Origin of the sequence: Sphingobacterium suaedae, from assembly GCF_042684625.1 — a bacterium.
Classification (GTDB): Bacteria; Bacteroidota; Bacteroidia; order Sphingobacteriales; family Sphingobacteriaceae; genus Sphingobacterium; species Sphingobacterium suaedae.
In genome coordinates, this window is sequence record NZ_JBHULR010000003.1 from 463,599 (window position 1) to 521,269 (window position 57,671).

Annotated in this window: 51 protein-coding genes, 3 tRNA genes and 1 riboswitch (1 of these 55 only partly in view); of the genes, 26 read left to right on the forward strand and 28 right to left on the reverse strand. The window is 44.3% G+C overall.

Features of this window, described 5'->3' with window-relative positions; all coding sequences use genetic code 11:
* Positions 1–969, forward strand: partial view of a ThiF family adenylyltransferase gene (locus ACFSR5_RS05395; RefSeq protein WP_380901489.1) — the 3' portion only. It extends 84 nt beyond the left edge of the window; the window shows 969 of its 1,053 coding nt (coding positions 85–1,053); its start codon lies beyond the left edge, outside the window; its stop codon occupies positions 967–969.
* Positions 970–979: 10 nt separating this feature from the next.
* Here the strand turns inward: ACFSR5_RS05395 and ACFSR5_RS05400 are convergent, their stop codons facing one another.
* The 8 genes from ACFSR5_RS05400 to ACFSR5_RS05435 form a co-directional block, all read right to left on the reverse strand.
* Positions 980–1,897: a bestrophin family protein gene (locus tag ACFSR5_RS05400; RefSeq protein ID WP_380901491.1), complete on the reverse strand. Its 918-nt coding sequence runs from the start codon at positions 1,895–1,897 to the stop codon at positions 980–982.
* Between the two features lie 105 nt (positions 1,898–2,002).
* Positions 2,003–4,369: an FdhF/YdeP family oxidoreductase gene (locus tag ACFSR5_RS05405; RefSeq protein WP_380901493.1), complete on the reverse strand. Its 2,367-nt coding sequence runs from the start codon at positions 4,367–4,369 to the stop codon at positions 2,003–2,005.
* An 18-nt stretch (positions 4,370–4,387) separates the two neighbouring features.
* A complete protein-coding gene (locus ACFSR5_RS05410) occupies positions 4,388–4,738 on the reverse strand; it encodes a DUF7009 family protein (RefSeq protein WP_380901495.1) in 351 nt (116 codons plus the stop codon).
* Positions 4,739–4,741: 3 nt separating this feature from the next.
* Positions 4,742–5,608 (reverse strand): formate dehydrogenase accessory sulfurtransferase FdhD, encoded by an 867-nt coding sequence (fdhD, locus tag ACFSR5_RS05415; protein WP_380901497.1) that lies wholly within the window; start codon positions 5,606–5,608, stop codon positions 4,742–4,744.
* 55 nt (positions 5,609–5,663) lie between these two features.
* Positions 5,664–6,080 (reverse strand): molybdenum cofactor biosynthesis protein MoaE, encoded by a 417-nt coding sequence (locus ACFSR5_RS05420; RefSeq protein WP_380901499.1) that lies wholly within the window; start codon positions 6,078–6,080, stop codon positions 5,664–5,666.
* Positions 6,081–6,082: 2 nt separating this feature from the next.
* On the reverse strand, positions 6,083–6,325 hold the full coding sequence (locus ACFSR5_RS05425) for a MoaD/ThiS family protein (RefSeq protein ID WP_380901501.1): 243 nt from the start codon (positions 6,323–6,325) through the stop codon (positions 6,083–6,085).
* A gap of 9 nt (positions 6,326–6,334) precedes the next feature.
* Complete coding sequence (locus ACFSR5_RS05430; protein WP_380901503.1) at positions 6,335–7,093, reverse strand: sulfite exporter TauE/SafE family protein; 759 nt, start codon at positions 7,091–7,093, stop codon at positions 6,335–6,337.
* Positions 7,094–7,224: 131 nt separating this feature from the next.
* Positions 7,225–7,425 carry a hypothetical protein gene (locus tag ACFSR5_RS05435; RefSeq protein WP_380901505.1) on the reverse strand — a complete coding sequence of 67 codons (201 nt, stop codon included), beginning with the start codon at positions 7,423–7,425 and terminating at the stop codon, positions 7,225–7,227.
* Between the two features lie 541 nt (positions 7,426–7,966).
* Between ACFSR5_RS05435 and ACFSR5_RS05440 the strand changes: the two genes are divergently transcribed.
* From ACFSR5_RS05440 to ACFSR5_RS05455, 4 genes are all read left to right on the forward strand, one after another.
* Positions 7,967–9,208 (forward strand): PQQ-dependent sugar dehydrogenase, encoded by a 1,242-nt coding sequence (locus ACFSR5_RS05440; RefSeq protein ID WP_380901507.1) that lies wholly within the window; start codon positions 7,967–7,969, stop codon positions 9,206–9,208.
* A 360-nt stretch (positions 9,209–9,568) separates the two neighbouring features.
* Positions 9,569–10,318 (forward strand): 5'-nucleotidase C-terminal domain-containing protein, encoded by a 750-nt coding sequence (locus tag ACFSR5_RS05445; RefSeq protein ID WP_380901509.1) that lies wholly within the window; start codon positions 9,569–9,571, stop codon positions 10,316–10,318.
* On the forward strand, positions 10,293–11,252 hold the full coding sequence (locus ACFSR5_RS05450; RefSeq protein ID WP_380901511.1) for a bifunctional metallophosphatase/5'-nucleotidase: 960 nt from the start codon (positions 10,293–10,295) through the stop codon (positions 11,250–11,252). The genes ACFSR5_RS05445 and ACFSR5_RS05450 overlap by 26 nt, the downstream gene beginning before the upstream one ends.
* Positions 11,253–11,263: 11 nt before the next feature.
* Complete coding sequence (locus ACFSR5_RS05455; protein WP_380901513.1) at positions 11,264–12,469, forward strand: MDR family MFS transporter; 1,206 nt, start codon at positions 11,264–11,266, stop codon at positions 12,467–12,469.
* A gap of 4 nt (positions 12,470–12,473) precedes the next feature.
* Here ACFSR5_RS05455 and recR read toward each other — a convergent pair whose 3' ends face one another.
* Positions 12,474–13,088, reverse strand: a complete 615-nt coding sequence (gene recR, locus ACFSR5_RS05460) for a recombination mediator RecR (RefSeq protein WP_380901515.1) — start codon at positions 13,086–13,088, stop codon at positions 12,474–12,476.
* 228 nt (positions 13,089–13,316) lie between these two features.
* Positions 13,317–13,508 (reverse strand): hypothetical protein, encoded by a 192-nt coding sequence (locus tag ACFSR5_RS05465; RefSeq protein ID WP_380901517.1) that lies wholly within the window; start codon positions 13,506–13,508, stop codon positions 13,317–13,319.
* A gap of 62 nt (positions 13,509–13,570) precedes the next feature.
* Here ACFSR5_RS05465 and ACFSR5_RS05470 point away from each other — a divergent pair, with 62 nt between their 5' ends.
* Positions 13,571–14,275, forward strand: a complete 705-nt coding sequence (locus tag ACFSR5_RS05470; RefSeq protein ID WP_380901519.1) for an LOG family protein — start codon at positions 13,571–13,573, stop codon at positions 14,273–14,275.
* Positions 14,276–14,349: 74 nt separating this feature from the next.
* On the opposite strand, the gene ACFSR5_RS05475 is transcribed toward ACFSR5_RS05470, so the two are convergent.
* Positions 14,350–16,998, reverse strand: coding sequence for a TonB-dependent receptor (locus ACFSR5_RS05475; protein WP_380901521.1), 2,649 nt, complete (start codon positions 16,996–16,998; stop codon positions 14,350–14,352).
* A 463-nt stretch (positions 16,999–17,461) separates the two neighbouring features.
* Between ACFSR5_RS05475 and ACFSR5_RS05480 the strand changes: the two genes are divergently transcribed.
* Both ACFSR5_RS05480 and ACFSR5_RS05485 read left to right on the forward strand, forming a co-directional pair.
* Entirely contained in the window at positions 17,462–20,017 is a 2,556-nt protein-coding gene (locus ACFSR5_RS05480; RefSeq protein ID WP_380901523.1) for a TonB-dependent receptor, read from the forward strand.
* Positions 20,018–20,161: 144 nt separating this feature from the next.
* Complete coding sequence (locus ACFSR5_RS05485) at positions 20,162–20,803, forward strand: MgtC/SapB family protein (protein ID WP_380901525.1); 642 nt, start codon at positions 20,162–20,164, stop codon at positions 20,801–20,803.
* A 15-nt stretch (positions 20,804–20,818) separates the two neighbouring features.
* On the opposite strand, the gene ACFSR5_RS05490 is transcribed toward ACFSR5_RS05485, so the two are convergent.
* The 3 genes from ACFSR5_RS05490 to ACFSR5_RS05500 all read right to left on the reverse strand — a co-directional run bounded on the left by ACFSR5_RS05490 (position 20,819) and on the right by ACFSR5_RS05500 (position 24,417).
* Complete coding sequence (locus ACFSR5_RS05490; RefSeq protein ID WP_380901527.1) at positions 20,819–21,076, reverse strand: hypothetical protein; 258 nt, start codon at positions 21,074–21,076, stop codon at positions 20,819–20,821.
* 234 nt (positions 21,077–21,310) lie between these two features.
* Positions 21,311–23,692, reverse strand: a complete 2,382-nt coding sequence (locus ACFSR5_RS05495) for an endonuclease MutS2 (protein WP_380901529.1) — start codon at positions 23,690–23,692, stop codon at positions 21,311–21,313.
* A gap of 14 nt (positions 23,693–23,706) precedes the next feature.
* Entirely contained in the window at positions 23,707–24,417 is a 711-nt protein-coding gene (locus ACFSR5_RS05500; protein WP_380901531.1) for a DUF4296 domain-containing protein, read from the reverse strand.
* Positions 24,418–24,464: 47 nt separating this feature from the next.
* Between ACFSR5_RS05500 and ACFSR5_RS05505 the strand changes: the two genes are divergently transcribed.
* From ACFSR5_RS05505 to ACFSR5_RS05540, 8 genes are all read left to right on the forward strand, one after another.
* Positions 24,465–25,166, forward strand: coding sequence for a YggS family pyridoxal phosphate-dependent enzyme (locus ACFSR5_RS05505; RefSeq protein WP_380901533.1), 702 nt, complete (start codon positions 24,465–24,467; stop codon positions 25,164–25,166).
* A complete protein-coding gene (locus ACFSR5_RS05510; protein WP_380901535.1) occupies positions 25,153–25,605 on the forward strand; it encodes a GNAT family N-acetyltransferase in 453 nt (150 codons plus the stop codon). The genes ACFSR5_RS05505 and ACFSR5_RS05510 overlap by 14 nt, the downstream gene beginning before the upstream one ends.
* Positions 25,605–26,423, forward strand: coding sequence for a DUF3298 and DUF4163 domain-containing protein (locus ACFSR5_RS05515; RefSeq protein ID WP_380901538.1), 819 nt, complete (start codon positions 25,605–25,607; stop codon positions 26,421–26,423). Before ACFSR5_RS05510 ends, ACFSR5_RS05515 begins: the two co-directional genes overlap by 1 nt.
* A 15-nt stretch (positions 26,424–26,438) precedes the next feature.
* Complete coding sequence (locus ACFSR5_RS05520; protein WP_380901540.1) at positions 26,439–27,701, forward strand: aspartate kinase; 1,263 nt, start codon at positions 26,439–26,441, stop codon at positions 27,699–27,701.
* Between the two features lie 47 nt (positions 27,702–27,748).
* Entirely contained in the window at positions 27,749–28,930 is a 1,182-nt protein-coding gene (locus ACFSR5_RS05525) for a class I SAM-dependent methyltransferase (protein WP_380901542.1), read from the forward strand.
* Between the two features lie 129 nt (positions 28,931–29,059).
* Positions 29,060–31,423 carry a PDZ domain-containing protein gene (locus tag ACFSR5_RS05530; RefSeq protein WP_380901544.1) on the forward strand — a complete coding sequence of 788 codons (2,364 nt, stop codon included), beginning with the start codon at positions 29,060–29,062 and terminating at the stop codon, positions 31,421–31,423.
* Positions 31,424–31,526: 103 nt separating this feature from the next.
* Positions 31,527–32,516, forward strand: a complete 990-nt coding sequence (locus tag ACFSR5_RS05535; protein ID WP_380901546.1) for an LLM class flavin-dependent oxidoreductase — start codon at positions 31,527–31,529, stop codon at positions 32,514–32,516.
* A gap of 9 nt (positions 32,517–32,525) precedes the next feature.
* Positions 32,526–33,356 (forward strand): hypothetical protein, encoded by an 831-nt coding sequence (locus ACFSR5_RS05540; RefSeq protein WP_380901548.1) that lies wholly within the window; start codon positions 32,526–32,528, stop codon positions 33,354–33,356.
* Here ACFSR5_RS05540 and ACFSR5_RS05545 read toward each other — a convergent pair.
* From ACFSR5_RS05545 to ACFSR5_RS05555, 3 genes are read right to left on the reverse strand one after another with little or no spacing between them, the layout of a single operon-like run.
* Positions 33,353–34,429: an acyl-CoA dehydrogenase family protein gene (locus ACFSR5_RS05545; protein ID WP_380901550.1), complete on the reverse strand. Its 1,077-nt coding sequence runs from the start codon at positions 34,427–34,429 to the stop codon at positions 33,353–33,355. The genes ACFSR5_RS05540 and ACFSR5_RS05545 overlap by 4 nt on opposite strands.
* Complete coding sequence (pnuC, locus tag ACFSR5_RS05550; RefSeq protein ID WP_380901552.1) at positions 34,389–35,177, reverse strand: nicotinamide riboside transporter PnuC; 789 nt, start codon at positions 35,175–35,177, stop codon at positions 34,389–34,391. Before pnuC ends, ACFSR5_RS05545 begins: the two co-directional genes overlap by 41 nt.
* Before the next feature lie 60 nt (positions 35,178–35,237).
* Positions 35,238–36,731: a malate:quinone oxidoreductase gene (locus ACFSR5_RS05555; RefSeq protein ID WP_380901554.1), complete on the reverse strand. Its 1,494-nt coding sequence runs from the start codon at positions 36,729–36,731 to the stop codon at positions 35,238–35,240.
* A 237-nt stretch (positions 36,732–36,968) separates the two neighbouring features.
* On the opposite strand from ACFSR5_RS05555, the gene fabG reads away from it, so the two are divergent.
* Together fabG and ACFSR5_RS05565 are read left to right on the forward strand one after the other, a co-directional pair.
* Positions 36,969–37,712 (forward strand): 3-oxoacyl-[acyl-carrier-protein] reductase, encoded by a 744-nt coding sequence (gene fabG / locus ACFSR5_RS05560; protein WP_380901556.1) that lies wholly within the window; start codon positions 36,969–36,971, stop codon positions 37,710–37,712.
* Between the two features lie 151 nt (positions 37,713–37,863).
* Positions 37,864–38,838, forward strand: coding sequence for a LuxE/PaaK family acyltransferase (locus tag ACFSR5_RS05565; RefSeq protein ID WP_380901558.1), 975 nt, complete (start codon positions 37,864–37,866; stop codon positions 38,836–38,838).
* A 32-nt stretch (positions 38,839–38,870) separates the two neighbouring features.
* Here ACFSR5_RS05565 and ypfJ read toward each other — a convergent pair whose 3' ends face one another.
* Entirely contained in the window at positions 38,871–39,734 is an 864-nt protein-coding gene (gene ypfJ, locus ACFSR5_RS05570) for a KPN_02809 family neutral zinc metallopeptidase (protein ID WP_380901560.1), read from the reverse strand.
* Between the two features lie 110 nt (positions 39,735–39,844).
* On the opposite strand from ypfJ, the gene ACFSR5_RS05575 reads away from it, so the two are divergent.
* Positions 39,845–40,423 carry a PhnA domain-containing protein gene (locus tag ACFSR5_RS05575; protein WP_380901562.1) on the forward strand — a complete coding sequence of 193 codons (579 nt, stop codon included), beginning with the start codon at positions 39,845–39,847 and terminating at the stop codon, positions 40,421–40,423.
* 15 nt (positions 40,424–40,438) lie between these two features.
* Here the strand turns inward: ACFSR5_RS05575 and ACFSR5_RS05580 are convergent, their stop codons facing one another.
* From ACFSR5_RS05580 to ACFSR5_RS05590, 3 genes are read right to left on the reverse strand one after another with little or no spacing between them, the layout of a single operon-like run.
* The gene (locus ACFSR5_RS05580) at positions 40,439–41,650 is read right to left on the reverse strand and encodes an oxygenase MpaB family protein (RefSeq protein WP_380901564.1); all 1,212 of its coding nucleotides are present in this window, start codon (positions 41,648–41,650) and stop codon (positions 40,439–40,441) included.
* Entirely contained in the window at positions 41,651–42,022 is a 372-nt protein-coding gene (locus ACFSR5_RS05585; RefSeq protein ID WP_380901566.1) for a hypothetical protein, read from the reverse strand.
* Positions 41,994–42,641, reverse strand: coding sequence for a YgjP-like metallopeptidase domain-containing protein (locus ACFSR5_RS05590; protein ID WP_380901568.1), 648 nt, complete (start codon positions 42,639–42,641; stop codon positions 41,994–41,996). The genes ACFSR5_RS05585 and ACFSR5_RS05590 overlap by 29 nt, the downstream gene beginning before the upstream one ends.
* Before the next feature lie 100 nt (positions 42,642–42,741).
* Here ACFSR5_RS05590 and ACFSR5_RS05595 point away from each other — a divergent pair, with 100 nt between their 5' ends.
* Entirely contained in the window at positions 42,742–44,748 is a 2,007-nt protein-coding gene (locus ACFSR5_RS05595; RefSeq protein WP_380901570.1) for a M13 family metallopeptidase, read from the forward strand.
* Positions 44,749–44,785: 37 nt separating this feature from the next.
* On the opposite strand, the gene ACFSR5_RS05600 is transcribed toward ACFSR5_RS05595, so the two are convergent.
* The 6 genes from ACFSR5_RS05600 to ACFSR5_RS05625 all read right to left on the reverse strand — a co-directional run bounded on the left by ACFSR5_RS05600 (position 44,786) and on the right by ACFSR5_RS05625 (position 52,444).
* Positions 44,786–45,232, reverse strand: coding sequence for a DoxX family protein (locus tag ACFSR5_RS05600; RefSeq protein ID WP_380901572.1), 447 nt, complete (start codon positions 45,230–45,232; stop codon positions 44,786–44,788).
* Positions 45,233–45,405: 173 nt separating this feature from the next.
* Positions 45,406–48,579, reverse strand: coding sequence for an efflux RND transporter permease subunit (locus tag ACFSR5_RS05605; RefSeq protein WP_380901574.1), 3,174 nt, complete (start codon positions 48,577–48,579; stop codon positions 45,406–45,408).
* A gap of 18 nt (positions 48,580–48,597) precedes the next feature.
* Positions 48,598–49,656 (reverse strand): efflux RND transporter periplasmic adaptor subunit, encoded by a 1,059-nt coding sequence (locus tag ACFSR5_RS05610; protein WP_380901576.1) that lies wholly within the window; start codon positions 49,654–49,656, stop codon positions 48,598–48,600.
* Between the two features lie 11 nt (positions 49,657–49,667).
* Positions 49,668–51,014 carry a TolC family protein gene (locus tag ACFSR5_RS05615; RefSeq protein WP_380901578.1) on the reverse strand — a complete coding sequence of 449 codons (1,347 nt, stop codon included), beginning with the start codon at positions 51,012–51,014 and terminating at the stop codon, positions 49,668–49,670.
* Between the two features lie 21 nt (positions 51,015–51,035).
* Positions 51,036–51,641 carry a TetR/AcrR family transcriptional regulator gene (locus tag ACFSR5_RS05620; RefSeq protein WP_380901580.1) on the reverse strand — a complete coding sequence of 202 codons (606 nt, stop codon included), beginning with the start codon at positions 51,639–51,641 and terminating at the stop codon, positions 51,036–51,038.
* Between the two features lie 140 nt (positions 51,642–51,781).
* Positions 51,782–52,444 carry an NUDIX hydrolase gene (locus tag ACFSR5_RS05625; protein ID WP_380901582.1) on the reverse strand — a complete coding sequence of 221 codons (663 nt, stop codon included), beginning with the start codon at positions 52,442–52,444 and terminating at the stop codon, positions 51,782–51,784.
* A 135-nt stretch (positions 52,445–52,579) separates the two neighbouring features.
* On the opposite strand from ACFSR5_RS05625, the gene pfkA reads away from it, so the two are divergent.
* Genes pfkA through gap form a run of 3 tightly spaced genes read left to right on the forward strand, consistent with a single transcriptional unit; the run spans position 52,580 to position 55,431 of the window.
* Positions 52,580–53,575, forward strand: coding sequence for a 6-phosphofructokinase (gene pfkA / locus ACFSR5_RS05630; RefSeq protein ID WP_380901584.1), 996 nt, complete (start codon positions 52,580–52,582; stop codon positions 53,573–53,575).
* 7 nt (positions 53,576–53,582) lie between these two features.
* Positions 53,583–54,431: a hypothetical protein gene (locus ACFSR5_RS05635; RefSeq protein ID WP_380901586.1), complete on the forward strand. Its 849-nt coding sequence runs from the start codon at positions 53,583–53,585 to the stop codon at positions 54,429–54,431.
* 4 nt (positions 54,432–54,435) lie between these two features.
* Positions 54,436–55,431 carry a type I glyceraldehyde-3-phosphate dehydrogenase gene (gene gap / locus ACFSR5_RS05640; protein WP_380901588.1) on the forward strand — a complete coding sequence of 332 codons (996 nt, stop codon included), beginning with the start codon at positions 54,436–54,438 and terminating at the stop codon, positions 55,429–55,431.
* A 112-nt stretch (positions 55,432–55,543) separates the two neighbouring features.
* On the opposite strand, the gene mnmA is transcribed toward gap, so the two are convergent.
* Entirely contained in the window at positions 55,544–56,635 is a 1,092-nt protein-coding gene (mnmA, locus tag ACFSR5_RS05645; protein ID WP_380901590.1) for a tRNA 2-thiouridine(34) synthase MnmA, read from the reverse strand.
* Positions 56,636–56,816: 181 nt separating this feature from the next.
* On the opposite strand from mnmA, the gene ACFSR5_RS05650 reads away from it, so the two are divergent.
* From ACFSR5_RS05650 to ACFSR5_RS05660, 3 genes are all read left to right on the forward strand, one after another.
* A tRNA-Phe gene (locus ACFSR5_RS05650) sits at positions 56,817–56,892 on the forward strand.
* A gap of 36 nt (positions 56,893–56,928) precedes the next feature.
* Positions 56,929–57,004 (forward strand) — tRNA-Phe (locus ACFSR5_RS05655).
* A 36-nt stretch (positions 57,005–57,040) separates the two neighbouring features.
* Positions 57,041–57,113, forward strand: a tRNA-Phe gene (locus ACFSR5_RS05660).
* A 220-nt stretch (positions 57,114–57,333) separates the two neighbouring features.
* Positions 57,334–57,446: riboswitch (SAM riboswitch) on the forward strand.
* Positions 57,447–57,671: the final 225 nt, after the last annotated feature.

Consider the following 57,671-nt stretch of genomic DNA (forward strand, 5'->3'; position numbering starts at 1 on the left):
AAAGTATTAATCATCGGCGCGGGCGGACTAGGGTGTCCTACCGCGCAATACCTCGCCGCAAGTGGCTTAGGGACCATTGGTCTTGCTGATGACGACATCATCTCCATGGACAACCTACATCGACAAATCCTGTACACGCCAGCTGATATCGGTAAACGAAAAGTCGATGTGGCTGCCGAACGTTTGCGTCAACAAAATCCGGCTATACATGTGGCCACCTACCCCATGCGTGTGACCGCGGACAACGTAATGGATCTCATCGCCGATTATGACATCATCGTTGAAGGCACCGACAACTTTGAAACCAAAGGGCTGTTAAACGATGCATGTGTACTATCCGGGAAACCCTTGGTGTATGGCGCGATCTACCAATATGAAGGCCAGGTAAGCATTTGGAATGTGCGGCAACCAGACGGAAGCTATTCGGCAAACTATCGTGATGTATTTCCAGAGGTAGAAGAAGCTCAGGTGCCCAATTGTCGAGAAGGCGGGGTGATCCCAACGTTGGCAGGTATCATCGGCAGCATGCAAGCCAATGAAGTGTTGAAATATTTCAGTCAACCAGCAGCAACCCTTTCTGGAAAATTGTGGATGATCAATGTCATCGATGGAACGTGTCGAACCATACGTTTAAAAAAGTCGACTGGCACCATTATCTCTACGTTGCCTACAACAACACCTGTAGTAGACTGGTCGACATTTAAAAAGATGCCCGAGAAATTTGAATTAATCGACGTGCGCAATACCACGGAGCACGACGCCTTCGATATTGGGGGCAGATCGATTCCTCTACCTGAATTACCTTTCACATCACAACAACTGGCCGAAGTCTCACGTCCTATTTTATTCTATTGTACGTCAGGCGCCCGAAGCGCGGCGGCTGTACGCTACATGAAACAGCATTATCCACAAAAAGCAGTGTACTCATTAAAAGATGGCCTTCAACACGTGGACGGACCACCTCTCTAAATGAGCATACTTAATCCAAAACATGTGTCCTGACGGCTTGTTCCGGCACAGCGATTGGTTGGCCAGCCATTTCGCGAATCGTTTCTTCAATCATCCAGGTCATGCTGTTTAAAGCCAAATCATTATCTTCTTTACCAAACGGCTCTTCAATCTCGTCGGCAATGGCTTCGAATGCGACAAAAGTATAGGCAATAAAAACGACAATACATGGTGTAAACCAATCTAAACTGTCCATCAGCCCAAAAGGAAGCAAGAAACAATAAATATAAATCGTCCGATGCAATAGGACCCGATAGCTGTAAGGGATCGGTGTTGATTGGATACGCTCGCAGCCGCCCAACACATCGGTCAGCTTATCAAGGTTCTCATCAAAACGAGCCTGTTGAACGGAGTCTATATCCCCCGCATCACGACGTTTTTTAACCCATATGCCTACAAAGCCCAAGATCGCTGCGGGTTTATATCGAGCCGACATCACCGTTTCAAACGCGACAGCACCCAACCGTTTTTTTAGGTCTGATTGAGGATCTGTCCCGCGAAGTTGATGTTTCAACGCAAATACGAAAGCTGCCAAAAGATCAAGAAACTCCGGCATGCTTTGATCAGGTAAATGTCGAGGTAATGTCAACATTTGACGTGTAAGCGAACGCATTATATTTAACAACGCCCCCCAAAGCTTGCGTCCCTCCCAAAAACGCTCATAGCTCGCATGGTTGCGAAAGCCGAGAAACAAGGCCAATACAAAACCAAACAACGTAAACGGAGCAGGATTCAATGGCACTTTATAGGAAAACATGGTTCCATGAAAATACACGACGACCACCGAGAATAAAAATAGCATACCAAGCCGGGGAAGAAGTTGTGGCAAAACCGATCCATGCCACACGAACAACATCTTAAACCAATGTTCACGCTTTCGTACAATCATCTACACAATACATTATATAAGACTTATAATTAAATAATTAATAAATTTAGTTAAATTAAAAAAGTATATAAAATCATATCAATTTCCCATCCCGTACGACCTTCCTTATACGTCCTTTAGCATACGCGCATCGTGTTTCCGGATTTTAATCTTGACATATTTAGACGCGGGCATATTGCTTTCCTCAACGACGTTGTTGACCGAGACCAATACATTGGTCTCCGGAAAATACGTTACCGTACACCGTTGCGGGATAGGATAAGACACCACTACAAACAACGGAGCAATACGTTCTATACCATCGTCGTAGTTGAATAAATCGACCTTATCCCCTTCCTTTAACCCAGCTTTTGCGATGTCCTGCGCATTCATGAATACCACACGTCGTTCATTTTTTATACCCCGATAGCGGTCGTCTAACCCATAAATAGTTGTATTAAATTGATCATGTGTTCGAGTCGTCGCCATCACATATTCATCCTCCTGCAGGGTATTGTCCGGCAGCTGCGTTAACGTAAACGGTGCTCTGCCTCCCAGATGTCCGGCAAATCGCTGTTCGTCCCGCGCTGCATTCGGTAGGTAAAACCCTCCTTTTTCGCGTACACGGATATTAAAATTACTGAATCCAGGAATACATTGCTCGATCGCATCGCGAACCGCATCGTAGCTACCGTGGTATGTTTTCCAATCCACCACGGACCGCTCGCCTAACGTTGACATCGCCATACGGCATACGATCTGCGTCTCATTGAGCAAGTTGTCGGACACAGGGTCCAACATACCTTTTGAATACTGAACGACACCCATTGAATTCTCTGTCGTCACAATTTGCAACTGACCACCCACGATATCTTTGTCACTACGTCCATAGGTCGGTAAGATTAGGGATTCCTTACCATGGATCAGATGCCCACGGTTCAACTTCGTTGACACGCAAACCAAGAGATCCAACTTCCGCATTGCTGCTGCCGTATAATTGGTATCTGGCGTCGCCGACAGAAAATTTCCTCCCATGCTCAACATGACTTTGATATCTCCTGCATGCATCGCTTTGATGGTTCGCACCACGTCGTACCCCTGTTTCCTTGGCGGGTTAAATCCGAAAAACTCCTGCAAGCGATCCAATTGTGCATCGGTTGGTTTTTCATCGATTAACATAGTACGGTTACCTTGTACGTTGCTGTGGCCACGAACCGGACAAACTCCGCCTCCTTTAATGCCAATACTGCCTTTCAAGAGCAGAATATTCAGTATTTCACGGATCATGGCTACACCATTCGGTTGTTGCGTAAGTCCCATTCCCCAACAAAAAATGATCCGCTTTTTAAAGGCCAACATCGCTGCTGCCGCCTTCAGGTCGTCGACTTCAACACCACATTGCTCAGCTAACGTAGTGAGGGTATAATCCGCTGTTCGAAGCGCCTCCACAAAAGCTTCATAACCTGTAGTTTTCTCCTCAATAAACCGATGATCCAATACCGAACCCGGGTGTTGTTCCTCCAGTTGAAGCAACAGCAATTCCAGTGCCTTAAGAAGCGCCATATCCCCGTTTATTTTAACCGGCAAGTACTTGTCAGCCAACTTTACACCGCCACCGATAATACCCCTGATCTCTTGCGGATTATGAAACCCCATCAATCCAGCTTCCGGTAATGGATTGATTGCGATAATCTGTGCGCCATTTCGTTTTGCCCGTTCCAATGCACTCATCATACGTGGTGCGTTTGTTCCCGGATTCTGTCCCATAATCACAATCACATCTGTATCGTAGAAATCTTCCAGCTTCACGGTACCCTTTCCTATTCCGATTGTTGGCCGAAGTGCTGTTCCTGACGTTTCGTGACACATATTTGAACAATCCGGCATATTATTGGTTCCAAACTCCCGGGCAAACAACTGATACATAAAGGACGCTTCGTTGCTTGTCCGCCCCGACGTATAAAAAGCAGCTTCATTCGGCGATGCCAAGGCATTCAAATGCGTGCCGATCTTGTGAAAAGCGTCTTCCCAACTTATCCGTTGATAATGCGTCCCGCCTGGAGGTAGATACACGGGATCTGTGAGTCTTCCCATTTTGCCGATTTCATAATCTGTCAATTTGGAAAGGGCATACACCGAGTGTTCGGCAAAAAAGTCCGGTGTCACACGCTTACTCGTCGCTTCTTCAGCGAGCGCCTTTGCCCCGTTTTCACAGTATTCTCCTAATGGGGAACGCTCATCGTCTGGATCTGGCCAGGCACAACTGGGACAATCAAACCCATCCACTTGATTCATTTTAAACAAGGCACGTGTGCCGCGAATCAGCGTTTTTTCCTCCATCAAGTCTGCAAAAGCAGCTTTGACCGCGGGAATACCCGCAGCCCAATTTTCCACCGGCGCACGTCTCAGATCGGAAAGCCGGAAGGGATTTTCTGCTTTCGGAAAATGGAGGGCATCGTTGTTCGTCTTCGAGGGTTGTTTTTCGTTCTCCATAACCGTTGGGATTAATGCTTAGCACATGACATTAGGATTGGGGTAATTGTCCGTTTGGTCCTCATCCGTTTTATCTAGGCATACAAAATCTTTCTCGACCAATAGCTTTACCGGTCCCGAGATCCCGTCGAACCCAACAATATCCGTTTGAACCAAAGCTTGGATCATCGCTTCAGGCATACGCAACACAATCGAGCCTTCTTGGAAAGATGCAGATAAGGTCTCCTCTTCCGTGGTCTCGATACCGTATCGAAATACGCCATCTAAAAATACAGTCGAACTCCAGATGGCACCTGTTTCTGCTAGCTGTGAAACCTCTGTTTTGCTCATCCGGTACCTTACGGTATTATCTTTTATCCTGATTTTCATGATTTACGTGTGTATATGTGTGTGCGAACCTAAATGATATATATTGCATCGTTTTTGACGGAGAAAGCCCAGCAACGTTATGTCGAATTGTTTGGCCGTTTCTATAGCCAATGTAGACGGTGCCCCTATGGCCACGACCATTTGTATGCCTGCCATTGCAGCTTTTTGGATCAGCTCGAAACTTGTCCGGCCACTAAGCAACAGCAATGTTTTGTCTAGCGGCAAACACATGGTTTGCAAGGCGTGCCCAATGACCTTGTCCAAGGCGTTGTGACGTCCCACATCTTCCCGAAACAATAGGAGCTGTCCCTCCATATCAAATAAAGCAGACGCATGGATGCCGCCTGATCGACCGAAATTTTGCTGTACAGCAAGTAGTTGTTCAGAAAGCGTCCAGAGCAGCGGCGCCTGCAGATGTATCTCCGATAGATCGGCGCGTGGAAAAGGACTGACCGATTTTATGGCTTCAATCGAACCTTTTCCACATACGCCACAACTGGAAGTCGTGTAAAAATTGCGTTCAGCCTGTTGAAGTTGCGGAAGCACATCCTCCCGAAGATCAACCTGAATAATATTATTTTGGGTTGTGCCGGAACAAGATGTTTCCACATAAGCAGCGCCGCTCACCTGTTCATAAGCCGATAGTATTCCTTCCGTAAACAAAAATCCCACGGCTAGATCAACGTCTTCTCCGGGCGTTCGCATGGTAACTGAAATACGTTTCACCATCCGAGTACCGGCCGGTCCATACGCAATCCGGATCTCGAGGGGTTCCTCCACAGCGACCACATCGGCTATAGGTAAAATTTCGGACTCACTCATCCGCTCCACGTCTACCTCACGTAACGTTATGTCTATAGGTTTATTCATGCACAACCATTGTCAGAGCTTTAGTTAAAGATACAGAATTATCGGCAATAAACTCCTAAGGATGTGCTGAAACCCACTGTTCTCCGTCTTCAAAAACTTCCTTTTTCCAAATAGGCACTGTTTCCTTTAATCGGTCTATAGCAAACGAACACGCTTCAAAAGCTGCTCTTCGGTGCGGAGACGAAACCGCAATAACCACCGCCACATCTCCGGGCAGAAGAACACCGATACGGTGATGTATCACCACATGGCTTACGGAAAATTGCTGAATAGCCGCTTCCCCTATCTTCTGCATTTCCTTTTCTGCCATAGACGTATAGCATTCAAACTCCAGACGAGTGACACGTCGGCCATTCGTCTCCTTACGCACAGATCCAACGAAGCTTACAGAGCCGCCACATAATTCATCTGCAACCAAAGCCAAGCAGGCCTCCGCATCCAATAGTTCCTCCGAAATAGAAACACCTACCATGATTAACCTCCGCTTACAGGTGGAATGATCGCAATTTCATCAGAAGATAATAAACGCTGATCGATAGACGCATATTCATCGTTGATCGCGATAAAATACGATTTTAATGTACGAAGAGCCGGATACAGAAGCTCTAACCTATTTTTCAAATCCGAAACCGTGCTATCGTCCACCAGTTCCAACTCGACTCTCGTGTCACCGACAATTTCCTTTGTGATTCCAAAGGTTAATACCTTTACTTTCATTTATCAAATTTAAAACATATCCGGTACATGTTTAAGCAGCACGTTACTTCCCGCTATAAAAACCAAGATAGCGGTGATACGCTTGATCAAGCGAGGATTCCACGTGATGGATACCCGCGCACCTAATTGGCCACCGATCAGAACTGCCAGGCAGAGTAGTCCCAACCGGACACTGTCTACTTGAGCGGGCAACTTACTCAATTGACCTACTATTCCAGCAAGCGAGTTGACTAAAATAAACAAACTGGCCGTTGCGGCTATCTTCTTCGCCGTATCCCAACGTGTCAGGTTCAAGAAAGGAGACAGGAATATGCCACCGCCGATCCCCACCATCCCCGAGAGGAAACCTATTGTTCCACCAAAAGATATATCGCGTAATGTACTTTTTTCCTGGCTGTGGACGCGATCCGATGTTCCCCCCCCCTTTTTTTCGAACCATAATAAGAGCGCTGCAATCATTAAGCTTACGCCCAAAAGGACAAAAAATGTTGTTTGACTGATTTTAACGATTGCCCCTAGGTAAGCCATCGGCACACTGGTCAATACAAGAGGCATTGTCTTGCGCCAGTCCAGTTGTTTCGCCTGTACGTATACCCAAACTCCACCCGTCACGACAATCACGTTGCACAACAAAGCGATCAAACGCAATTCCTGGTAAGGCAAACCGTATACCGCGAGCAAAGCCAAATAACTCGAACCGCCACCGAAGCCTACAGAAGAGTAGACGAATGCAATTCCTAAAAAAAAGAGGCAGATTTCCCAATACATCCGATTTCCGAAGTCATATCATGAATATGCCGTTAATATACGGATTGTTATGCTATTCTGCACACAAACGATCTATTTTACATCAGCGCCTTTCGATTAGCGCCGCTAGTGGATGCCGATTCAAGGCACCCTCATAAGAGCTGTTCCTTCTTCAGGATACCTAAGATTTCCTGATGCAGTTCGGGCGTTTCCAACGCCGGAAAGTTAGAAACCACAAACGTGCCGCCCTCTTTGTCAATTTCTACAACAAGGACAAGTTTATTTCTTTTTTTAGGTTGCACGCTGACGTGAATGGTCTCATCATCAAGCACGACATATTGTACTATTTTCATAATGCCATTAGGTTTAACACCCAAACATACTAAAAAAAACAACACGTATTTCTAAATAAGTAGATTTTTATGAAAAATAAACGAGGAAGTGTGTGGTCATGTTTAATGGGGGGCTGATTTGTAGATTTTCAGCTACAAATTATAATTATTGCGCGCGCACTAGCGAATATCTTGCTTTTCCACTCTACATTTGTGTCGTCTAGATTATTAACCTAAAACACTAGATGCATTCCATAACGAGCAAGCCAATTGGCTTGCTCGTTATGGTTGGTGAAGATTCGGCGACTTCGGCTTCGGTGGCGGGGTTATCCTAACCCATACTCTTCCAATTTGCGGTATGTATATGTTGGTATACCCGTAGATAGAAAATACAAAATTGAAACGATCTACAGAAAACATAACATAGAGCTTCTTAAAATAGAGGGATCTCTTGACGCGTACAGGGTTAATGCGTACTTTTAAGGAAAATTGAAACAAAACGTTTATTTTTACACTTAATATCCTAGACATACAACCAAACTCGGAAAAACAAACTATCCATATGAAAAAAACACTTCCAGCTTTTCTATTTTCTGGTGTTTCACTGATGTTATTTGCGTGTAACAACCAAGCCACATCGAGCACCTCTGGAAACGGGGCGACGGACAGCATCTATCCCCCAGTCGAAACGAACAAGGCGAATACCGATTACAAGCCAGCTTTTGAAGGGCAGACTCGAATCGCAGGTGTGAAAACTACAACACCATACGATTTTCAGGTCGTCACCGACAAGTTAGAATCTCCCTGGGGCATAGCCGTCTTGCCTGACGGACGGTTATTAATTACGGAGAAAGAAGGCACCATGCGTCTGGTGTCTCTGGATGGACAGGTTAGCGAAGCAATCACGGGTATTCCAAAAGTAGACGCCCAAGGACAGGGTGGATTATTAGGCATCACACTAGATCCGTCTTTTGCAGAAAATCGTCTGGTTTATTGGGTGTTTGCCGAACCGGTAGAAGGTGGCAACCATACCGCTGTTGGTAAAGGTCGCTTAGCCGATGATGAGAAGAGCATTGAAAATGCCCAAGTCATTTATCAAGCCCTCCCTACATTCGATGGTAAGTTACATTACGGTGGACGGATCATCTTCGACAAATCTGGTCATCTACTCGTTAGCACCGGCGAGCGTTCGGAACTCGAAACGCGTCCACAGGCGCAAGACCTCCAGTCGGCCCTTGGTAAGATCATCCGCATTACGACCGATGGTAAACCGGCCACTGGAAACCCTTTTGAGAAAAATACCAATGCACGTCCCGAGATCTATAGTTATGGACACCGGAATGTGCAAGGACTGGCCTTACATCCGGTAAGCGGAGAGCTTTGGGAAACGGAGTTCGGTCCGCGCGGCGGCGATGAACTAAATCGGGTACAACCCGGCAAAAACTATGGGTGGCCCACCATTACGTATGGCTTGGAATATAGCGGCAAGGAGATCGGTACACCTCCTATCCAACAAAAAGAAGGGTTGGAACAACCTGTTTATTATTGGGATCCCGTATTGTCGCCAAGTGGTTTAATGTTCTACACTGGCGATGCGATTCCAGAATGGAAAAACAATCTATTTATAGGCGGGCTAAGCAGTACGCATATTGCTCGATTGGTCATCGAAGGCAATAAAGTGATCGGTGAAGAACGTTTACTGGCCAAAGAAGGACAACGATTCCGCGATGTCATACAGGGACAGCAAGGCGAGATCTTTGCTATAACTGATGGAGGCAAACTGTATCGTATCGCAAAAAAATAAAAGCGACACCCAACGAAATAAACAGGCGCCCCCAAAGTAAGGCGCCTGTTTTTGTTCTGTTCCTATTTTTTTAAATACTGTTCATACATAAATTGTACCTTTGAGAGAGGTGATCTGCCATCCCGTTCCGTCTCGATCACTTGCCGCGCCATTGATCGCATAAAGCGGACTACCTTCGGTCTTGAAAACGTAGGGCGATACGCATGACGGAGGGGGTACGATGGAATAATGCTAAGATAAACACGGTTTGTTTACCATCTTTTTAATCAAAAAGTACGAATAAACCGCGTTTGCTAATAATGTTGCATAAGCAAGTAATATTTGATTTTAGTACGTACATTTGCCACAAAATTCACAGTTATGAGAAGTTTACTTCGTTGGGTTTTCCTATTTGCCGTCACGTTGTCGGTTTCCTCCTGTAAAACGAAATTACACCCCACCGTTCACGCGAATCAATTTTATCAAATAGATGCCTCGCTGGCTGCCGACAGCAGCATCATACAATATTATACACCATACAAAGAAAAGCTACAGCAAGAGATGAGCCGCGTATTGGGGTATTCGGACTTGCATTTGACGAAATCACGTGAGGCAGAAAGCTTGGCGGGCAATTTTTTCGTCGATGCATTGCTTTGGAAAGCAAAGCAGCTTGAGCCGGATGTACAGGCCAGTTTTGCGACGAAAGGTGGTATTCGTGCCGACTTGAAAGCAGGGAATGTCACCGTCGGCGACATTTTTGAAATGATGCCGTTTGAGAATGTCCTGTCCATCGTGACACTTTCTGGAAAGGACATGCTTCGATGGGCCGATTATATGGCTCAGACAGGCGGACAACCGGCTGCAGGTATCGAACTTGAGATACAAGATGGAAAAGTAACGATGTTTCGCGTACAAGGGAGAGAGGTCGACGCAAATGCCACCTACAAACTTGTTACGTACGATTACCTAGCCAATGGTGGAGACTATGTTACATTTTTGGACAAGCCACTGAGCCGTACAGACTACCCGCAACGGATTCGCGAAACATTAATGGAGTACGTAACAGATTTAACAAAACAAGGAAAACACATTCAGGCACAATTAGATGGAAGAGTTAAATTCATTAAATAGGCGCGCTTTTATTAAGCAGTCGTTGGCCTTTGGAGCTGTCGTCACCTTGGGGGCCGTACCTTTTTCTACGCAGGCGGCGGGCGAAGAGATTCGTTTAACCATCCTCCACACCAACGATGTGCATAGTCGTATCGAGCCATTTCCAATGGATGGCTCCCGCAATCAAGGATTAGGTGGCGTTGCCCGACGAGCAGCCTTAATTAATCGCATTCGTAGCGAGGAAAAACATGTGTTGCTGGTCGATGCCGGCGATATGTTTCAGGGTACTCCCTATTTCAATATGTTCGAGGGCAGACTGGAACTCGAACTGATGTCCAAACTGGGGTATGAAGCCGGCACGTTTGGCAATCATGAATTTGACAACGGTTTACAAGGGCTTGTCAAACATCTGGACAAGGCAAATTTCCCGTTTTTAACCGCCAACTACGATTTCACCGGCACTGTATTGGAAGGAAAAACAAAGGAATACCTCGTTATCCAAAAGGGAGGCTTAAAAATTGGAATAACGGGTGTAGGGATCGATATAGCAGGATTGGTCGATCCGAACAGCTACAAAGGTATGCAATACCGAGATCCAATTCCGGTGGTTAACCGGGTGGCTCAGCACCTACGAGAAGAAAAAAAATGTGATTTGGTCATTTGTCTATCCCACTTAGGCTATCAATATGAAGACGATAAAGTGTCTGATTTGAAACTCGCGGCCAATTCGCGTCACGTCGATATTATTCTTGGTGGACATACGCATACTTTCTTGGATGAACCTACACGCATGAAGAATTTAGACGGGAAAGACGTCTGGGTAAACCAAGTAGGCTTTGCCGGTATTCGTCTCGGACGATTGGACGTTCTATTCCAAAAAGCAACGGGCGATGTGCAGGTCGTTGCTCAACAGTACACTATTGACCGACAACTGGATAAACACATACGCGCCTAACAAATTTTACCGTGAAGAAACTCGTACAGCTCTATATCAATTCGTACCGCGGTCTATCCACCGAAGCTTGGTTATTAGCTATCGTCATGCTCATTAATCGTACGGGCTCGATGGTAATCCCATTTTTGAGTATGTATATGTCTTCCGAATTACAGTTCAGCAAAGCTCAGGTAGGCATCGTATTAGGATGTTTCGGATTAGGTTCGGTATGCGGTTCCTGGCTGGGTGGCTGGCTCACGGACAAATTTGGGAACTTTAAAGTGCAGGCCACTAGCCTGATCTTGACCGTACCGATTTTTCTCATCCTGCCCCATTTCCGCACGTTTGAAACTCTTGCCGGAATGATCTTCCTGCTCACGTTAATAGCTGATACCTTTCGGCCAGCCAATTCGGTATCAGTGGCTCGATATGCGAAACCAGAAAACCTGACTAAGGCGTATTCTTTAAATCGGATGGCAGTCAATCTTGGGTTCTCCATCGGTCCAGCTCTTGGTGGTTTTTTGGCGACATTTTCATATGACTGGATTTTCTATGGAAATGCGCTAACAGCTATTTCGGCCGCTATCGTGTTTATTCTTTTTTTTAGGAGCAGAAGGCCGCGCGCAACGGCACAACCCAAATTACACACAGAAAAAAAACGCACAGCAAAAGACAGAAATGCCTACCTGGATCCACCTTTTATTGTCTTTAATATTTTTTGCTGCCTTTTTTCGATGGCTTTTTTTCAGTTATTGAGCACACTGCCGTTATTTTATAAAGAGGCCAAATCGATGACTGAAGGGCAAATAGGTCTACTATTGGGTTTCAGCGGCTTTGTTATTGTCCTTTTTGAAATGTTGTTGGTACATGCTGTAGAACATCGATTTACACCAAGGCAAGTGATGATCTTCGGAACAGCTATCGCAGGTATTTCGTACCTGATGCTCAATGCACCCTTCGGAATAGGCTGGTTATATCTGGCCATGTTTATGTTGTCCGTGGGAGAAATGCTTACACTCCCGTTTACAGCAACGATTAGTGCTTCGAGAGCGACGTTAAATACCCAAGGTGCTTATATGGGATTCAACTCGTTAGCGTTTGCCGCCGCCAACATCTTTTCACCCTATTTAGGTACTTATATCGCTGAACATTTTGGTTATCAAACGCTTTGGTTCGGGACTGCCGCCATCATGTTGTTTACGAGCCTAGGCTTTTCGTGGATTCTTAAGAAAATGTAAGCGGCTATCCGACACTGCGCTCGTACGGTATCCGCGTGGCGATTGACCGCCCCAACGTCACTTCGTCCACGTACTCAAGCTCGCCGCCAAATGCGATACCTCGTGCGATGGTACTAATTTGAACATCAAAATCTTTCAATTTCCGATACAAATAGAAAATCGTAGTATCTCCTTCCATCGTTGCACTCAATGCCAAAATCACTTCTTTAACCTCTCCTGTCTTTAAACGATCGATGAGGGCTTCAATTTTTAAATCGGCAGGCCCCACGCCATCCATTGGCGAAATCAATCCTCCGAGCACATGGTACACGCCTTGGTATTGATTCGTATTCTCAATAGCCATGACATCCCGTGTATCTTCCACGACGCAAATGATCTCTTTGTCTCGTTTGGGCGAGGCGCAAATCTCACAGGTATCCACGTCGGCAATATTAAAGCAGGTTTTACAATATTTGATCTGCTCCTTTAGTTGATTAATGGCTCCCGTAAAACGTGCTACTTCCCCATCGGACTGTTTCAATAGATGTAATACCAAACGCAGAGCGGTCTTCTTCCCAACCCCGGGAAGCCGTCCAAATTCATCCACAGCTTGTTCTAATAATCGCGACGAAAAATGCATACTGCAAAAGTAAGAAGTAAAATTGTTATATTAGGTGATCCCTGCGGAAAGTTATGCCCCATTTGTAAATTAGAAAAAAAAACCTACATTTGGTTTAACCTTAATTTCAACCATCCCCCTCTTAAAAAAAAACAGTCGAACACGATCCTTAAAGTCCGTTAAAGTCCGTTGAAGTCCGTATTAACTGGCACACAACTGTGGGACAACTGCGGGACAGCTGCGGGACAACTAGGGTAAACCTGTAATACACCATCGATTGTCTTCTTGATTGTCAATGCCTCTCACCCGAACAACTGCCGAACAACTGTCGAAGAGCTGCCGAACAATTGTCGAAGCTGGTACGAACAACGTCCGAACAATTTCCGAAGAGTTCTCCAACAGTTGTCGGAGATGGCGTCTCCCCTCCAACTCACGCTTCATTCATTTACTAGTAGCTTTTCCAAAAAATAACTATCTTGTGCTTGTTAACATCATAAACATATATGATAAAAGAGGATAAAATCAGAAGTTCATTTGCCAATAAGACGTGGCAAGAAATAAAAGTAAAAGATTCTTGGCAGATTTTTAAAATCATGTCCGAGTTTGTCGATGGATTTGAAAAGTTAGCGAAAATCGGGCCTTGTGTGTCCATTTTTGGTTCTGCGCGAACAAAAGCCGAACATAAGTATTACGAGATGACGGTAGAAATAGCCCGTCTGCTTGCGGATAAGGGATATGGGGTTATTTCAGGGGGCGGGCCTGGTATTATGGAAGCAGCCAACAAAGGGGCATATGAAGCTGGCGGAAAATCCGTTGGTCTCAATATTGAGTTGCCCTTTGAACAATTTCATAACCGGTATATCGACCGAGATAAACTACTGGAATTCAATTACTTTTTTGTACGTAAAGTCATGTTCATGAAATATTCACAAGGGTACATAGTGATGCCCGGTGGTTTCGGGACAATGGATGAGCTTTTTGAAGCCATTACCTTGATTCAGACGGGCAAGATAGCACGTTTTCCGATCGTCCTTGTAGGTAAAGATTACTGGAAGGGGCTCTTTGACTGGGTTGAACAAACCATGTTAGGAAACGCCTATATATCAGAAGAGGATCTCAAACTATATCGACTAGTAGATAGCGCAGAAGAAGCTGTAGAGCATATCTTCCGTTTCTATGATAAGTATTTGCTGAAACCGAATTTTTAGTCATGTCTAGAGAAGACAAAGAAAGGCCCAAGGTGTATACATCTTGGGCCTTTTTTTCAACATTTTGTATTCTTTTAGAAACTGTATGTTAAGCCAGCATTCCAAGTAGTACCTAGACCATAGAAATATCCAAATGCATCTTTTCGTGAAAAATATTCTTCATTGAAAAGATTCTTTACGTTACCTCTAAATTTAATAGATTGGCCAGCTTTCAACTTAAACGTGTAACTTAAGCCAGCATCCACGATATTAAAGCTCGGAAGTTCTTCAGATTGATAGACTGCGCCTTCCAGCGAAGACTCTATTACGTCGTCAATATCAACGTTACCATACAGTCTAGAGAAGTGATTAAAATCCGCATCAACCGAGAAATTCGGTAGAATAAAATATTTTGCTCCCACACCAAACGTAGTTTGTGCAGCGTTACCTACTCGAACACCAGTCACATCAAGACCTTCTGTATCTTCAAAAATTATGTCGAAAGAATCATTATCACGTACACGATACGGCGAGCTACCGTCATATTTCCAGTTGCCCACTGATCCATAAGCTCTCAAAGTTAAGTTTTGGATAACCTGTGCTTCTATGTCAAGTTCAATCCCCTTATGTAATTGTCCTACGCCGGTCAATAGGAAATTGACATCATCATATTCTACGTCACCAACTTTATACTCATTCGATGTATAGCTTGAAAATCTATTATCCCATTTCGTATAATACGCATTTACGTTTGCCGTTAAAAACGGCGTTGTAAACCGGTACCCGCCCTCTAAACCAAAAATTTCTTCATTATCGACAGAAGGATCTGCAAAATCTACTGTGTTCGAAATAAAGACATTATCTAAAAATGGTTGACGTGAGTATTTGCCAATGTTTGCGAAGAATGTGTGCGTATCATTAAATGTATAAGACGCTCCTCCCTTAATATTATATCCAAATTTCTTTTCGAACTCGGATTTTGTCTCGCCACCTTCATAATTCCACCTGTCAATCTTTTGATAGGCTTGGTTGGAGATGGATCCTTGCACAAATGCTGTGAAGCCATCTTTGCTGAACTCGGCTTGACCAAATAAGCCCTGATAATTAATGTTCTCCGAGTTATCGTATCCAACACGTTCCGCTACCTTGGCACTATTGAATAATGCGGACCAAGGATTTGTAGAGAAGGTTTTCGATACGACATAGCCAGTTGTACGATTTTTATTCTCTGCTAAACGCCCCTGTGCTCCTAATAAGTTGATTAATTGTTGAAAGTGATCTCCTTGGTAGAATCGTAGATCTGCTCCTACATTAAATGTCCAATATTTTTTAGTATCAAAATTAAAATTTGATACTAAGCCGTACCAAAAGTGGTTGTTTGCTGATGCTCTTAATACACTTCCGTTATTACCATTAGATATTCCATTTTCCAATTGACCGTTTCTTTCCGCTAAGACGTCCCAGTTCGTCGTTCCGTTTTCTGCGGAAAAACCGTTAGGGGTAAATCCCGGACCATTTCCCAAGATTCCCGTACCGCCACCACGACCGATCGACGCATACAAAACAGTAGATAATGATGATTTCTCATTGATCGTCCAGTCCCAGTTCAAGTTGCTGACAGGTTTGTGATAATAATTTCGACGCTGTGAAAGCCCTTCACCGTTATACCAACCATAATTCGAGTTTCCTCTAATTCCGGTGATGTCATAACCAGGAGTCGATAAGATCGTACCGTTACTTCTATAGGAAGATTCTAACGGTTTCGAATAATTTTGATCGTGCCATTGCGGCGATCCTAAAATCAAGAAGTTCAACTGATGGTTCTCGTTGGGTTTATATCCAACAGAAAGAAAGTAATTTTGCCCTGCTCCTGCCGTTCCGATAGCATATTTTTTATCGGCTCTCCAACCGTCCAACATAAAAGATACGCCCCATTTCCCAATCATACCTGTATTGTATCCTACTGTTGCTTTTGCATAACCGTCATTACCTGTCATTAATCGCGCATATCCACCTTTTTTCATATCCGTAGCTTTGGTTACGATATTAACAGTTCCGCCAACAGAAGAGATAGCTAATTTTGAAGATCCAAGACCGCGTTGAATTTGGATAGCTGTAGCAATATCAGTCATACCAGCCCAATTTGACCAATACATGTTGCCATCCTCCATACCGTTTATCGGTTGACCATTTAGCAAGAATGCCGTATTCGATTGGTCAAATCCTCGTACATACATCTTAGAATCTCCGAAACCACCAGCTTGATCCGCCACGTAAACAGATGGAGTGTTCTTCATGACCTCCGGAAATTCAACATTTCCGGCCGCCTTTTCTTGAATTTCTGTAAGACGGATTGTAGAAACTGCTACAGGCGTTTTACGATCTTTTGCGATATCAATTAAGCCTTTACCGATAACAACGATTTCCTCCAAATCTTGGGAGCCGGAAGAACTCAGCACAATTGTTCCCAGATCATTATTTAAATTGGAAAATTTCACCTCCTTCGGAGCATAACCGATGAAACGGATAACAAGTGTCCCTGCATCGGAAGTAGCATCCAGCGTAAATCTTCCTTCCGTATCCGTTGATACGCCAGTTCCTGTACCCTTGATAGAAACCGAAGCTCCAGCGATAGGCAGCTGCCCATCTGTAACAATTCCACGTAGAGCTAACTGAGCCCACGCCACATTACAAAGCAGCATCAATACAAAAATTGCTGTAAGTTTAGTAGAGATTTTTTTCATACTTATTTTTGTTGTCTTAAAATTAGTACTGCAAAGTTAGAAATAGACGTTGATATTCGTTAAACTTAACATAAACTTAATATACAGGCAGACAATTATTTATGCGAAAATGAAGGTATGTTGGTGCTACTGATTTTTGAATTTTGCAAGGTTGAAATATTACTTGGTTCACTCATTTTAAAAGTTGCAACAAATAAGATGTTTTGTTATCATTTTAACAAAATTTAACAATTGAGAACTGTGGAAAACTTCTTGACGATACGACCATCCCCTCACCGATGACGACGGTGCCATTAAGCAGGCTTTCAGTCATTCATTGTTGTCACAACTAAAAACTAGTAAAAGGAAAACCTTCACCTTATTAAGAGCGAATACAAATTATTACTAAATCCTTGTAACCCATTTATTTTATTCAAACAAACAGTTACCTTTGCAACCAATTTTAAAAAATTGTTCTAACATAATGCAAAAACATTCCTATCTGTGGCTAGCCTTCTTGGCTTGCATGCTTACCGGTCCATTCGCTTTCGCACAACGCGTGCTCACCGGAAAGATCTCCGACGGCGTTCAACCTATTGCCGGTGCCTCTGTTTCTGTTTCCGGGACGACGACTGGCACTTCTTCGGATGCTTACGGAAACTTTTCCATCACCACACCGCAAGAAAACGGGAGCCTAGAAATCCGATTTTTAGGGTTTCTTACTAAACTCGTCAACTTTTCCTCCTCCTCCGACCTTGGAACGATTGTTCTTGAAGCTTCGTCTATGCAGTCGTTGGATGAAATTGTTGTAGTCGGGCGCGGTGTCATCGATATTGCCGAAGGACGTAAAACTCCAATTGCTGTTTCCACGATACGGCAGGAAGAAATCGAAGCTAAAGTGGGGGCGCAGGACATTACAGCAACATTGGTTAATACACCATCCGTGTATATCACAGGTCAAGCTCGTGGGTTTGGAGAGACGTCGATGAATACACGCGGATTTGATCAATCAAATACGGCATTTTTATTGAACGGACAGCCGATCAATGGCATGGATAACGGTCGTGTCTATTGGTCTAATTGGTCGGGTTTATCCGATATAGCTTCAGTGGTGCAGATTCAACGTGGCCTTGGTTCTTCAAAACTAGCAATCTCCTCTGTGGGAGGCACGATCAATTTTGTGACAAAATCCACCGATATGAAAAAAGGCGGTTTTCTGAAGCAAAGCGTAGGTAACGACGGATTCTTAAAATCGACAGTCGCATACAACACAGGGTTAATGAGCAACGGTTTTGCTGTTTCTGCCATGTTCACGCATTGGCAAGGTGATGGCTACGTGGACCGCACGGAAGGTAAAGGACAGAATTATTTTTTATCTATCGGTTATAAAGTGAATGAAAAACATAACGTAAACCTGATGATTACGGGTGCGCCGCAATGGCACAACCAAGGTTTCACGAGCTCGCTGCAGAATTATCTGGACAAGGGTCGAAAGTTCAATAGTAACGTAAGCACAGTGAACGGCGTCGAAATGAATGCACGCAAGAACTATTACCATAAACCTGTTGCGAACCTTAACTGGGATTGGCAGATTGACAATAGGGCATCGTTATCGACTGTTTTCTATGGATCTATGGCGCGAGGCGGTGGTCAGTCGGCACGCACGGATGCGACATCCGCACGGGTTCCTTATTTGGCTGCCGACGTAAACAACCACCAATGGTTTGGTCTTGTTTCGAATTATAACCGTAAACTCACGGATTACTTAAATTTCAATATCGGATTTGATCTGCGCGACTATAAAGGCGAACATTACAGACAAGTAACGGATCTTCTAGGCGCTTCGTCTATTGCCCATAGCGGCAATGTCAATTTTGATGGTGCCATTACGACGTCGAATGTATATTCAACAAATCCCTGGAAGACTTGGAGTGATCGCCCGAAAAATGCGGAAGATCGCCTTGCCTGGGACTATGATCAGATCGTACGTTACGGCGGTCTATTTGGACAGATCGAATATGCCAAAGATGGCTTCAGCACATTCTTCCAAGGATCGGTATCACAACAACAAAATATCCGGAAAGACTACTTTCAATATACTCCTGGAAACGACAAATCCGAAAATGTAAGCAATTTTGGTTACAACGTAAAAGGTGGTGTAAGCTATAGCCTAGATAACCATACGTTCTTTGGAAATGCCGGCTACTACTCACGTCAACCTTATCAAAACAACATTTTCATGAATTATCGGAATGATGTCAATCAATTTGCAGAGAATGAAAAAATCTTAGGGTTAGAATTGGGGTACCGGTTTACCTCCGAATATATTGATGTGAACGTAAACGCGTACAAAACAACATGGGACAATCGCGTTACAGGAAGCTCACGCAATGCAAGCGCGGATGATATAGCAACTTACAATCCAACAAACGACCCTAACCTGTTGGTAGAAGGCGATTATCTTTATTTCTCCAATTATGGCGTAAAGCAGGATCATAAAGGATTGGAACTTGATTTTGTCTCTCGACCGTTTAGCGGTTTCCAATTCACGGGCTTTGCATCTATCGGTGACTGGGTATACGACGGTATGTCTACAACGATCGTCCGCAACGAAAACCGCGTTGTATTGGCAACAGAGGCTACCGATTTGACGGGAGGGCAAGTCGGTGATGCGGCCCAGACTTCGTATGGTTTAGGCGCGAAATACCAAATTATAAACGGTTTATCGATCGATGCTGATTTCCGCGGTTACGATCGGTTATATTCATCCCGACAGGCTGGAAAAGATCAGGTACTTGAACTACCTGCTTACCAGCTCGTAGATGCTGGGATTTCATATAAACTGAAGCTGACACCGCGCCATGCGTTAAGTTTCCGCTTCAACGTAAACAATCTGTTTGATACCTTCTATATTTCGGAAGCAACAACCAATATTTTTGAAAACGCAAATAATCAATATTGGCATGGTATCAACACGTCCAACACCGTACTGATCGGCCTGGGCCGTACATGGAATGGAGCTGTAAAATTTACATTCTAAAATTGCAAAACGAGAATCATGAAGAGAGGCCAAAGGCCTCTCTTTTTTTGCCTCTCCCCCCTCTGGGGAAATATCCTTCCATTCAAACTTTCCGAAAAAAAAACCGTTATATTTACGCGCTATAAACAATAAGCTCATTATCATATGTTTGATTGGTTAGAGGATCCCCGTGTCCAAAGCATCTTTGCATCTATTTTATGCGGAGCTGTGGTCGGTTTTGAAAGGGAATATAAAAATAAGTCGGCGGGGTTTCGTACCGTCATACTGATCTGTTTCGGTTCTACGGTCTTTACGTTGTTGTCACGCATGGGGAATGTTTCAGACGACCGGATTGCGGCCAATATCGTCACAGGCATAGGCTTTCTCGGAGCTGGCGTGATCTATCAGGGAAAGTTTACGGTACAGGGGTTAACTACGGCTGCTGTTATTTGGTCAATGGCTGGCATTGGCATGATGATCGGTTTCGAAGAATATGTATTTGGGTTTATTTTGACAGCCTTTATGGTCGTTATCCTTTCCCTCTTTCAGAAAATGGAGCACCTCTTGGCAAACGTATACTTTGTCCGTACCATTCACGTTACTTTTCAAGATATTCAAATCGCACATCTCGACGAGTTCGAAAGCTTTATGAAAGATCACAAAGTGACCCTGCAGCGAAAAGGTCTAGAGAAAAAGGGACAGCACTTAACCGTAATCTACGAAATATCGGGCACCAAGCGCAACATTCGTCTTGCCAATGATGCCATTATAGCGTTGGATTACGTGTACGCATTTAACAACTTGTAATAAATGAGTGAGACCTTAATAAACGACAGTTTCCTTTACTGAACAGTTCTTCTTCACCCACTCTAGATCAAACTCAGTCAGCTCGCGGCGTTCGCCTTTATAAATGAAATACGAGGCAGGGCGACTCTCGCTGCCGTTGTGACCAGCTATAGGCATCTTATTCACTATTTTTTCTTCTGGGCAATCCCGCAATAGGCCTGCTGCGTGTTTGGTCGATGAGCAAGCGCCCGAAACGACAGCGAGCGTCACTAAAAAGCTCGTATATTTTACCATCTTTAATTCTTTTGGGAATAAAATTAACTAAAAATAACGAGCCATAGAACGATGCCAATAATCATTACAACATAGCGTAACGTGTCGTTGCCCCATACTTTAGTAGGTCGTCTAGAACAAAAAATCTACCTTTTCTGAACGGTGGGGTCGTTCACGCTATTTATTTTCGTGCTGTCACGGGGTAAGATGCATATCGAAACCAGGATCAAACTCTGCCGCTTCACCGATTCGTATCTATTGTATATAAGCGTAGGTTATCCCATCGCCTCCACGATCGGCATGTTCATCTTCAAAGCGTGATACGTGATTGTATTTCCGCAGGTAATCACGTACAAATTTACGCAAGATCCCATCTCCTTTGCCATGCAGGATTTTTAACGTGGGGTACCCGATCATAACGGCACGATCCAGCACCGTCTCGAGCTGACGCAGCGCATCTTCGGTGCGCATACCCCGGAGGTCTACCTCGGGTTGAAAATCCGCTACAGACTCTGTGGACATGCTTCTGTGTTTCTTGACTACTTTCGCCTTCTCTTTGCCTTTTAACTTCAGCACCTTTGACTTTTTCACTACCGTACGTAGGTCGCCCAATGCCAAAATCAGGTTATTTCCTTTTGCCACTTCCATCACCTGCGCTTCGGTATCGGTATCGATAATCTTTACCCAATCGCCTACTTCTATTACCTCTTCGTCGACTTGCGCATTGCTGACTATCTCTTTAGCATTTCCTTTTTTCTCGGTATGTTTCTCTGCCGCTTGGTGTAAGGCACGGCGCAATTCTTTGGTTTTCTCTTTATCCGCCTGCGCGGTTTTTATTTCGGCAATGGTGTTCTCGACCAAACGGTTTGCGTTCTTGACAATCTGCCGTGCTTCCTCTTTCGCTTCTCGTAAGATTTGGCGTTTGTTCTCTTCGAGGTGACTCTGCAACTGTTCGTAATTAGTTTTCAGTTGCTCCAGTTCCCGTTCCCTTTTCGAAATCGCGACCTTCGTGTCGTGAACGTTTTTTTTATCGCGTTCCAGGTCCACCAAAAGCGTATCCACTTTCTTTTGTTGGGTACCTATTTTTTGCTTTGCTTGTTCTAAAATGTCTTTTCTTAGTCCAATTTTCTCCGCGATTTCAAATGCGTAAGAGCTTCCTGGCTTTCCGACTTGTAGAATATATAAGGGTCTCATCGCTACGTTGTCGAACAACATGGATGCATTTTCCAGCCCCTTCGTATTACTCGCGAAAACTTTGAGGTTGGAATAGTGCGTCGTAACGACTCCTCTTATCCCCTTGCTGTTGAGTGCTTCCAAAACCGCCTCGGCAATGGGGCCTCCAAATACAGGATCTGTCCCTGTACCGAATTCATCGATCAAAACCAACGTCCGTGGGTTAGCGAACTCCGTGAAATGTTTCATTTTAGAAAGATGCGCACTGTACGTACTTAAATCGCTTTCTATCGATTGGTCGTCGCCAATATCGGCAAACACTTGCTTGAAAACGCCGACTTTCGATGTAGAATCAGCAGGGATCAAAAGTCCCGACTGCACCATGAGCTGAAGCAAGCCGACGGTTTTCATACACACGGATTTTCCGCCCGCATTAGGGCCCGAAACCAAGATGACACGATCTTCCTGATCTATTTTTATATGCAGGGGGACAACCGTGGGGTGATTCTCCTTTTTCGCATTCATCAATAACAAGGGGTGGCGCGCTCCAACAAGATGAATTTCGGCTTCTTTTGACAATTCCGGCATTTCCGCCTCAACATCTACCGCAAACAGCGCTTTGGCACGGACAAAATCCAGCTTGCTGAGTAAACCGTGATACGCTAATAACAGAGGCACATGCGGGCGAAGCTCGCTCGTCAATTCCGTTAAGATACGAATGACCTCACGTCGACGTTCGAATTCCAAGTCCCTCACCTTATTATTTAAGTGAAATACTTCTTCTGGCTCAATATAAGCTGTTTGTCCCGTTGCCGATTCGTCGTGAATAAGTCCTTTTAATTTGCGTTTATTTTCTGCTAAAATAGGTATACACAACCTTCCGTCCCGTACGGTCAAGTTTCCGTCTGCTGTCCAACCGTTATGTTGGGCTTGTTTAAAAACCTGATCAATACGTTTGCGGGCCTCTTGTTCACTCTTGACGATCTGTTGTGTCAAATCCAATAGCGCGCGTGAGGCATTGTCTTTCATTTTCCCACGATCGTCGATAACGGTTTCGATCTGTCGCACAATTTTCGTTTCAATGGGCAGGTGTTCAAATAAGAGTTCGAGGTGTGCGTATTGCCCTTGACGATCGTTAAAATAACGAATAATCGCATACACCGTACGTAGGGAAAGTAAGATGCGGTGAAATTCCTCTTCGCCCAGAAAAGATCCCTCTACCCGGGCTTTTTCAGCCAACGGTTTTATGGGGTAAAGATGATCGACCGGAAGTGGAGCATCGTTGACCAATAGATCTTTAAACTCCTGCGTCTGCCGTAAAAATCGATCTATCTGATCCAGTTTGATCTGCGGTTGTATTTTCTCGACCATCTGTCGTCCCGGCTCGCTCAAACATTTTTCTTTTATGGCGTTTTTTATTTCGTTAAAACCTAATTTATCTATTGCGTTATGCGGAAAAATCATAAAATTCTAATTAACTATAACCGATCTGCCTGTACCTCTTTTAACGGCTTTGGTTTCAGCTCCGGCCTCGGGATGCGCTGCGGGATGGTTGCGGGCTTCAACTCTTTATTTTCGGTCGGCGCGGGTTGTTGTTGTTGTTGTTGTTGTACTGTGGGAATCGCTGTCGACGTTGCCTGAGGTTCATATACGTTGACGGTTAAGCCAGCCCGATCCATGAAATCGGTTCTGTATGTGCGATGCGACAACGGAATAGTATCCACATGCACATCCAAGATAAGCCGCCGTGCATCCTCCCGTAATTTTGTATAGTGTTGAACAATTCGGATGCTGTCTGAAATCCGCGCGTTCTGCACCGAGTCCGCCACCCGAAATTCCCTATCATAATCTGTCAATTTTTTTGTAACGGCTGCGTATAGCTCTTTCGAAGAAACAGGATCCCCTAAATAATAGGCGACATTTTGCTTGAACACCGTTGAATCGATTTTATACTTATCGAAGAGTTCGCCGTATAAACTGCCTATAATACGGCGGGTGCTGTCTACTGGTAAATTATTGAGATACCCGTCTACCAAATGTACTTCCGTCAAAAGATCGACCATGACTTTTTGTGGTAATATTCCCTTTGGTGTCGACTTTTTACAACCTATCCATAAAAAAAACGACGATAATATAACGAGTAATAAGCGCTGCATTTTGTAAGTTTGTACAAATTTACAAAAAGGCATCGAATAACCTGCTTTTTACGTTTTTTGCACGTCGAAATATACCAACTATGAGTATCGCAACAACTATTGAATCTGTACAAACTGAACTGAAACCTATAGGCGTAACATTGGTGGCTGTGTCCAAGACGAAACCTGTGGATATAATTTTGGAAGCATATGCAGCCGGACAACGCATTTTCGGCGAAAATATGGTTCAAGAACTTGTCGAAAAACATGAGGCTCTTCCAAAGGATATCCAATGGCACCTGATCGGACACCTGCAGACCAACAAAGTCAAATATATTGCACCGTTCGTGTCGATGATACAGTCGGTAGACTCGCTCAAACTTTTGAAAGAGATCAATAAGCACGCGCTTAAACACAACCGAGTTATTGACTGCCTACTGCAAGTCTATATCGCCGATGAAGATAGTAAGTTCGGGTTGGATCACGCCGAATTGATTGAACTTTTACGAGACGATTCCTTCGGTGAATTACAGCACGTACGTATCCGGGGCTTAATGGGTATCGCCACAAACACCGAAAATGAAAAAGTGATACGGGCCGAGTTCTACGAGCTCAAAAGTCTATTCGATGGGATTAAAACAAGCTTTTTCCGAAAAGATGCGACCTTCGATACCTTGTCCATGGGCATGTCGTCGGATTATCAATTGGCGATTGAAAATGGCAGTACTATGATTCGATTAGGGAGCACGTTGTTTGGCAAGCGCGTAATCAAGCATTTCAAACTTAACCATGGTAACAATTAGAAAAGCGAAACGGGAAGATTGTCCGGCAATGATGGACCTTATTAAAGAACTGGCGGTGTATGAAAAGGCTCCGGATGCTGTCACGGTGACTATGGAAGAATTTGCAGACAGTGGTTTCGGAAGCCATCCTGTATGGGGTGCTTTCGTCGCCGAACGCGATCAGCAATTGATTGGACTGTCTCTTTATTATATTCGATATTCTACGTGGAAAGGTCAACGGCTTTATCTCGAAGACCTCATCGTAACGGAAAAGGAACGGGGCACAGGCGTAGGCAAACAATTACTGGACCGAACGATTGATTTTGCCCGGACAGAAGGATATAATGGGATGATGTGGCAAGTGCTGGCCTGGAATGAACCCGCCATCCGTTTTTACGAAAAGTACCAGGCAGCGTTTGATGATGAATGGGTGAACGTGTCTTTAAGTTTCCAAAATTAATGAATAAAATTGCCTATAGCATGTTAGTGGGGTGCATGTTGTCTTTTGGAGGATGTGTGACGGAAAACCGGCCAGATAAAAATAAGGAGGTAGAACAGCGCTTACCCGTTACAGACACGGCGAGCTATCGCATCGTTCATTTTAAAGACTTCAGCCCCTATTTTTCAGGAACAGATACACAACTGGATTCCACGACGTTTTCTGCACGTTATCCGGTGTTTGCCGACGATATCGACTCGTTGGTGAAAAAAGCTATTTTCATTGACGGAGAGGATAACATCGAACAAGTCGCAGACAGTTTTCTAGGTGGCTTTAACGAATATGCTGAAGAACAAATTGAACGTGGAGACCAAACGTTTCATACGTGGTACAAACACCAAGACTGTCGTGTCGTTTTAAATATCCCAGGCTTCTTGACTCTTCGCCATGCCATAAACGACTACACGGGTGGGGCGCACGGTATGGAACTTGAGTTGTGGTATAATTTTGATCTGCACGACCGTAAGCAACTAGCGCTGACAGATGTCGTACAGGATACCAGTAAATTACGCGCTCTTGCAGAGACATACTTTCGAAAGCAGGAATCACTGGATGATACAACGTCATATGGTGGTGCTTATTTTTTTGAAGACAATACGTTTGCACTGGCAGAGAATTTTGGGATGACTGCGGAAGGCCTATTGTTCCACTACAACCCCTACGAAATAAAGTCGTATGCAGAGGGGGCAACGACGCTGCTCATTCCTTACAGCGAACTCAAAGACATTCTAACAGATAAGGGAAAGGCGATCCAACTCCATATATCAACAAAGAACTAAACCTGTACAACATACATGCAAGTATTCAAATTCGGTGGCGCATCGGTGAAAGATGCAGAAAGTGTAAAAAATGTCGCATCGATTCTCGCCAACCACAAGAAGGACGAGCTACTGGTCGTTGTCTCTGCTATGGGAAAGACCACCGATCGACTTATGGAGGTGACCAACCATTATGTTGATCAAACTGGGCAGGCCTTTCAGGCTTTAGAAGGCGTCAAGGCGTTCCACGAGCGTATCCTTGCCGACTTATTTGGACAACCTACGCATCCCATATTTGACGAAATTGCCAATTGCTTTGTTGAAATTGAATGGATACTGGAAGAGGATCCGCAGGATTCATACGACTATCTTTTCGATCAAATTGTGTCCACTGGTGAACTTGTTTCATCGAAAATTTTAGCGGCGTATACGAGTTTTGTAGGAATACCGGTTAAATGGCTTGACGCGCGAGATTATATCTTTACAGACAATACATATCGGGAGGCAACGGTAGATTGGGAGAAGACGGAGGAAAAGATCCGCCGGGATCTCCCTTCGGTGTTGGACGAGTATGTTGTCGTGACACAGGGCTTCATCGGATCCACCTCTGAAAATTTCACGACCACCTTAGGACGTGAAGGATCAGACTATTCTGCGGCTATTTTTGCTTCTTGTCTCCACGCTGAGGACATTACTATTTGGAAGGATGTACCCGGCGTACTCAACGCAGATCCCAAATGGTTTGACCATACGGAACTCATTCCCGAGCTTTCCTATACCGACGCTATTGAGCTTACTTACTATGGGGCAACCGTCATACACCCCAAAACCATTAAACCGTTGCAAAATAAGAAAATCGCGCTCAACGTACGTTCGTTCTTAAACCCAAAAGCGCCGGGCACCTTGATCCGCACGACAAATAGCGGCCTATCTGTACCGTCTTTTATTTTTAAGGTCAACCAGGTATTTATCGGTATTCAGCCTCGGGATTTTTCGTTCATTGTCGAAGACAATCTGAGCCATATTTTCAATGTATTCCATAGTCATCGCATTAAGATCAATATGATGCACAATAGTGCCATTAGTTTTTCTGTGGCCGTAGATGATACGGGTAAAAACGTAGATGCGCTCCTAGCAGACCTCGAAAAACGGTATAAGGTCACTGTGGAAAAAGGACTTGAGCTCATTACCATTCGTTATTTTAATCAGGAAACCATTAACCGTGTACTCGTCAACAAGGAAATTATCCGAGAGCTTAAGGATGGGTATACGTGTCAGTTGCTCGTTAAAAAAATCTAAACGCGGCTTAAAGACGTTTATCCATTTGGCTCTAGCTTATAAAAATAATGAATAAGGACCTCTTAACCACCGATGTTCAATCGTATATACATGCTAACCAACATAGCAACCCTGCAGCTATTGCCTTACAGAAAAGTCCATTTGAAACAGTCACAGCGCGGGAACTCGCTGCGCAAATCGACGGGATGCAACGGGTTAAAAAGAAGATTCCGGCCTGGCTGGAGCATACTGGTCTGTATTTCCCAGAAAAACTAAACCTCGAACAAGCGTCCTCTTCAGCCACAGGAGCTTTCAAATCGTCCTTAATCGCGAAAGACAGTCGCGTTATCGATCTGACGGGCGGATTTGGTGTGGACAGCTATTATTTTGCCCAACATGCCCGTCAGGTTACACATTGTGAGATCAACGAAGATCTCTCCCAAATTGTTGCTCATAATTTTAAGGTTTTGCACGTGTCGCATGTAGATTGTATAGCGGGCGATGGATTAGAACTTCTCCGAAGCCAAGAGACATCATATGACATGATCTATATCGATCCCTCGCGACGTGTTAAACAGCAAAAGGTATTTTGTTTAGAAGATTGCGAACCGAATATCCTCGAATCGCAAGACCTGTTTTTTAGTCGTGCCCCCTATATTTTGACTAAGCTTGCCCCACTGCTCGACATCCAATTAGCGCTTCGGTCGCTGGCTCAGGTTAAAGATGTGTATGTAGTTAGCGTAGATAATGATTGCAAAGAACTACTCTTCATGCAAGAAAGAAATTACCTAGGGTCTCCACAAATACATGCGGTGCGGCTCTTGCCGGACGGTCCTCACCTGTTTTCCTTTAACTATACCGAAGAACAAGATACGGTTGCCCTGTACAGCGCCCCCAAGAAGTATCTATATGACCCCGATGTCGCCGTCAATAAAGCCGGCGCCTTCAAATCTGTCGGGACACGCTATGGCCTTGGAAAGCTCGCCGCGCACACCCATCTTTACACAGGAGATACGGATGTAACGGATTTTCCAGGTAAACAACTGAAAATTATCGACACTTACACGTTAAAATCATTGAAGAAAGCATTGCCATTAAAGAAAGCAAATGTCATCTCGAAGAATTTTCCACTTCGTGTGGAGGAAATTCGGAAGAAATTTAAAATTGACGATGGAGGGAACGATTATCTCTATTTCTGCACATTAGAACGTGGCGAGCACGTGGTGATACACGGTATCCGTTGCGCATAGCTTCTGTACTATTCACATAGCTGTTGCTGCATAAAAAAGATAAAACTACGCAATCGTTTGCGTGTCAAAAACAGTATAAATTGTTCTTATTTTAGGGGATGTGACGATGCTAACCAATCACACAACAGCATGATGACACGAATCCTTTACATGTTATTACTGACAATCGTACTTCTTCCGACAGCAAGCCACAGTCAGCCTACTACGTTTTACGTTTCTCTAACGGGCAACGATAACAGCTCAGGAACACTGGATAGACCCTTCCGAACCCTCGAGCGGGCTAAAAAGGAGGTTAGCAAAGTGTCCCTTGTTACATCAGGCCATACGTTTCAAATTATCGTCTCACCCGGCACATATTTTTTAGATCAACCACTTGTATTCCAGTCCAAAGACTTTGGTTCAGGTACAGTGCTGCGCATTCGAGCGGAAAAAGCCGGGGCGTCTGTTGTTAGTGCCGGGAAGCCGCTGTTATTACATTGGGAAAAGGCGCATGGAAATATATGGAAAGCCAAGGTACCCGCAACGATTGATAGTATCCCCGCACTGTACGGAAAAGAAAAAACGTTTACCCTCGCCCGTTTTCCAAATAAACAAGGGCATGTACGCCCCTTCGAAGGATACGACAAGAATGCCATGCATGCAGACCGAATACGTACGTGGCAAGATCCGACCGGCGGCTACCTCCACGCATTGCATGAGGGCCGTTGGGGCGGAATGCACTTTCAAATCATAGAAAAACCTGCGGCGGATCGTGTCGTCATGACTGGTGGTTGGCAGAATAACCGTCCTAGCCCGCCACATGGGACGTTTCGTTTCGTGGAAAATATCCGTGAAGAGTTGGACGCACCCGGTGAATGGTTCTTCGATCGTACAGCCAAACTACTGTATTATTACCCCGAACCGAACGAGGATATCCGCTCTATGGAATTTATTGCCGCGCAATTGGAAAATTGTCTACACTTTGCAGGAGATCCTGCACACCGGATCAGCCATATCACGGTTGAAGGTTTACAATTCGCCCATACGACACCGACGTTCATGCTGACGAAAGAGCCACTGCTCCGGAGCGACTGGCGGATCTATCGTCAAGGTGCTATATGGATGGAAAATGCCGAATCTATTCACATTCAGGACAACATCTTCCGACAGCTCGGAGGAAATGCAGTATTCATCAGCGGCCACAACCGCTATATTCTCGTCAAAGATAATCTCATCGAACAGATTGGAGCTTCAGGCATTGCCTTTGTCGGACGACCATCGTCTTTACACAATCCCCTCTATCAATATAGCGATACCGTTGCTTTGCACAGGATCAGCCGAAGCACGGGACCACGCGCTTCTCACTTCCCGGAAGACTGTCAAGCGGTCGGTAATTTAATCCGCCATATCGGTTTAATCGAAAAGCAGTCAGCGGGTGTACAGATCCAAGTAGCTTCCCGGATCGCTGTGCTTCATAATACCATTTACCGTGTGCCGCGAGCCGGTATCAATATCGGTGATGGAGCTTTTGGAGGCTATGATATTGCTTACAATGATGTATTTGAAACGGTGTTAGAAACGTCCGACCACGGAGCCTTCAACTCGTGGGGCCGCGATCGCTTTTGGCGGGCAAACCGACAGACCATGGATGAGTTAACCGCTACGCATCGTGAACTGATCTTGCTGGATGCATACCAAACCACGCATATCCATCACAATCGCTTCCATTGTGACCATGGGTGGGATATTGACTTAGACGATGGTTCCTCCAATTATCGAATTTATGCGAACGTTTGTCTGAGCGGAGGAATTAAGCTACGCGAAGGATTTCACCGAAGCGTTTATCAAAACATACTCATCAACAACACACTGCATCCCCATGTCTGGTTTGTCCATTCGCAGGATACGATAAAGCGGAACATTCTGATGAGCGCATTTAATCCGATACAGGTGCGTGACTATGGTTCGGCAATCGACAGCAATATATTTTTTTCTCGCGAGCAACTGTTAGCTAACCAACAGCTCGGCGTAGACCGAAACGGCATCGCGCAGGAGATTGCGTTCAAAGATCCGGATCATTTTGATTTCACCGTGATGAACGTAGGAGCACTGAATGGCTTCTTTACGAATATGGCTAAGCAAGATGTCGGCGTGAAAAAGCCAGAACTACGGGCTTTAGCCGCCACTCCACCTCCTGTTACGCTCATTAAGCAAACTGAACAAACATCCGATGAACATGTTCACTGGCTAGGTTATCGTGTGAAAACGGTTTCCTCATTAGGAGAACAATCGGCGACGGGGCTAGCCGAGATCCACGGAGTACTTGTCTTATCTAAAGAACAAACCGATCCAGATACAGGCGGTTTAGAAGTCAACGATGTCATTCTGAGTTATGATGGCGATGCTATCCGCAAGGTCGCCGATCTCTTAAGAGCTGAAGCCAGACATCGCTGGAAAGAACGGCATCAACTGCGGATTTGGCGGAACCAACAAGCGATGAACATCCGGTTATGAAAAGATGCACTAAAAGTCTAAATAGTGTCAAGGTTTCCCGTTCGTCCTGACGGAATTACAATATCATTACACGATACAGTATGTTGCATCGTATTTTTAGCTCATGAAAAATTTTAAACTTTCGGCCTTAGACCTGGCCACAGTTTGTAAAGGGCAATCCGCTCGAGACGCGATCGACAGGACGGTAGAAGCTGCACAATATATAGAGCGCCTTGGCTATGAACGAATATGGTTGGCGGAGCACCATAATATGGAACATATTGCGAGCTCGGCGACCGCCGTCCTTATTGGGCATGTAGCCAGTAAAACCGAGCGAATCCGCGTGGGTTCGGGGGGTATCATGCTTCCCAATCACGCGCCTTTGGTTGTTGCCGAACAATTTGGAACGCTGGAAACGCTCTATCCTGGCCGAATTGATCTCGGGCTAGGGCGAGCCCCCGGGACGGATCAACTCACAGCTATGGCGTTACGACGCAACAACTTGAATACCGCATTTTATTTTAAAGACGATGTTGAAGCACTTCTCGGTTTCTTTGAAAATAATGATCCAAGCGAAAAGGTACGTGCATTCCCCGGCGAAGGATCGGATGTGCCGCTTTATATATTGGGTTCTAGCACAGACTCTGCGCATTTAGCTGCTGCATTGGGTCTACCCTATGCTTTTGCGGCACATTTCGCGCCCGCTATGTTTGCGCAGGCAGCCGAAATTTATAAAAAAGAATTTAGGCCTTCGAAATACCTAGAAAATCCCTACCTGATCGTCTGTGTCAATGTCATCGCCGCCGAACAGGTGGATGAAGCTCAACATTTGGCCACTAGTCTATTCAACATGTTTGCTGGGATTATCACGAACCATCGCAGGCCCTTGTCGCCGCCAACAGAAAAGGTTATCTACGATGGTATCCCTGAAATCGAGCGTGCCGTATACAATATGACGGCCTGTACATTCGTCGGTGACCCGTCTTCCCTCGCAAAAGATCTCACCAGCTTTATAAATTCTTATGATATTGATGAAATTATGACGACAAATTATATCTTTGATCCAGAAAAAAGATTACGCTCGTTTACTCTGATAAAGGATGCGTTAAAATAGCTTACTCGTATGAAATATCTGTTTGTTGTTGTGCTAGGTGCTTTATTATCCTGCCAACCTATCGGGTCGTCAACATCATCTAGCGATACGGCTGCGCAAGGAGCCGATGACACTTCGTTTTTTGAACCTGAAAAACAAGCAGATATTTCCCAATCTCCTGCTCCTGTTGATATAGATAGCGTGTTAGATTATGTTAGTGATCAAACATTCTTATTAGGTTCCTACCGAATATGGGAAAAACAAGATGATCCGGCTGTATCACTGCGTGGCGAATGGTTGCAATTTTATCGGGACGGCGGCGTATACAAAGTCGATGATGCCGAAGTCATGATGAAAGAAGGCTACGACGATTGCGCCGGCGTGAAGACGAAGATCATTGAATCAGATCGCAATGCCTCCTTCTTACTTCGCATACCGGGCGTAACAAAAAAAGAGGTTCCCGCCATCACCGTACCGCGAACACATATTTGGCCAGGAGAGCACGTTCCTTTCGAATGGGCGGGAGAATCATATACCTTACAAGCGACTGGAAAAATTAACGCCACACAGGTTGTTACAAACGACGCGGGCAAAGAGGAAGTGTTCCATGACGTATCGGATTACCGATTAGAGCTTGTGCTTCCGGGGGGCAGCCGTTACCTCTTAGCACGCGAAGATGGGTTCAATGATACCTTCGTGCGAATCGATTTTGTGGGCGATCTCGATGGCGACAACAAACCAGATTTTGTCTTGAATGCACCACGGGACTACGAAGAGGAACGTGTGCTTGTCATCCTTTCCAGTACGGTTACGAAGGGAAAAGTTCGCCTCTACGAGGCCTGCCGGCAATTCGATTGTTAACGATCAACAGGCGTGTTGAGCAGGGCGTGTTGTGATGCCGTGAAAAGATGACGGAAAACAATGTTCAACTCTTCCGATCGTTGCGCACCAGTAATTCCCGTAGATGGAAATAGCTCGACCGTGGCCCCTTTTATCTCCTGTACAACGGTTCGTGTCAATGCCGCAATTTCTGACACATGCTGTTCATTCGGTGTTGCATCTTGCCACGTGATATCCATCAATTCATACAGTCTCTTCGTTTGCTGTTCCAAAACGGTCCGTTTGGCGTCTACCAAACGGAAGAGTGCTCTACCTCTGTTTTGTAGCCATTCGTGATCTATCGACTTCGCAAAGAACTGACGTTCTACCAAGTCTAGGAAACGGCGAAACATTCCGATGTAGTTTACTGCAAGCGTGCACTCGGCAAAGGTCAGGAACGGATACGCAAAAAGTCTGCCGTGGTGTGTCCGCATTTCGGGACGTAAATCGAAGCTGTGGGACTTGGGTACGCGCAGTGCTTCGACAGAAAAGCTATGGCTGGCCGTGCATTCTAAGCCAAACGTATCCCAATCATAATGTATTAGTACATCTTCCCGCTTCACAAAGAATGAGCGATACAACGGTTGGCCGTCGGTACCCAGTACAGGCTTCCCTCCTTCATATAACCATGCATTTAACGTGAAATGAGTAAGATGGGGAGCGCCGGTCGCGTATTTCCACGTACCATGCAAGACTGCATGATCTTGATATAACTCGGCTTTGCCAGATGGCTTACCGCTACCGCCCCAACATGTTTGTCTTGTCTGAAAGATAGTTTTGGCTTGTTCCGGATCGATATATCCGGCGAACATATTTGCGCCCGCGCACAATGTGATCGTCCATCCTATTCCGCCATCAAGATACGCGAGTTCCTCCAATAGGGCACAGCCGTCCTTTAGATCACTTGCTGCACCGCCATAGTCTAAAGGTACCCAAAGATTAAACCAGTTTTCCGTATACGCGAGCTCTAACAGCTCTTTCGTAAGCTGTTTAGATTGAATGGCAGAGGAGATATTATCCTTTATAAGAGATTGAATGGTTGAAGTCAACTGCATGAATCGATGATTGAGCTGCTAAAATAGATTTCCATTTGAAATAACCAAATATAGCAACGATGAATAAGATGATCGTTAGCATCGCAAAAAGGTAAAGTTCTTTATAAACCAAAAGAGGGATGGCAATCGCATTGCTTAGATTCAACAATATCCAGTTCTCCAACTTCCGTTTTGCCAACAGCCACATACCGGCCCACGCTGTACTCGAGACAAGAGCGTCCAACATTGGGACATCCGAATCGGTGAAATAAAATAGAACGCCAAATAGAAAAAAATATCCACCCACCACAATTGCACCCACGGCCATCCATTCCGACGATCGGCAACGGGATATCTGCACCTCTTGGCGGTCAACATTTTTATACTTCCAGTACCATAATCCGTAGATGCTCATCACCAGATAATAGCCGTTGAGGAGTATTTCCGCGTATAAGCGTGCATCGTACAGAACAGAAATAGTTAAAACGATGGACACAATTCCGAAAAAGTAATTGGAAATTTTATTTTTTCGCGACAGCAGTACTTGAATGATACCGAACACTACTGCCAAGCGTTCCAGCCAGGAGGTGGCCTCAAACGCGCTCTGTATTTCTTCTAAAATCGCTGGTACATCCATATCGAGTATTGATTCACTTGTTGAAATACTCCTGGAGAACACGCTAAAACAAAGAATAAAATCTGTACCTACGCCAGCATTACCTGGATCAGGTTCCTCCCACCGTGGTGAGATTGGGTATATTCTCAGCATAAAGCAGGCAGCTGATATGGATCAGATCACCTACATGCACCCCATCGTATCTTTTACCTATTAGACCAATTGCAACGCTTCTTGTGAGCGACGACGTACTTCAGCACACAATTCCGCATCATCGTTCAGGTTTTTACCCCAAGAAGGGATCATTTCCCGTAACTTGGTTCGGTACTCCGTCGATTTTGCGCGCTCGGGGAAACATCGTTTTAGTAAATTAATCATGATAGCCACGGAGGTCGAGGCCCCAGGCGATGCTCCAAGTAAAGCGGCTATCGAACCATCGGCGCTCGAAACGACTTCCGTTCCAAACTCCAGAATACCGCCGTGCTTAGGATCCTTTTTAATGACCTGTACACGTTGTCCTGCAATTTCGATACCCCAGTCTTCCAGTTTCGCCGTCGGCATAAATTGTTTTAACGAATCAAGTTTATCGGACGGGCTTTTCATCACCTCCGTAATCAGATACTTTGTTAAATCTAGATTATCCAAGCCTGCAGATATCATCGGACGGATATTTGATAACTTAATCGAAGCAGGCAAGTCGAAATAGGAACCTTTCTTTAGGAATTTTGTGGAAAACCCGGCATATGGACCGAAAAGCAAGGCTTGTTCTCCGTCAATATAACGTGTATCTAGGTGTGGAACAGACATCGGTGGTGCGCCGACAGATGCCTTCCCATATACCTTCGCGTGGTGTTGTTTAATGATATCTTTATTTTTGCAGCGCAACCACTGGCCTCCAACAGGAAAGCCACCATAGCCCTTCGCTTCCGGAATACCGGATTTCTCCAGCAACAATAATGAGCGTCCGCCTGCACCTATAAATACAAACTTCGCTTTAATTTCTCTTTTTTCACCTGTTGATAGGTCTTTAACTTCGATCTCCCAACGCCCGTCATACTCCCGCTCAATGTCGCGCACCTCTTGATTCAAGGATAGCTTAATATTATCTTTTGCTTGCAAATTCTGAATTAAATCCCGTGTCAAGGCGCCGAAATTCACATCCGTACCGATTTCCATACGTGTCGCGGCCATGACCTCATCTTTGGCACGTCCTTCCATCATCAAGGGAATCCATTCGTTTAGTGTTGCTTTATCCTCGGTGTACACCATGCCCTTAAAAAGATTCTCTTTTTCCATGGCTTCGAAGCGTGTCCGTAAAAATCGAACATCTTTTTCACCGAAAACGGCACTCATGTGCGGCACTTGGCGAATGAACTCCGTCGGCTTTTTGAGGATATCCTTCTCCACTAAATACGTCCAAAATTGCTTTGAAATTTCAAATTGTTCGGCAATGTTGATTGCTTTTGCAATCTTCACGCTTCCATCGGGTTGTTCGGGTGTATAGTTTAACTCGCATAATGCCGAGTGACCAGTGCCTGCATTATTCCATGCATCCGAACTTTCGGCAGCCACGACGTCAAGACGTTCTACGATTTCGATATTGATATCAGGACTTAACTCATTGATTAATGTACCCAATGTTGCGCTCATGATACCTGCTCCGATCAGTACAACATCGACCTCAGACTTTTTAGTTTTTTTACCCATGATTTTAAAATTCCGTACAAAATTAACATTCGAAACGGTTTTAACCCAACGAAAATGTCAAAATTCTTTCATTATTCCTGACATTTTTTCAACACGGAGGCGCTATCGGCGGTCTGGACGACACCCATGGCTGTATTTGATAAAAGCAAATCGTTCAAAATCCAAAATAAATTCGTGTTATTTTCCAGATATTTAACATTTTTGTGGGATTATTTGAAAAGGAAACTATTAGATAAAATGAAATTATTAGAAGGCAAAACAGCTCTCATCACAGGAGCGTCAAAAGGCATCGGCAGAAAAATAGCAGAAGTCTTTGCTCAGCACGGAGCGAACGTTGCGTTTACTTATCTATCATCCGTGGAAAAAGGACAGGCGCTCGAACAGGAATTGCAGGCTTTCGGCACGAAAGTAAAAGGGTTTCGTTCCGATGCTTCTCAGTTTGACGAAGCGGAGAAACTGATCAATGATATTGTGTCTACTTTCGGAACAATCGATATCGTCGTCAACAATGCGGGTATTACAAAAGATGGCTTATTGATGCGCATGACCGAAGAGAATTGGGACGATGTGATCAACGTTAATTTGAAGTCTATCTTTAATGTGACTAAAGCTGCCTCCAAGATCATGATGAAAAATCGTAAAGGTTCTTTTATTAACATGAGTTCCGTGGTTGGCGTACAAGGTAATGCCGGGCAGGCCAACTACGCCGCATCGAAGGCGGGAATTATCGGATTTTCGAAATCCGTCGCCCGGGAGTTAGGTTCCCGGAATATTCGCACAAACGTTGTAGCTCCAGGATTTATTCGTACCGAGATGACCGATGTTCTTGATCCAAAAGTTGTCGCTGGTTGGGAAGCGAATATACCATTAAAACGTGCTGGAGAACCCGAAGACATTGCGAATGCTTGTTTATTTTTGGCGTCAGATCTATCGTCATATATCAATGGACAAGTCATCCCGGTTGACGGCGGTATGTTGTAGTATGGTTCAACGAAGTATACTTTGCTTAAGAGGAGGAGACCGTACCTCCTCTTTATTTTTTTTTGCCGATTCCCCCGAAATATTCATTTCGAAAAGCAGTGGACAGGAATGGCGGAACGTCTTCTGACAATTTCCCGTATATTTGTAACGTATGCAGGAAAAAGTCTTTACTATTCAGCACCCGGATCAATTTACCTCTGCTTGCCTGAACGTCTTTCATTTCCAATACCTACATAATGCAATCTACAAGCGGTATGTGGATTATATCGGTAAACAAGTTTCCGATATCGTACATGAAGACGACATACCATTTCTACCGATCGAGTTTTTCAAGACACAGCTTATTTATGCCGCAACACCTCCCCCTGCTATTGTTTTCACGAGTTCAGGAACCACGGGCTCGGTCACTAGCGCACATCACGTAGCGGATGTACACTGGTATGAACGTAGTTTCCGTACCTGCTTTGCACAATTTTACGGCGATATACAGCACTTGGCTGTCCTGGCCTTGTTGCCCTCCTATTTAGAGCGAACTGGCTCATCGTTGATTTATATGGTCGACAACCTTATTCAAGCAAGCGGCCACCCCGATTCGGGCTACTTTTTGTATAACCACAATGATCTGTATAAGAAACTTCGCAAATTAAAGGCTAGCGGTACACGAACCCTCCTGATCGGCGTGACTTACGCACTTCTAGATTTCTGTGCATCTTACCAATTGGATTTTCCGGAGCTTATGGTCATGGAAACCGGAGGCATGAAAGGAAAACGAAAAGAGATGATTCGGGAAGAATTGCATCAGTTACTTTGCGCAGGATTCGGCGTGGAGCACATCCATTCGGAATACGGCATGACGGAATTACTTTCGCAGGGGTATTCCTTTGGCGAAGGGATTTTTCACACGCCAAACTGGATGAAAATACGCATCCGCGACACCAACGATCCTCTTACCTTGCTTGCTGACGGCAAAACAGGTGCAATTAATGTTATTGATTTAGCGAATTATTACTCCTGTTCGTTTATAGCGACACAAGACCTGGGCAAACTGCATGCCGATGGTACATTTGAAATTTTGGGTCGTTTTGACAACAGTGACATACGCGGTTGTAACCTGTTGGTCCAATAGAAACCGCTAAACGGTTCGTTATTTTTTAACGGCTATTGCAGGCTTGGATCGTTAAATGTATCTCCTGCTTGGAGGTCACCCGTTTCATACCCCTTCTTAAACCAATAAGCCCGTTGTTCGGAGGTACCGTGCGTAAAGGACTCTGGATTAGATTGCCCATACGCTTGCTCTTGCAGGTGGTCATCACCTACCGCTGAGGCGGCTTGCATACCGTCCATAATATCCTGATACGTAATCTCTATGTTGCTGTAATTCTTCACGTGATGCGCCCAAACACCTGCATAGAAATCCGCCTGCAGTTCGGTCATGACCGAAATCTTATTGTATTCCCGTTCACTTAATTTAGCCCGCATTGCGTTGTTTTTTTCCAGCACACCAAACACGTTTTGTAGGTGATGTCCCACTTCATGAGCAATAACATATGCTAGCGCAAACTCTCCTTTCGCTCCATACTTTTGGGTGAGTTCTCTATTAAAGCTCAGATCCAAATAAACGGCGTGGTCGCCCGGGCAATAAAACGGGCCGAATTGTGACTGTCCAAATCCACACCCTTGGGTTTCTGTACCTTCCCTGTATATCACCATCTTTGGTTTTGGATAGGTTTGTCCATTCGCTTTAAAAACTCCTGTCCATACATCGTCGGTGCTTGCCAATACCACATCGGCAAAGTCCATTAGTTTATCCTCTTCCGGAGAGGATTCATAGGTGTCCGGTGCCGTTGCTGTGCTTCCTCCTTGCTGCATCTGGCTTAATATCTGTCCCGGGTCTCCGCCCATCATCAATCCGATAATGAGGACAATGACCCCACCGATACCGCCCAATGTTAATTTCTGTCCACCACTCATCCCCCGCCTATCTTCTATGTTGCCGCCGCGGCGGCCACCTTGCCATTTCATATGTTTGTCGTTTTATTTACCCAATAATACAAAATATTTGGCAAGTATAACAACCCGGCACGAAATCATAAATTGATTTTTTTTGGTATTTTCGCGGCAAATAAATAGTTATGTCCTTAGAAAAGCAATTGGCCGAACGAAGCGGAAGTCTGTGCGAGCTTTGTAACGGTACGGAAAATCTTTCTGTCTATGCTGTTCCTCCAACAGATCAGCAGAGCGTAGACAACAGTGTATTGATTTGCCAAACCTGTTTGGATCAAATCGAAAAAAGAGAGCAATTGGAGGCAGCGCATTGGCGGGTGCTTTCTGACACGATGTGGTCTACCTATCCCGCCGTACAGGTGATGGCATGGCGAATGTTAAGCAGGCTACGCCACGAAGGTTGGGCAGCGGATAATTTAGACATCCTCTATTTGGAAGATGAAGTGTTAGATTGGGCTAAAAAAACTGGAGACCACGAACAGGATGGTACCGTGCAATTCCATGAAGACAGCAATGGCACTCGTCTTTACGATGGGGATACTGTCGTCCTTATCAAAACTTTAGATGTTAAGGGTTCTACACTTTCGGCTAAACTCGGCACTGTCGTCAAGAATATTCGTTTGGTTGCCGACAACACGGAACAAATCGAAGGTAAAGTTGAGGGGCAGACCATTGTCATTCTCACGAAATATCTACGCAAAGGATAAGGTCGACTCTGTCAGTTAGTAGACGTCTGGTCTTTTTCCTGTCTCGGAATGGGAAAAAGACTGGTAAATCTGTCGCACGTGTTCCTGCTCTTCTGCCCCTTTACGAATACTGCGCATTCGAAATGTCGGATCCTGCATATTTCGCTCCGCTTTTCGGTTCATCCAGACATTTGCGATCGCAAATCGGCCGATCGTGGAAGACGGCAATCCCAATAAACGGCACGAATACTCTCCGAGCAGAAAATGATTATAGAAAAGATGGATTTCACGCATCATCTTACGCATAAGCACCGTTTTCGGATAAAAGGCCTCCAATGGTTCCTGTTGTAGAGCCTGCGCCAGGCTCCTGCTGTCGTCGTCTCCTTCTCGTTGGGTCATCGTCCAATAATATAATGCTTCGATAGCCTGTACCTCGTTCTCGGGCAACAAATCAAGCGGTATACCTAATAGGTATCCAATGTACTTCCACAAATGAAAAAGTCCGTCGATCTCTTGTGCCGACGGAAAAATCCCCATACGACGTAATCCAACGAGGAACACCAATGAAAAGCCAAGCTGTGTCGCTAATAAATCCCAATGATTGATAGGAATGCCCCATTTCGACGTATCCCAATCAGTCTTTGATAAAATCTGTACTCGGGAGAACGAATGAATCATACGCGTCAGAAATATTTGTCTCAATCCTTCCTTTCCTTTTGACAGATTCTCCGGTTTCATGATTTGAACCCAAAACTCGACCGTATCCATAAGTCGCTTAACAGCACCTCTTTTTAAGACCCCTGTATAAATCAAAGGTTTATTAATCGCTGCCGATTCGTAGCCTCCCATAAGGCAATAGTCCCGAAGCACGACCAGCGCCGTCAATCCCGCTCGCTGACACAATGCCTGTCCTTGAGCGAGGCGGTTTTTATTCAACCACGGAGGGTACAAATCGATGTTTTCAAAAAAGCGATCGAATGTATGTCTTGCCTGATGCGGAAGATCATCACCGTTCAGGAAACCGCTCAACCATTGATTCCCTTGCTGTAGCCCTGCTTGGAGATGTAGGTCAATGACCACTTGGTCGCCGAGCTTATCCCATTGGAACAGATAGGGAATTAACTGATCTGCATTTGCCAAATCAGGTGGCGATGCTAGCTGCTTTAGTAGCTCTACACCGACCCCATGTTGCCAATAATAGGCAAAGGACGAACAGTTTACGGTATAGCGATACGGATAATCCAACATTTAATTATCAAGATTCCATTGAAAGTAGTGCGCCGACGCATGTATTTCTTCTTTCACATAATCGAACGTAAAATCAAGATAGTCGTCATTACATCCCGTAATATCCGAGCAGCAAAAACGACGGCTGATTTGAAAATGAAGCCGAAACGACCCCTTATGCCGTTCCCCATCGAATTGAAACCGCTTGACATTAAGATCGGTCACCTCCGGGCTCCCATCCTTGTCCGTTAGGTTGTCAAACACAAAATCCTGCACCTGCCGTTTTTGATCCTCGGTCAATAAAGCCAGGATCATGTTGGGGTGTTGACGACATTCGGCCATTAAAAAGATTGGCAGCGGTATTTTAATATGTATGTTGGTTTCCATATTCATAGGCAACAATTTTGTTTATGATTTTACTATCCGGATAATTTTTCGCTAACCAGCTCACGATTTTCTGATTCCCATCGGACGTAAAGTCAAGCATAGCACATGCTACTAAGTAGGCTATTTGATACTGTGAAAACCGCACGAGCCCTCTGTCGAAATAAATACACCTCTTTTCAGGACAAACCTTAAACGGTCTCTTTTTGTTTGCACGAAGGGCAACTTTTGGCACGAGTACGCCCAATCTGTCTTCCCAATCGCCGACCTCTCGAACAACAAGCTGAAGGAGCAATTCATTTTTCACCTGTTGAATCACGCGAACAGACCATATATTTATACCTGTATTACAATAAATTACACAATCTTTTATGAATGGACGCATTATATTATCTTGTTGTCGAATAGCATACTTTGTACCGAATAGATCGAGGTACGATTCGGCGGGTGCGTTGCGTTCTCGCGGAGCCATGTGCAGTAAATCCCGGATGATCCAAGTCGCTTCGTCTCGGGAGATTTTCGCAGGGATGCGTACTATTTTCCGGTCTGCTTCCCAACGAACGATAACAACCCCATCCGTTTCTGTCGGTAAAACGCTTACTTCGGTTCCATCAATCTCCCATATCATGCCGTAAATTACGCAAAAAAAGCAGTTTCTGAGACGCAATCGTTACGTTTTTTCCAAACAACTTTTATTATGTTTGCATAAATAAACTAAATAACTTTATATGAAAAAATTTCTTGCCATGGCTGCTCTAGTAGCGGCTTCTGGAGGATATGTCGCCGCCCAGCAACACCAGGCGATCAATCTTTCCTACATGGACAACACTGTCCGCCCACAAGATGATTTTTATAACTACGTGAATGGCAACTGGATGAAAACAGTTGAGATTCCATCTGATAAAGCCCGCTGGGGATCGTTTGATGAATTGCGGGAACACACAGACGTCGCTGTTTTAAAAATCTTAAAAGAATCGCTCGGTCAAACCTTTGAACAAGGGACAGATGGACAAAAAATTGCTGATCTATACAAATCCTTCGTCGATTTTGAAACGCGAAATAAACTGGGATTGAATCCGATCAAACCTTACTTAGAAAAGATAGATGCCATTGATAACTTCGACGATTTATACAACTACTTGGTTGAAGTGGGGCCAGAAGGTGGAAATCCGTTTTTTGGGGCCTATGTATACGCACATATGAAAAACAGCGACATGAACGCGGTGTATCTCGGCGGCGGTGGCCTCGGCTTGGGCCGCTCCTATTACCAAAAGGTGGATGATAAAAATACGGAAACCTTAGGTCAGTACGCTAACTTTGTCTCTACGCTATATGGCAAAGTTGATCCACGTACGAAGGATCTAAAGGGTCCGAAGATTGTTGCTTTCGAAAAGCAGATTGCGTCGTACCTAAAAACCATTGAAGAGTCGCGTGACGCGCAAAAGCGGTATAACCCAGTAGCGGTAGCAGACCTCAACAAAATGGTAAAAAACATTGATGTAGCTAAATATATCAAACAATTAGGTTTCACGGCGGATACGGTGATCATTGGCGAACTGAAGTACTACGAAAACCTGGATAAGATCCTAACGCCTCAAAACCTTCCGCAAATCAAAGAGTACCTGAAGTTCAACGTCATGAATGACGCGACCGGCTACCTAACGAAAGAACTGGATGAACTATCTTTTGACTTTTACGGACGAAAGCTTCGTGGACAGAAAGAACAACGAGACTTGGAGAAAAGAGGGCTGGAATTTGTCAACGGATCTGTCGGTGAGCTTTTGGGTAAGCTGTACGTAAAAGAAAACTTTCCACCAGAAGCGAAGGCTGCATGCGAAGAAATGGTGCAGTACCTCGTTAAATCATTTCACGTCCATATTGAAAATTTAGATTGGATGTCGGATGCTACTAAAACCAAAGCGTTGGAAAAACTATCGAAATTTAAGGTTAAAATCGGCTATCCGGATAAATGGAAAGACTATTCTAAACTTGCAGTAGGCACATCGCTTTTTGACAATATCCGAGCGATCAGCAGCTGGGCTTTTCAAGAGAATCTGGCGAAGCAAGGAAAACCCGTAGACAAATCGGAATGGGGTATGACGCCGCAGACGGTTAACGCGTATTATAGTCCATTATTTAACGAGATTGTATTCCCTGCGGCTATTTTACAGGTGCCATTCTACGATTATAAAGCCGATGCCGCGGTGAACTTCGGTGGTATAGGAGCTGTAATTGGTCACGAACTTTCACACGGATTCGACGACTCGGGATCACAATATGACGGAAACGGAAACCTGAATAATTGGTGGACACCTGAAGATAAGGAAAAATTTGACGCGGCGACCAACGCGTTGGTTGCCCAGTTCGAGTCATATGAACCTGTTCCCGGCGTATTCGTTAATGGACGCTTCACATTGGGCGAAAATATTGGCGACTTGGGAGGCTCATCCGTTGCTTTCGATGCATTGAAGATGTATCTTAAGGATAAAGGAAATCCCGGCCTAATAGACGGTTTTACACCAGAACAACGTTTTTTCCTATCCTGGGCCACCATCTGGCGAACAAAGACAACAGATGAATTTGTCGTTAATCAGGTAAAAACCGACCCCCATTCCCCCGCTCAATACCGTGCGTTTGCACCAATTGTTAACCTGGATGCGTTCCACGAAGCATTTGGAACCAAACCGGGTGACAAAATGTATAAAGCACAAGAAGATCGTATCAAGATCTGGTAAAAGAAAAAGGTCATGCTTGCAGCATGACCTTTTTCTTTTAAATATCCCGTGCGTATCCGGGCTTATTCATCATTTGATCTAAGGAATACTTTCCGGATCCCGTGACAAGAAACACCAAAAGTAAGACGAATACGACTAATGAAAGCCAAAACTCAGAATTCAGAAAACTGAAGCCATTCGTAATATTAACGAAAAAGACCGCACCAATTAAAATAGGAATCTGCACCAGAGCCGCAAAACGAGTCTGGAAACCCAACATGATAAAAAGTCCGCCGACCAAATGGGCAAACACAACGTAGTGTACAGCAGACCAGATCGAAAGTTGAAAATGCGTTTGTCGAATAAGTTCGGCTACGGCCTCCCTATCGCCAATAAAACTAACACCTTTTGCAAAAATAATGATCCCCAACATGATGCGTAAGATATCCAGCCAACGCGGGTGATGATTATCTCCCCACCGTTCAATTTTTTGGACTAGATTCATAATAGACCTCCTTTTTTTATGGGTTAAAAAATATACCTATATGGTGTACTATGCCATTTTTCGATTTACAGACAGGTTTATATGGAAGCAGGAGCAAAAATCGTGCTTAGTTTTCACTAAAAAAATAGGCCAGCATGCGGGATGCTGGCCTAATAATGTTTTAGAGACGCTAATTAGTGTTTGACGGCCATTTCGTCGACATAGTCTTCATTCTCTTCATAGTCAGCAGTCATCATTTCTGCGTAGTTCAACTTTTTCTTCTTTCCGAATCGTCTGCCTAAACTGTCGAAAATAGAGTACACTACCGGCACGACAACCAATGTCAAGAATAAGGAGGATAAAAGACCACCAATGATGACAATCGCCAAACCACGGTTCATGTCAGCTCCGTCACCCTGTGCTAACGCAATAGGCACCATACCGATTACCATGGCAATCGTTGTCATAAGGATCGGACGGAAACGAGCGTGGTTGGCTGCGATCAACGCATCATACGTACTTGCTCCAGCATCTTTCTTATGATTGGCAAAATCCACCAGCATGATGGCATTTTTAGCGACCAGACCGATCAGCATGATAATCCCCAATATGGTGAAGATGTTTAACGACTGATTTGCCAACGCAAGTGCCAATAACGCACCGATAAACGACAATGGGATAGAGAATAAAACCACGAATGGCGTTACGAAGTTGTCATACAATGCGACCATAACCAAGTAAACTAACATAATGGAGGCTAGCAATGCAATCCCTAACGTACCAAAACCTTCTTCTTGGTTTTCCATGTTTCCTCCCCACTTGTAGGACACCCCCGGCTTTAATTGTACCTTTTCAAATTCGGTTTGCCAGTCGGCTGCTACGGATCCCGCCGGACGACCGACGACCTGCGCCTGTACCGATACCGAAGGTGATTTATCACGGCGCTCCAAGAGAGTCGGTCCCGAAGTATACGATACATCGGCAAACTGCTCCAAACGTATTGCCTGTCCTTCATTATTGATAAACTTCAAGTTCTGTACGTCGCCTATGTTACCGCGCCCAATTTCATCGAAACGGATGTTGATGTCGTACTCTGTATCTCCCGCTCGAAATTTCGTATCTGTATTTCCCGAGAACGCTGTTTGCATGGTCATCCCCACGGTGGACACGTCTAGACCGAGCGACGTCATTTTGTCACGATCCACTTTCACACTAATCTCCGGATTACCATCTTCAGAAGTCAACTTAATTTCAGACGCACCGGACACGTTACGGAGCAGATCCGCAAATTTACGCGCGGTTTCCAACGCATCCTCCTGCGACGACCCAATTACCGTAAGCATTAAAGGAGCTTGCTCTGCACCCATAATACCCATGTTTACGGTTTTGATCTTTGCACCTACCAATACATTTTCCATCTCCCGCTTCAACTTAGCGGAATACACTTTTGTTGGTTCAGTTTTGTTAAAGCCATCCGCTAGGATAATATGAATTTCTGATTTATATTTGGTACCAGAGGTATTCATCATCCCGTCAGACGCCTGACCCACAGTCGTAATTGTGCGTTCGATTTCCGGTTTTTTCGACAAATATGCTTCCGCTTTCTGCGTCATAAAGTTTGTTTGCTCGAGCGACGCGTCCTTGTTCATTTCTATTTGCAAATAGAATTCTCCTTTATCATTTCCTGGAAAGAAATCCGAACCGATATAACCTTTTCCGACTAAAACAAATGACGCTATAAGCAATACCAAAGACACCAACAATGTAATCACTTTATTCCAACGGCCTTTCAGGGCCCATTCTAAAATACCGGAAATCCAATGCGTTAATTTAGTAAGCCCCGCTTCGAAACCGTGAAGAATACGACCAAAGAACGTGTGCTTGTCGATATGGGAAAGCTTGCCGATACGGGAATACAACCAAGGAACAACCGTAAAAGACACCAACAAGGACAACAACGTCGATACGACGACTGTTACACAGAATTGGCGTAGGATATCCGATACCAGACCAGAAGATAACGCGATCGGCAAGAATACAACAACAATTACAAGCGTAATCGCCGATACGGTGAAACCAATTTCTTTTGCACCGTCGTAAGCTGCACGCACCTTATTCTTACCCATTTCCATGTGTCGGTGGATATTTTCAATAACCACGATGGCATCATCGACTAAGATACCGACGACAAGGGACAAGCCCAACAGGGACATCAGATTCAAGGTATAACCAAGGATATTCAAGAAAATAAACGTAGCAATTAAGGACAACGGGATCGCCACTACCGCGATGAATGCATCGCGTAAACTGTGTAAGAAGAATAACATGATGAACGCGACTAAACCAATTGCAATCATTAAGTCGTGTACCACGTTGTCAGCAGCCGTCAAGGTGTATTCGGTCGTATCGTTTGCAATTTCCACCTTTACATTTTGTTGCGTGTAATCCTTCTGAACCGTGCCGATCATACCGCGAACAAATTCAGATACCTCTACCGCGTTCGCATCCGATTGCTTATACACCTGCAACATAATCGTATTTTGGCGATCGATACGCGATATCTTCTCGACGTCTTTGATTCCATCCTGTACATCAGCCACGTCACTCAAACGGATCATTACTCCTCCAGGTGTTTTGACGGGTAGATTACGTAATTCATCAATCGATGCAAATTTACCAGACAAACGCAGTGTAGTTTGGTTGTCGCGCGTCTTCACATTTCCTGTCGGGAAATCCAAGTTCGAGGCGGCAATCGTTTGCTGCAATTGCATAATTGATAAGCCGTAGCCCTCTAATTTATCTGGATTTACGCTCACCTGAATTTCGCGTTCCTCACCACCGATCATATCCACCTTAGCAACACCATTTATCCGCGCGAAGACCGGCTGAATTTTTTGGTCTAACAAATCATACAGATCCTTTTCCGACAATTTTGAGGTGACCGAGAGGTTCATAATCGGTACGTCATCTAAGGAGAATTTAGAAAGCGCTGGTGTCTCCACGTCGTCGGGCAGCTCGTTCACCACCGCATTGATTTTCCGTTGAGCATCCGTCAATAAGAAGTTAACGTCGGCTCCGGTGTTTAAGGTGATCATCACGACGGATACAGACTCCATCGATTTAGATTCAATTTTTTTAACGTTCTCCAAACTAGCGACCGCGTCCTCAATGACCTTTGTGACCGAAGTCTCTACTTCCGAAGGTGCAGCACCGGGATACACCGTTTGCACAGTGATAACGTTCACTTCAAATTTCGGTATCAGCTCATACCCCATTTGGGTATACGAAAAGATACCACCAAGCGTCAGTATTATAAATAATACAATAATGATGCTTGGTCTCTTTATAGATATTTCTGCAATTTTCATCGACTAGATTTCAGCTTATTATTTAATAATTTGAATCGGTGTTCCATCCAGTAAATTAATCTGACCGGATGTTATGACTTGTGTTCCTTTCTCGACTCCCGAGATAATTTCGATATAATCGCCGAAACTTCGGCCTGCCACGACTGTTTTTAACACCGCCTTGCCGTTTTCTACGATAAATACCTGATTAGAACTTACACTACCCACAAATGCAGTACGTGGCACGGTCAAAACGTTCACCACTCCTTCGCCTCCGAAATAAGCAGTTCCATACATCCCGGCTTTCAGATCATTTGCCGTGTTGTTCCTAATTTCCAATTCTACCGGAAAGTTAAGGCTAGCATCCGCTTTGGGCGCAATAAACTTTACGGTACCATTGAACGTTTGATCTGGCAATACAGTGGATTCGACTTTGATCGATTGTCCGACCTTCACTTGTCCGATGTTTTTCTCATCAACATTAACCAATAACTTCAACGTGGAAACATTCACAATCTCAAACATCTCTGTTCCAGCGTTTACATATGATCCAGGTTCAATACTTCTTTTATTAACAACACCAGCAAAAGATGCGGTGACATTTAAATCAGATGCTGAGATCTGGGCTGTTTTCAAATTATTTTTTGCATTTTCTAACTGTAGACGTGCCTGTTCGACTTGCTGCTGGGTAACTCCTCCCGTGGCATATGCACTTTCAAAGCGAGACAGTTCCGATTTTGCATTGTTAAAATTTGCTTGTGCATTGTTGACGTTGATCGACTGTTTGTCGCCGTTTACGATGGCCAACGTTTGCCCCGCGCGTACAAAATCTCCTTCGTCGACCAATACGCGAATTACGCGGCCTGCAGCTTCCGCAGCCAGCTTAACCTCTTGTTTGGGCGCAAAAACGCCATTACTGATGTACTGTGCATTTACCTCACGCAAGTCTGCCACATCCGCGCGCACAGCGACAGCCGCATTTTTCTCGGCAACGACCGCAGTCTGAGCTTCGTTCTTCGCTTTATTCTTGTTCAACAAAAACATAATACCTGCTAATGCTGCTGCGATGATAACTACCGCAATTATTACTCGTTTCATATAAAAGTTAGTTATTCGTTTACTAGTGTTTTTAAATTCCCCTTTGCTTTTATGAGTTGCACCTCTGCTACTTTGTAGTTTAGCAATGCCGTGTTATAGTTCGTTTGCGCATCTGCATACGAATTCTCGGCGTCCAACAGCTCTGTTAATGTTGCCAAACCGTTTCTATAGTTATTTTGTGTATTGTCCAATACTTCCTTAGCCAGTTTCACATTGGCCTGACTTGAATTTATGGTCAATAGGCTATTTTTTATTTGTGTTCTGGCATTTTCATTGGCCATGTTCAACGCTAATTTCGTATCTTGTAAATCAGCTTTCGCTTGCAGGATCGCTACATTTTTTTGACTGATCTGCGCTTTTGTTTTCCCTCCATTGAAGATCGGTATACTCAAATTAAGCCCTAATCCCGAAAATCCGGACCAATTCACCCCTTCATTTTTCGAAAAAATCGGAAACGTTTGTCCCATTCCCAAATAACCTAGATTACCCGTAAAGGAAAGTGTTGGATAGTAGTCGGCGATGGCCGATTTTTTATCCAGCTCCAACAACTCCGTTTGCTTTTCCAAGAGACGAACTTCGGTACGTCCTTCCACGTCGACTTGTTGAAGCTCGAGGATTTCTGCGTCGATCGCAAATGTTTCTTTCGGCATGTCAATAGGTTGAGAAACGTCCATTCCTATAGCAAATTTCAATGCATTTTCTTGAATTTCTGACGTATTTTTTGCCTGTTGAAGCTGTGCCTGTAAATTGTTCACCTGCACAGTCGTTCTGTCCAAGTCAATTCGCTTTGCCAGCCCCGCATCCACCAGTCCCTGAATGACTTTTCTATTTTTCTCTGTATTGGCCAAATTGGTTTCAATAGTCTCCTCCTGCAAACGCGATTGAAAAACTTGGTAATAGGCATTGGCCACTTTTTCAATGAGCTGTTCATCTGTCAGATCTTTGTTAATCTGATAAAATTCACGGGTCGTACTTGCCGCTTTTAGCCCCGTGAATAAAGCCTGATTAAAGATCTGCTGATTCACGGTGAGCGTCGCGTTCGACTGCCATTTCTGCCCAAAAGCTACCATGACCGTAGTACCTGGCTGACCGATAAGATCCCCTGGCAATGCACTCTTTTGCAGCATCGGGTTATAGGTCAACGTTCCGGATCCACTCACTTGCGGAAGAGCCCCAGACCGGACCTCATCAATTTTATACTGTGCATTGTCCACATCCAGTTTCGCCTTTTGGGCGTCTACCTTATTTTCCAATGCAAACTTAACGGCTTGTTGCAACGTTAAAGTTTCCTGCGCTTGTGCATACCCCCATGAACCAAGCAGCCCTACCGTTAAAACACTCAAAAATTTGAATTTCATCTTCAAAAGATTATCTAAAAACTAATTTTTACTTATTAATTTATTACTAAACATAAATTTAGTCACCCGCTTCTGACTAGCTAAAATCTCGTCCACATTATATGCGTTCGGCATACCCGACAGTACATCGGCCACGCTGCGGATCAGGCTCAGTCCTTTAATCACCTCTAAGTAAGAGGTTGCAGCCTCATCTACGTCGTCTAGCACGATTTCGCGTGCATCGACCGCGCGCTGAAACAATTCGCGCATCACCACCACATCTTTATTGTGCATCTTCTCCAGTACTGTACCCACACCTTGCCCCTTAATCCATTCGAGGTTTTCACTAATGTGTAAGACGTAATACTCCTTTAAATACTCTGCCCGCAGCTCCAAAAGTTGAAATAAAATAGTCAATAAGTTTTCACTATACGTATCCAACAGCTTATATTCATTACGAATGATGTCTTCTGAAATAAATACCAAGACGTCTTTAATCAAGGAATTTTTATCCGGGTAGTAGTAATATAGGTTAGCCTTAGTTATGTTCAGATCGACAGCAATCTCGCTCATGGTCGTTTTATTAAACCCATAATGCGCAAATCTTTTTAATGCCACTTGGACGATCTGATCTTTCTTCGTCTCCATTTTTTACCTTTATACTTTTTGACTTTTTTCTAAAAACGTTCAAAAATATAAAAAAGCTACATAGCTACAAAGAAACAATTCGAAAAGAATTGTAATTTAACAGTAAATTAACAATGGATATCGTATTGACGCAGTATGCTTTACTCCATACCGATTTGCTTTTGAAACTTACGTCGGTCGAATTTATAGAGGCGTGCAGCACGATAGGATACGCCTTTCTGTACCTCTTGCAGTTCTTTCAGAAATCCAGCATTTGCGATCTTTTTTCTGAAGTTGCGTTTGTCAAGAGACTTGCCTAAAATGGCTTCGTACGCTTGTTGTAGTTGTGTGAGGGTAAATTTTTCTGGCAGTAATTCGTATACTACGGTCGAGTAATTCACACTTTCTTTCAGTTTTCGTAAGCTTTGTTCTATAATTTGGTAATGATCGAATGCCAACTCGGGCAAGTCTTCTATCGAAAACCACTTCGCTTGTCTCATGTACGATGTAATCGGTTTAATTTTCGATTTTACATCTTCATATTTAACGATTGTCGAGAATGCTACAGTCAAGATACGGCCCTGCGGATGGCGCTTGACCCCGGCAAAGGCTCCAAGCTGTTCCATAAAAATATCTTTAAGACCAGTATGCTCGTATAAGATGCGCTTCACCGCATCTTCCATCTCTTCATCTTTTTCGACGAAAAATCCGGGTAAGGCCCACCAATCTTTATATGGATATTCATTCCGTTCTGTCAATAATAGCTGAAGCTTTCCCTCGTTAAAACTGTATATAACACAATCTATTGTAAAATGAGTCTGCAAAATAATCTCAAATTTAAGTCTTCGTTTAAAAACGTTTGTTTGTAACAATCTTCCCCAATTATATCACAATAATCCAAAAAAAGCAAAAAAAATTTAATAGTGTAGAAAATACACACTATATTCGTAATACCTAAAATGAGTAATCGAGTGAAAGAAATAACAAGAATAGGTGTTTTTACGTCTGGGGGAGATGCTCCTGGCATGAATGCAGCCATTCGTGCTGCCGTACGAACAGCCTTATACCATGGCAAACAAGTGACCGGAATTTATCACGGTTATCAAGGGATGATCGAGAATTCGATGTTCGATATGAACAGTAGGTCCGTAAGTTCTATCATTCAGAAAGGAGGTACCGTTCTGAAGACCGCACGCTGTATGGAGTTTAAAACCCCCGAGGGAAGAGCGCAAGCGTATAGGAATCTGCAAGCTGCAGGTGTAGACGCGCTGATCGCTATTGGCGGAGACGGCACCTTTACGGGTGCGGAAATATTTTCCCGAGAACATGATATCCCGGTGATGTGCATTCCGGGCACCATTGATAATGATTTAAACGGGACGGATCTTACGATAGGCTATGACACGGCAAATAATACGGTCATCGATGCCATCGATAAAATCCGTGATACAGCAGCCTCGCACAACAGGCTATTCTTCGTTGAAGTTATGGGCCGAGACTCTGGTTGTATTGCATTAAATGCCGGCGTTGCTGGCGGCGCAGAGGCGATCATGCTCCCAGAGAAAGACACCGCTATTGACGAACTTATCGAAATGTTGGAACATGGCGCCGATCGCAATAAGTCATCCATGATCGTTATCGTGGCTGAAGGCGATAAAAACGGAGGCGCAACCAATGTTGCCAAACGAGTGAAGGAAAAATTTGATTATTTTGACACAAAAGTTAGTATCTTAGGACATCTTCAACGTGGAGGAGCTCCCAGTAGCGCGGATCGCGTCTTGGCAACCCGAATGGGATACGCAGCGGTCAACGAACTGTTGAAAGGAAACACGCGTTCGACGATCGGAATACGTGGATCGGAGATGGTCACTACTCCACTAGAAGAAGCTTTAAGCAAAAAAGAGCTTAAGTTGAACGAAGATTTGGTAGAGATTGCAAAGATAATGGCTATTTAATATTGGTATGATTGTAGTTGTATTTAGTGGTTCCCGATATGCCGATTGGCGCATTGCCGACAAAAACCGTGTGTTACATGGGTTTCGCACCTCGGGTATTAATTCGTATATTCAGGACGAACGCTACATTCTACAGCTGCTTAACAAGAGTAATCACCTTATTAACAATGCCGAGAAAATCCGTAAGATCTATTTTTTTGGAGCTGGAGCATCTTCTGTTGACCGACAAGAGAAGATTGAGAGGGTATTCGCCCAGTTTTTTAAAAATGCCAAAGTGAAAGCTAGCCACGATGTGTTGGCCTCGGCGATTTCAACCTTTGGCGACGAAAAAGGCGTTGTTGGCATAATCGGCAGTGGCTCCAATGCAGCCTATTACAATGGAAAAAAGCTACTCCCGAACAATTACGGCTTAGGTTACATCTTGGCTGATGAAGGATCCACGAATTGGTTGGGTAGGCAGTTGCTTAAAGACTTCCTGACCGAAACCATGCCTACGGGAGTTCGCGAGAAACTGCTGCAAAAATACAACCTCGACAGGCGTCTTATCTTAGACCGAGTATATTACAATCCTAATCCTAACCTTTTCCTAACAAGCTTTGCAGACTTCATCTACGATAATAGAGAAGAGCCTTATATGACACAGCACATAAAAAAAGGGTTAGAGATCTATGTAAAAACCTATTTGCTTCCCTTATCGGAAAGTTATCCTGATAGTCAGTTCAATTTCACAGGTTCAGTCGCAAACAACTACGCCGATTGGCTTCGTGAAGTGGGTAGCGAATATGGGTTAAATATAGGTTCGATTATTAAAGAACCAGTTCAAAATCTAGTAAAGTATTACATTAATAAAAATTAGTAAAATGAAAATTGGAATTAACGGATTCGGCCGTATTGGCCGTTTAGCATTTAGAGCAGCGATTAACCGCAGCGATATCGAAATTGTTGGAATCAATGATTTGGTAGAACCGGATTATCTAGCATACATGCTTAAATATGATTCGACACATGGGAAGTTCGACGGTACAGTTGAAGTGAAAGACGGCCATCTAATCGTGAACGGCCAAACTATTCGTATTACTGCCGAAAAAGATCCAGCCAACTTAAAATGGGACGAAGTAGGTGCCGAGGTGATTATCGAATCTACAGGCTTCTTTTTAACGAAAGAACTGGCGCAGAAACATATTGATGCTGGTGCTAAAAAAGTAGTGATGTCTGCTCCTGCTAAAGACGACACGCCTACTTTTGTTATGGGAGTCAACAACAAAGAGTTAAAAGCAGAATACACGATCGTTTCCAACGCTTCTTGTACCACAAACTGTTTAGCACCTATTGCTAAAGTATTGAACGACAATTTTGGTATTGTTGAAGGTTTGATGACGACCGTACATGCGGTAACAGCTACGCAAAAAACTGTAGACGGACCTTCTGCGAAGGACTGGAGAGGTGGTCGCGGAGCCTACCAAAACATTATACCTTCTTCTACAGGAGCGGCGAAAGCAGTAGGTCTTGTTCTTCCAGAGCTGAAAGGTAAATTGACCGGTATGTCCCTTCGTGTACCAACAGCAGATGTTTCTGTTGTCGATTTAACAGTTCGCTTACAAAAAGGAGCTTCTTACGAAGATATTAAAAAAGTAATGAAAGACGCTTCTGAAGGTGAGTTGAAAGGCATTTTAGGATATACGGAAGATGAAGTCGTATCTTCGGATTTCTTGGGAGATGCTCGTACATCTATCTTCGACGCTAAAGCGGGTATTTCCTTGAATGACAATTTCGTCAAAGTTGTTTCTTGGTACGATAACGAGTGGGGGTATTCCAACAAAATCATCGACTTAGCACAAGAAATCGGCAAATTGTAAGAAGCCGATTCTTTTTCATAAAAAAGGACTGTTAAGACAGTCCTTTTTATTTTATGTATTGGGCCACTGGTAATGCATCGTTCAGACGATATATGCACGGGCTGCAAGACAGTTACTTCATTAGGAATCCGCCTCCCAGTAGATCATTACCTTCATAGAATACAGCCGATTGTCCGGGCGCAATACCTTTAACGTTGTGTGTAAAATCGACTTGCATTACATTTCCCCGTTGCGTCAGGATCGACTGGGCCCCTGCGTCCTTATAGCGAATTTTTGTCACGGCTTCCATGGGTTCACTAAGTGATGCATACTTGATTAAGTTGATATCACGCACAAGGGCTTGTGATTTTTCCAATTCGTGCTCTTCTCCCAATACGACAGAATTGCTCTCCGGTAAAATCTCAATAACAAACATAGGTTTGCCTAATGCGATACCCAATCCTTTACGTTGTCCGATTGTAAAATATGGATACCCAATGTGCTTCCCAACCACCGTACCATCTGCCAAAATAAAATTTCCTGGTCCGATTTCTTCATCTAACGTCGGTCGTTTGTGTCGAAGGAAAGCCCGATAATCGTTATCCGGGACGAAGCAAATCTCGTAACTTTCTGACTTTTGCGCCAGCTCCTCTTGTCCCATTTCTAAGGCCATCTGGCGGATTTCTTTTTTTGTAAAATTCCCTAATGGAAACTGCGTTCGGGCCAAATTTTCCTGCGACACGCCCCACAGCACATAAGATTGATCCTTATTTTCGTCCCTCCCTTTAGAGATGACGTATCGACCATTGTCGTGCATACGAATATTCGCATAATGTCCGGTCGCAATAAACTCACAGTCCAATTTATCCGCGCGTTTCATCAATGCTGACCATTTGATGTGGGTATTGCAAAGGACACAAGGATTTGGCGTGCGTCCGGCAATATATTCGTCTACAAAATTGTCGATGACATAATCACCAAATTCGTCGCGTATGTCCAATATATAATGAGGGAAACCATATCCTACGGCTAGAGAACGAGCATCGTTTATACTATCGAGACTGCAACAGCCGGTTTCTTTCGAAGAGCCACCGGCGGATGCATAATCCCAAGTTTTCATCGTAATGCCAATGACCTCGTAGCCCTGCTCATGCAACATAACGGCTGCAACTGAACTATCTACTCCGCCACTCATTGCAACCAAAACTCTACCTTTTTTACTCATACTAATTTTGTGAAGTGCAAAGATAGCGTATTTGACTCAGTGCAGTGTTTATTTGATGTAATTTTATCTTGATCAGAATCAACCAGTTGAAAAATGCACTAAAAATAATTAGAACAAAAGTTTTAGAATTCAAAAAAAGACCCTAGATTTGCAACGCAACAAAGGAAATCAATGTTGTAACGGTGCCATAGCTCAGTTGGTAGAGCAAAGGACTGAAAATCCTTGTGTCGCTGGTTCGAATCCAGCTGGCACCACCAAAATCTGAGAGTAACAGATTCCAAACAAAAACTTAAGGTGCCATAGCTCAGTTGGTAGAGCAAAGGACTGAAAATCCTTGTGTCGCTGGTTCGAATCCAGCTGGCACCACCAAAATCTGAAAGTAACAGATTTCAAACAAAAACTTAAGGTGCCATAGCTCAGTTGGTAGAGCAAAGGACTGAAAATCCTTGTGTCGCTGGTTCGAATCCAGCTGGCACCACGAGAAAGCCTCTTCATTAAAAGAGGTTTTTTTTATTAGGAATGTTCTGCGAATACCATGGTCTTCTTCAAACAGCCGCATGATGCTTCCCCAACGGAATCTCATGGCGGGTTATCAAACTGGATTCCAAATAAAATTTGTATTCTATTGAAAAACGGTTATATTTGCGGAGTACTTCGATAGTGGTACCCTAATCAACACCTTCCGAAAGCTAGGTCTTGATTTATAAAGAAGTGGCGAGAGACTGGCTCGATGACCCACTGGCAACCTTCAATAGCATTGAAAAGGTGCCAATTCCTGTCCAAAGTAATAATGCTTTGGAGCATATAAATGACATAAGACAATGATAGCACTTACAACAGTACATTCTTATACGGCATTTTTATACCCTAGACGCATAACAACAGGGAACATGGTTTTGACTACGCGAATGCGTTAGTCGTTCCCGGCCACACAAGGTAGGACGAACTCCCTCCTATTCCATGGCCTTATGCCCGAACGACCACCCTCCCCTTTGTCCCTGGAGTATACCGATATACTATTTAGTAAACCTTTAAA

Excerpts from the sequence above, each read along its gene's own strand:
- ACFSR5_RS05400 (WP_380901491.1), bottom strand. The coding sequence starts at position 1,897 with ATGATTGTACGAAAGCGTGAACATTGGTTTAAGATGTTGTTCGTGTGG.
- ACFSR5_RS05405 (WP_380901493.1), bottom strand. The coding sequence starts at position 4,369 with ATGGAGAACGAAAAACAACCCTCGAAGACGAACAACGATGCCCTCCAT.
- ACFSR5_RS05410 (WP_380901495.1), bottom strand. The coding sequence starts at position 4,738 with ATGAAAATCAGGATAAAAGATAATACCGTAAGGTACCGGATGAGCAAA.
- fdhD (WP_380901497.1), bottom strand. The coding sequence starts at position 5,608 with ATGAATAAACCTATAGACATAACGTTACGTGAGGTAGACGTGGAGCGG.
- ACFSR5_RS05420 (WP_380901499.1), bottom strand. The coding sequence starts at position 6,080 with ATGGTAGGTGTTTCTATTTCGGAGGAACTATTGGATGCGGAGGCCTGC.
- ACFSR5_RS05425 (WP_380901501.1), bottom strand. The coding sequence starts at position 6,325 with ATGAAAGTAAAGGTATTAACCTTTGGAATCACAAAGGAAATTGTCGGT.
- ACFSR5_RS05430 (WP_380901503.1), bottom strand. The coding sequence starts at position 7,093 with ATGTATTGGGAAATCTGCCTCTTTTTTTTAGGAATTGCATTCGTCTAC.
- ACFSR5_RS05435 (WP_380901505.1), bottom strand. The coding sequence starts at position 7,425 with ATGAAAATAGTACAATATGTCGTGCTTGATGATGAGACCATTCACGTC.
- ACFSR5_RS05440 (WP_380901507.1), top strand. The coding sequence starts at position 7,967 with ATGAAAAAAACACTTCCAGCTTTTCTATTTTCTGGTGTTTCACTGATG.
- ACFSR5_RS05445 (WP_380901509.1), top strand. The coding sequence starts at position 9,569 with ATGAGAAGTTTACTTCGTTGGGTTTTCCTATTTGCCGTCACGTTGTCG.
- ACFSR5_RS05450 (WP_380901511.1), top strand. The coding sequence starts at position 10,293 with ATGGAAGAGTTAAATTCATTAAATAGGCGCGCTTTTATTAAGCAGTCG.
- recR (WP_380901515.1), bottom strand. The coding sequence starts at position 13,088 with ATGCATTTTTCGTCGCGATTATTAGAACAAGCTGTGGATGAATTTGGA.
- ACFSR5_RS05465 (WP_380901517.1), bottom strand. The coding sequence starts at position 13,508 with ATGAAGCGTGAGTTGGAGGGGAGACGCCATCTCCGACAACTGTTGGAG.
- ACFSR5_RS05470 (WP_380901519.1), top strand. The coding sequence starts at position 13,571 with ATGATAAAAGAGGATAAAATCAGAAGTTCATTTGCCAATAAGACGTGG.
- ACFSR5_RS05475 (WP_380901521.1), bottom strand. The coding sequence starts at position 16,998 with ATGAAAAAAATCTCTACTAAACTTACAGCAATTTTTGTATTGATGCTG.
- ACFSR5_RS05480 (WP_380901523.1), top strand. The coding sequence starts at position 17,462 with ATGCAAAAACATTCCTATCTGTGGCTAGCCTTCTTGGCTTGCATGCTT.
- ACFSR5_RS05485 (WP_380901525.1), top strand. The coding sequence starts at position 20,162 with ATGTTTGATTGGTTAGAGGATCCCCGTGTCCAAAGCATCTTTGCATCT.
- ACFSR5_RS05490 (WP_380901527.1), bottom strand. The coding sequence starts at position 21,076 with ATGGTAAAATATACGAGCTTTTTAGTGACGCTCGCTGTCGTTTCGGGC.
- ACFSR5_RS05495 (WP_380901529.1), bottom strand. The coding sequence starts at position 23,692 with ATGATTTTTCCGCATAACGCAATAGATAAATTAGGTTTTAACGAAATA.
- ACFSR5_RS05500 (WP_380901531.1), bottom strand. The coding sequence starts at position 24,417 with ATGCCTTTTTGTAAATTTGTACAAACTTACAAAATGCAGCGCTTATTA.
- ACFSR5_RS05505 (WP_380901533.1), top strand. The coding sequence starts at position 24,465 with ATGAGTATCGCAACAACTATTGAATCTGTACAAACTGAACTGAAACCT.
- ACFSR5_RS05510 (WP_380901535.1), top strand. The coding sequence starts at position 25,153 with ATGGTAACAATTAGAAAAGCGAAACGGGAAGATTGTCCGGCAATGATG.
- ACFSR5_RS05515 (WP_380901538.1), top strand. The coding sequence starts at position 25,605 with ATGAATAAAATTGCCTATAGCATGTTAGTGGGGTGCATGTTGTCTTTT.
- ACFSR5_RS05520 (WP_380901540.1), top strand. The coding sequence starts at position 26,439 with ATGCAAGTATTCAAATTCGGTGGCGCATCGGTGAAAGATGCAGAAAGT.
- ACFSR5_RS05525 (WP_380901542.1), top strand. The coding sequence starts at position 27,749 with ATGAATAAGGACCTCTTAACCACCGATGTTCAATCGTATATACATGCT.
- ACFSR5_RS05530 (WP_380901544.1), top strand. The coding sequence starts at position 29,060 with ATGATGACACGAATCCTTTACATGTTATTACTGACAATCGTACTTCTT.
- ACFSR5_RS05535 (WP_380901546.1), top strand. The coding sequence starts at position 31,527 with ATGAAAAATTTTAAACTTTCGGCCTTAGACCTGGCCACAGTTTGTAAA.
- ACFSR5_RS05540 (WP_380901548.1), top strand. The coding sequence starts at position 32,526 with ATGAAATATCTGTTTGTTGTTGTGCTAGGTGCTTTATTATCCTGCCAA.
- ACFSR5_RS05545 (WP_380901550.1), bottom strand. The coding sequence starts at position 34,429 with ATGCAGTTGACTTCAACCATTCAATCTCTTATAAAGGATAATATCTCC.
- pnuC (WP_380901552.1), bottom strand. The coding sequence starts at position 35,177 with ATGCTGAGAATATACCCAATCTCACCACGGTGGGAGGAACCTGATCCA.
- ACFSR5_RS05555 (WP_380901554.1), bottom strand. The coding sequence starts at position 36,731 with ATGGGTAAAAAAACTAAAAAGTCTGAGGTCGATGTTGTACTGATCGGA.
- fabG (WP_380901556.1), top strand. The coding sequence starts at position 36,969 with ATGAAATTATTAGAAGGCAAAACAGCTCTCATCACAGGAGCGTCAAAA.
- ACFSR5_RS05565 (WP_380901558.1), top strand. The coding sequence starts at position 37,864 with ATGCAGGAAAAAGTCTTTACTATTCAGCACCCGGATCAATTTACCTCT.
- ypfJ (WP_380901560.1), bottom strand. The coding sequence starts at position 39,734 with ATGAAATGGCAAGGTGGCCGCCGCGGCGGCAACATAGAAGATAGGCGG.
- ACFSR5_RS05575 (WP_380901562.1), top strand. The coding sequence starts at position 39,845 with ATGTCCTTAGAAAAGCAATTGGCCGAACGAAGCGGAAGTCTGTGCGAG.
- ACFSR5_RS05580 (WP_380901564.1), bottom strand. The coding sequence starts at position 41,650 with ATGTTGGATTATCCGTATCGCTATACCGTAAACTGTTCGTCCTTTGCC.
- ACFSR5_RS05585 (WP_380901566.1), bottom strand. The coding sequence starts at position 42,022 with ATGAATATGGAAACCAACATACATATTAAAATACCGCTGCCAATCTTT.
- ACFSR5_RS05590 (WP_380901568.1), bottom strand. The coding sequence starts at position 42,641 with ATGATATGGGAGATTGATGGAACCGAAGTAAGCGTTTTACCGACAGAA.
- ACFSR5_RS05595 (WP_380901570.1), top strand. The coding sequence starts at position 42,742 with ATGAAAAAATTTCTTGCCATGGCTGCTCTAGTAGCGGCTTCTGGAGGA.
- ACFSR5_RS05600 (WP_380901572.1), bottom strand. The coding sequence starts at position 45,232 with ATGAATCTAGTCCAAAAAATTGAACGGTGGGGAGATAATCATCACCCG.
- ACFSR5_RS05605 (WP_380901574.1), bottom strand. The coding sequence starts at position 48,579 with ATGAAAATTGCAGAAATATCTATAAAGAGACCAAGCATCATTATTGTA.
- ACFSR5_RS05610 (WP_380901576.1), bottom strand. The coding sequence starts at position 49,656 with ATGAAACGAGTAATAATTGCGGTAGTTATCATCGCAGCAGCATTAGCA.
- ACFSR5_RS05615 (WP_380901578.1), bottom strand. The coding sequence starts at position 51,014 with ATGAAATTCAAATTTTTGAGTGTTTTAACGGTAGGGCTGCTTGGTTCA.
- ACFSR5_RS05620 (WP_380901580.1), bottom strand. The coding sequence starts at position 51,641 with ATGGAGACGAAGAAAGATCAGATCGTCCAAGTGGCATTAAAAAGATTT.
- pfkA (WP_380901584.1), top strand. The coding sequence starts at position 52,580 with ATGAGTAATCGAGTGAAAGAAATAACAAGAATAGGTGTTTTTACGTCT.
- ACFSR5_RS05635 (WP_380901586.1), top strand. The coding sequence starts at position 53,583 with ATGATTGTAGTTGTATTTAGTGGTTCCCGATATGCCGATTGGCGCATT.
- gap (WP_380901588.1), top strand. The coding sequence starts at position 54,436 with ATGAAAATTGGAATTAACGGATTCGGCCGTATTGGCCGTTTAGCATTT.
- mnmA (WP_380901590.1), bottom strand. The coding sequence starts at position 56,635 with ATGAGTAAAAAAGGTAGAGTTTTGGTTGCAATGAGTGGCGGAGTAGAT.